Origin of the sequence: Actinomyces dentalis DSM 19115 (assembly GCF_000429225.1) — a bacterium.
In the GTDB taxonomy this organism is placed as follows: Bacteria; Actinomycetota; Actinomycetes; order Actinomycetales; family Actinomycetaceae; genus Actinomyces; species Actinomyces dentalis.
The window spans coordinates 1-57,671 of sequence record NZ_AUBL01000019.1 but is presented as its reverse complement, the minus strand read 5'-3'; the positions used below and the strand labels follow the sequence as shown (position 1 = coordinate 57,671).

Below are 57,671 nucleotides of genomic sequence, written 5' to 3'. Positions count from 1 at the left end.
CTGGGCCTCGCCGTAGCGCTTGTCGGCGGGGTCGAACATGCCCTTGATGGTGATGTCCTTGCCCTGGACGGTGGGCGGCATGGCCTTGGTGAGGCGGTCGCCCACCGCGTAGGGGTAGCCCATGACGCGGCTGGAGTCCTTCAGGGACTGCTTGGCCTTGATGACCCCGTAGGTGACGACCTGGCTGATCTTGTCCGAGCCGTACTTCTGGCGCACGTACTCGATGACCTCGTCGCGCCGGCGCTCGTCGAAGTCGACGTCGATATCGGGCATGGAGATGCGCTCGGGGTTGAGGAAGCGCTCGAAGATGAGCCCGTGGCGCAGCGGGTTGAGCTCGGTGATGCCCATGGCGTAGGCCACCATGGACCCGGCGCCCGAGCCGCGGCCCGGCCCCACGCGGATGCCGCGGGACTTGGCCCAGTTGATGTAGTCGGCCACCACCAGGAAGTAGCCGGGGAAGCCCATCTGGGTGATGACGCCGATCTCGTACTCGGCCTGCGCCCGGCACTCGGCGGGGATGTCGCCGTTGAAGCGCCGCTCCATGCCCCTCCAGCACTCGCTGACGAACCACGACTCCATGGTCTCGCCCTCGGGCACGGGGAAGGCGGGCATGAAGGAGGCGCCCTCGTCGACGGTGCGGAAGTGGACGTCGCACTGCTCGGCCACGAGCAGGGTGTTGTCGCAGGCGCCCGGCATCTCGCGGAAGAGCTCGCGCATCTCGCGGCCGGGGCGCAGGTAGTAGGTGTCGCCGTCGAACTTGAAGCGGTCGGGGTCGGTGAGCACCGAGCCGGAGTTGATGCACAGCATCGCGTCCTGGACGGTGCGGTCCTCGGGGCGCACGTAGTGGGAGTCGTTGGTGGCCAGCAGGGGCGCGCCCAGCTCGTCGGCCAGGCGCAGCAGGTCCCTGGTGACGCGCCGCTCGATCTCCAGGCCGTGGTCCATGAGCTCGACGTAGAAGAACTCGCGCCCGAAGATGTCCTGGAGCTCTCCCGCGGCGCGCCGGGCCTCCTCCCACTGGCCCAGGCGCAGGCGCGTCTGGACCTCGCTGGAGGGGCAGCCGGTGGAGCCGATGAGGCCGGCCGAGTAGCGCGAGAGCAGCTCGCGGTCGATGCGCGGGGCCTTGCCCCACTGGCCCTCCAGGGAGGCCCAGGAGTCCATGCGCATGAGGTTGTGCAGGCCCTCGTCGTTGCGCGACAGCAGCGTCATGTGCGTGTAGGAGCCGCGGGCGGAGACGTCGTCGCTCCTCTGGGACTCCTCCCCCCAGAACACGCGGGTCCTGTCGAAGCGGGAGGTGCCCGGCGTCATGTAGGCCTCCACCCCGATGATCGGCTTGATCCCGGCGGCGGTGGCGGCGGCGTAGAACTCGTAGGCGCCGAACATGTAGCCGTGGTCGGTGATGGCCAGGGCGCTCTGCCCCAGGCGCTTGGCCTCGGCGATGTAGTCCTTGATCTTGCCGGCGCCGTCGAGCATGGAGTAGTCGGTGTGGACGTGGAGGTGGACGAAGTCGTCCCTCGGGGCTGCGTCTTCCTGACCGGTCGTCTGCGCCATGGGCCCATCCTAGTGGGCCGACGCCGCCCGGCCGGTCGGGCCCGACGCCGGTCGGCTCCGGCGGCGCGGGACGGCCGGTCGACGGCGGGGCCCTGCGGGGCGCCGACTGCGGCGGGTCTCCCGGGCGGAGTCGGCGCGCGCGGCGGGGCCCTACGGGGCGCCGACGCCGCCGGGCAGGGTCCGCGCCATGTCCCGGTGCCAGATGCCGGCGTCGAGATAGCGCCCGCCGCCCGCCGCCCGGTAGCCGCAGCGCTCGTAGAAGCCCATGGCCCGCTCCTGGGCGGACAGCACCACCGTGAGCCCGGCGCCACCCGGGGCGGGCGCGGCCGAGTCGGCGCCCCTCAGCGCGGCGTCCTCGAGGGCGGCGACCAGCCGCGCCCCCAGCCCGGTCCCGCGGGCGATCCGGCGCACGGCGAGCCGCCCCAGGTGGACCCGGTCGGGGCGGGCGGGATCGCGGAGCAGGCGGCCCGCCCCCAGCGCAGCGCCGTCGGCGCCCGCGGCCAGGACGTGGATCGTCGTGGCCAGGAAGTCGCGGGCGTCGATCTCCTGGACGAAGGGGACCGCCTGCTCGCCGACGAAGACCTCCAGGCGCACGTCGGCGATCCCCCGGCGCACCCCATCGAGCGCGGGATCGGCGTCGTCGCCCCGCGCGGTGACGAATCCCACGGGCGCGACGACGGCCCTCGCCGGGGTGATGTCGAGGTCGGGCAATCCGGGTCGGGCGGTCATGGGGCTCCTCGGGCGTCGGCGCGCGCGTCAGGGGTGGGTGGTGCGCAGGACCTCCAGGGCCCGGACGAGATCGGCGGGGTAGTCGGAGCGGAAGACCATCCACTCCCCCGTGATCGGGTGGGCCAGGGCCAGTTCGCGGGCGTGCAGCCACTGGCGCCCCAGGCCCGTGCGCGCGCTCAGCGCCGCGTCCGCCCCGTAGGTCCCGTCCCCCGCGCAGGGATGGCCCACGGCGGCCATGTGCACGCGGATCTGGTGGGTGCGGCCGGTCTCGGGGCGGACCCGCACGAGGTCGGCCAGGGGCATGGACTCGACGACGTCGTAGTGGGTGACGGACTCGCGCCCGCCGTCGACGACCGCCATCCTCCACTCCCGTCCCGGGTGGCGGCCGATGGGGGCGTCGATGGTCCCCGAGGCCGGGTCGAGGTGCCCCTGCACGACGGCGTGGTAGACCTTGTCCACGGCGCGCTCGCGGAAGGCCCGCTTGAGCACCGAGTAGGCCCGCTCCCCCTTGGCCACAACCATGGCGCCGGAGGTGCCCACGTCCAGGCGCGAGACGATGCCCTGGCGCTCCGCGGCGCCGGAGGTCGCCACCCGCACCCGCATGGCGGCCAGGGCCCCCAGCACGTCGGGCCCGTTCCAGCCCATGGAGGGGTGGGCGGCCACCCCGGCTGGCTTGTCCACGACGATCATGTCCTCGTCCTCGAACAGGACGCCTATGCCCTCCACCGGGGTCGGCGCGGGCCGCACCGGACGCGGGCCCGGCAGCTCGACCTCGAGCACCGCCCCCTCGGGCAGGCGCTCGGACTTGCTCAGGGCGGCGCCGCCCAGCCGGACGTCGCCGCGCCCGCACAGCTCGCCCACCCGGGAGCGCGACAGGCCCGTCATGCGGGCCAGGGCCACATCGACCCGCTCGCCGACGAGCCCGTCGGGCACCGGCAGGAGCCTCGGGCTCATGCACACCGCTCCGGCCCGTCGGGCTCGTCGGGCGCCGAACCGGGCGTCCGGCCGGACGCCGGGGGCGGTGCGGGATCCTCCGCGCAGTGCGCCGCCCGCCCGGCGCCGCCGGGGTCGTCGGGACCATCGGCCGCCGCCGCGGGCCCGGGCGACCCCGCGGGCTCGGCCGCCGCCGCGGGCCCGGGCGCCGCGGGCAGTTCTCCCCGGTCCGGCGGCCCGTCGAGCACCGCCCGCGCGGCCGCCCTGCCCTCGGCGTCCCCGGCCGCCCGGCTGCCGTCGACCTCGAGCCCGATGAGGGACAGGCCCACGATGGCCACCGCGGCGCCCACGATCGCGATATCGGCGATATTGCCGACGAAGAGGCCGCCGTAGTCGATGAAGTCGACGACGTGGCCGCGGAAGATCCCGGGCGCGCGCGCGAGCCGGTCGATGAGGTTGCCGACGGCGCCGCCCAGCACCAGCCCGAGCGTCACGGCCCACCACATCGAGCCCAGGCGCTTGGACACGCGCACCACGATCGCGGTCACGACGATGGCGACGATGGAGAAGATCCACGTCTGACCCGTGGCGAAGGAGAAGGCGGCGCCGGGGTTGCGCACCAGGACGAAGCCGAGGGCGCCGCCCATGACGTCGATCCTGCGCCCGTCGGCCAGGGCGCCCGTCGCCCAGGCCTTGGCGGCCTGGTCGACGACGACGACGGCCAGGGCGACGATCCACAGGACGCTCATGTGCAGGCTCGGGCGCCCGGGGCGGATCCGGGCGAGTCCGGCGGCGCGCCGGCCGCGGGGCGCCGCCGGCGCGGGCGGGTGGGTCTCGGATGAGGGTGGCATGGATCCTTCCAGCGGGGGACGACGAGGGCGGCGCCCCTGCTGGGGTCGCCGCCCTCGCGATGCTCAACGGGGGATACCGCGAACGGGCGCGGCGAGCTCCGGACCGCTCCGGGACCCGCTCAGAGAGCCGGAGCCTGGCTCTCCGAGGCGTCCTCGACGGTGTTGAGGAGGTTGTGCAGGTAGCTCTTGAGGCGGGTGCGGTAGTCCGCCTCGAAGCGGCGCAGCTCGTCGATCTTGTGCTCCAGGCCGGAGCGCTCCTTCTCGAGCTGGGCCAGGGTGCGGTTGCGCTGGTCCTCGGCCTCGCGGACGATCTGCTCGCCGGTGGAGCGGGCCTCGGCGATGATGCGCTCGCCCTCCGCCTTGCCGTTGGCCACGTGCTCGTTGTGCAGGCGCTGGGCCAGTTCGAGCATGCCGGAGGCGGCGGCGGGCTCCTGCGGCCCGCCGGGCTGGATGGCCGGGATCGGAGCGGAGTCGACGCGGTCGACGACCACGGTCTCCTGCGCGGCGACGGCGGAGGCCCTGCCGGTCTCGCCGAGCTCGGCGACCCGCTGGTTGGCGGCCTCGAGCTTGGCCTTGAGGTCAGCGTTCTCAGCCTCAAGCTGACGCATGGCCTCAACGACCTCGTCGAGGAACTCGTCGACCTCATCCTGCTCGTAGCCCTCGCGGAACTTGGTCGCCTGGAATTTCTTGTTGAGGACGTCGTCTGCCGTCAGAAGCGTCATTCTCGTCACCTCGGTGTCGTTACGGAAGCTGTCACGAGCACCAGGTCGCCAGGTACTCATGCGGACAGAGTACCTGAAACTCGAGGTTCAGGAGTGATTGATGAAGCAAGAGTGCCGTGCGTCATGCCACGCAAGGGGCGTTGGAGCGAGGACGCCGCTCGCCGGGATGCCACGGACGGGAGTAGCCTGATGGGTCAGGCGAAGCGGACCAGGGCGCCCAGCAGGTACTGGATCACGATGATCGCGGCGTACAGGGCGAGGAAGCTCAGGTCGATCCCCACCCCGCCCAGCCGCAGGCCCGGGACGAGGCGGCGCAGCCGGTTCAGGGGCGGGTCCGTCAGCGCGTAGACGACATTGCCCGCCAGCAGGACGACCCCCTTGGGGCGCCACCGGCGGGCGAAGATCCCGACCCAGTCCAGTACCACCCGCCACAGCAGGACGAGCAGGTACAGATTGAGCACGCTCTGAAGGATGACGACGATGTACGTGATGACGCTCACGAATCGCCGCCGCTCAGCCCTGGTTGGCGAAGCGGCCGCGCGCCTGGGCGGCGACGTCCCCGCCGTCGATCTCGACGCTGGCGGGCGTCAGGAGGAACACGCGGGGCGTGACCCGCTCGATGGCCCCGTGGAGGCCGAAGACCAGCCCGGCGGAGAAGTCCACCATGCGGCGGGCGTCGGACTCGTTCATATTGGTGAGATTCACAATGACGGGGACGCCGTCGCGGAAGGACTCGCCGATGACGCGGGCCTCGTTGTAGGTGGAGGGGTGGACCGTGACGATGCGGCGCAGGTCGGGCACGGCGACCGGGGCCGCGGCGTCGGGCTCCTCGTAGGAGTCGTAGTCGTCGAGCTGCTCGCTCTCGCCGTCGGCGAATTCCTCGGCGTAGGTCTCATCCGCGGTGTGGTGGTAGGTGTCCTCGTAACCGTCGTCGTCCCCGGTGGGCTCGGCGTAGCCGAGGAAGCTCGTCATCTTGCGCAGCGCGCTCATGGTCTCTCGCTCCTGTGTCCTGCCGGTCCCTCTCGGTCCGGGCATGCCAACGACGCTAGCGGGGCGGCGTCGTCACCGGGACGATTGGCGACGGCGTGTCCCGGGTGGAAGGGCACAAAGCGATCACTGTCCCACCCCGTCCGTCGGCGCCGCGAGCGCCGCGCCGACGATGCGCCCCGTGGTTCCGTCGCGCCGGTGGGAGTAGAAGCGCCGGTCCTCGTAGGTGCACCAGCCCGGCCGGTCGATCCGCCGCACCCCGGCCCGGCGCAGTTGGGCCACGACGCCGGCGGCGATGTCGAGGCCCGGCGTGCCCCACCGGGTGAGGGCCGCGCAGGCGGGCTCGCGGGCGGCCGCCTCCTGGAGCATGCGCTCGGGGACCTCGTAGCAGGAGCCGCAGATGGCCGGCCCGATGGCGGCCCACAGCCCGGCCGGGTCGGCCCCGAGCCCGGCCATGGCCTCGACGGCGGCCGTCACCACGCCGTCGAGCATGCCGCGCCGCCCGGCGTGGACGGCCGCCACGATGGTCCCGTCGTCGGCGGCCAGGAGCAGGGGCACGCAGTCGGCGACCATGACGGCCGCGCCGGCCGGGCGCCGGGCGGCCGGGGAGGCGCGCGAGGAGAGCACGAGCGCGTCCGCCGCGGGGGCGTCGTCGGGGCGCGTCTGGAGGCGGGCGCGGGCGACGACGGCGGAGTGGATCTGGTTCATCCAGGCCAGGCCCGGCGGCCGCGGTCCGGCTCCGGCCCGGCGCCCCGGCCCCAGGCCGAGGGCCTCCTCCAGCCGGCGGCGGGCGCGGCCGACCCGCGCCGCGTCGTCGCCCACGTGCAGGGCCAGGTTGAGTCCGGCGTAGGGGTCCTGGGCGCTCACGGGCGGGGCCCCCGCGCCGCGGGTGGTGAAGCATCCGCGGGCGCGGGGGCCCAGTGCGGCGGCCAGCAGCTCGACGGCGGTCCCCTCGGGGGTCTCGTCGTGCCGGCCGGTGGTGCTCACGGGGCGTCTCAGCGCAGGAAGTCCGGCAGGTCGATCTCGTCGTTCTGCTGCGGCTCGATGCCGATGACGCGCGGCACCTCGAGCTCGGGGGCGGCCTGGGTGGTGGCCTCGTCGACGTAGGCGGGGACCTCGCTGGTCCTGGGCGCCTCCCGGGGCGCGGCCGCGGGCGGCAGTGGGGTGACGACCGGCCGGGGCACCGGGCGGGTCACGGGGTTGGCGGCGGCGTGCGCTCCGCCGCGGCTGGGGGCCGGGGCGGGCGAGGCGGCGCTGTGGCGGGGGGAGGGTCCGCCCAGGACCCCGTCCGGCTTGCGGTCCGGGGCGGCGCTGTGGCGGGGGGCCGACACGTCCCGGAGATTGGCGGTGGACACGGGCTCCTCGTCGAAGCCGGCCGCGATGACCGTCACGCGCACCTCGTCGCCCAGGGCGCCGTCGACGACGTTGCCGAAGATGATGTTGGCCTCGGGGTGGACCGCCTCGCGCACGAGGTTGGCGGCCTCGGAGATCTCGAACAGGCCCAGGTCGGAGCCGCCCTGGAAGAAGAGCAGCACGCCGTGGGCGCCGTCGATGGAGGACTCCAGCAGCGGGGAGGCGATGGCCTGCTCGGTGGCGGCCAGGGCTCGGCCGTCGCCGGCGGCCGAGCCGATGCCCATGAGGGCGCTGCCGGCGTCCTGCATGACGGATTTGACGTCGTTGAAGTCGACGTTGATCAGGCCGGGGGTGGTGATGAGCTCGGTGATGCCCTGAACACCTTGGAGGAGGACCTGGTCGGCCTGCTTGAAGGCGTCGACGACGCTGATATTGCGGTCGGCGATCTGCAGGAGGCGGTCGTTGGGGATGACGATGAGGGTGTCGACCTCCTCCCTGAGGTTGTGCACGCCGTCCTCGGCCTGGGTGGCGCGGCGGCGGCCCTCGAAGGCGAAGGGGCGGGTGACCACGCCGATGGTCAGGGCGCCCAGCTCGCGGGCGACCCGGGCGACGACGGGGGCGGCGCCCGTGCCAGTGCCGCCGCCCTCGCCGGCGGTGACGAAGACCATGTCCGCGCCCTCCAGGGCCTCGCGGATGTCGTCCTCGTGGTCCTCGGCGGCCTTGCGCCCGATGGAGGGGTCGGCGCCGGCGCCCAGGCCCCGCGTGAGGTCCCGGCCGACGTCGAGCTTGGTGTCGGCGTCGGACATGAGCAGCGCCTGGGCGTCGGTGTTGACGGCGATGAATTCGACGCCGCGCAGACCGGCCTCAATCATGCGGTTGACCGCATTGACGCCGCCACCGCCGACACCCACCACCTTGATGACTGCCTGGTAGTGCTGGGATTCCGCCACTGTTGCCTCCGCCGTAGTCCGAGCCCGTGGGCTCCCCTCAACCCTTAACCTCAAGTTAAGGTTCATACTTATGTCATTCACGCGATGACGAACCCAACGCTAGGGGCCCGCGGGGCCCGGCGCACGGATTTGGGTGCGGCGTGTTCCCCCCGATCGGGATGTCGTCAGGACGTCGTGGGCGCATGCGGGCTGGAGACGTCGTAGACGGAGGCCCGCTGGGACAGCAGGACCTTGAGCACCCGGGCCTTGAGGGCCGACTCGGAGGCGTCCCCCCACCGCACCCGGGCGCCGTCGGAGAGCACGAGGGTGACCTGGCCGGTCGCCCCGGCGCTGCCCCGGGCGACCCGCGCGAGGGTCTCCGCGTCCAGGCTGCCGACCACGCCGGTGACCGCGGACACCGCCCGGGCGTCCGGCTCGGCGCCGTCCTGACCGGCGATCATCACCAGGCCGGAGGGCGGGGCGGGGACCGTCTCCAGCACGACGGCCTCGGAGTCGAGCACCTCGTAGCCCTGCTCGACCTCGTGGACGGCGATGGGCCGGCGCATGGTCAGGTCGACCCTCACGCCGTGCGGCCAGGAGCGGGTGACCCGCGCCGTGCGCACCCGCACCAGGGAGTCGGCCACCTCCCGCCCCACGGCGGCCGGGTCCAGGCGCACGAGCGAGATCCCCTCGTGGGCCGCGACGACCCGCTGCACGTCGGCGGCCTGGACCGTCCCGTCGGAGCCGGTGACGGTCACGTCCCCGGACCGCAGCGCCAGCAGGGGCGAGAAGGCCGCGGCCCACACCAGGACGGCCGCCGCGCCCAGCAGCCCCAGCGCCGTCCCCAGGCGGTGCAGCCGCAGCGTGCGCAGGGCCCGGCGGCGCTCGGACAGCCGCTCGGTCAGGCCCGAGGACACGACCCGGTCCCGTCCGCGGCCGCTCTGGCGCGCCGCGGGCTCGACGTCGCGCCGCCCGAACAGCGCCAGGGCCCCGGTCTGCGGGGAGTCGGCCGACGAGCGCCGCGGCTCCAGGCCCTGCGGGGCCGCCTGCGCCCCCTCGTCCGGCGTCCCCGCCGCCCGGCGGGTCGGGCGGTTCCACTCCCCCGACGGGACGGGGACCTCGGGGCGCGGCGCGTTCGGCTTCCTCACGCCCCCTCCCGGGGCGCGCGGGCGGCCAGGCGCTCCAGGACGACGCCGGCCAGCTCGGTCACGTCGCCGGCCCCGACCGTGAGCACCAGGTCGCCGGGGCGGGCCTCGTCGGCGATCAGCCGGGCGGCCGCCCGCCCGTCCGCGAGGTAGCGGGCCCCGCCGGGGACCCGGTCGGCCACGGTCGCGCCGGTGACGTGCGGGAAGTCCTCCTGGGTCTCGCGCGCCGGGTAGACGGGGGCCACGACCACCTCGTCGGCCAGGCCCAGGGCGGCGCCGAAGCGGGGGGCGAAGGCCTCGGTGCGGGAGAACAGGTGGGGCTGGAAGAGGACCAGGACCCGCCCGCCGCGCTCGCCGGCGACCCGGCGGGCGGTGCGCAGGAGGGCCTCGATCTCCGTGGGGTGGTGGGCGTAGTCGTCGACGACGCGCACGCCGTCGGCCTCGCCGCGGTCCTCGAAGCGCCGCCCGGTCCCGCCGAAGGCGCCCAGCGAGCGCGCCATGAGCGCCGGATCCACCCCGAGCTCGATCCCGGCGGCCCAGGCGCCGGCGGCGTCGAGGGCCACGTGGTCCCCGGGCACGTTCAGCTCCAGGGGGATCGGGCCGGTGACCGCGCAGTCCTCGGGGCGCACCGGGCCGGGCCCCCCGCCCGTCGTCTCGTCGCTCCACAGGGTCAGGGTCGCGCTGGTGCCGTCGGCGCGGCGCTCGGTGATCTGCACGCGCACGTGGGCGTCGTCGACGAGCCGCCCGTCCCCGCCCTCGCCGGGGCCGCGCACGCCGTAGGTCGTCACGCTCACGCCCCACTCGGCCGCCGCCCGCGCCAGGCGCGCCCCGCCGGGGTCGTCGGCGCACACGATGAGGCGCCCGCCGGGCCGCAGGCAGTTGCGCGCGAAGTCCAGGAAGGCCCGCTCGAAGGCCTCGGGGGTGCCGTAGTTGTCGAGGTGGTCGGGCTCGACATTGGTGACGACCTCGATGAGCGGCTCGTAGTTGAGGAAGGAGCGGTCGGACTCGTCGGCCTCGGCGATGAAGGCGCGCCCCGCCCCCACGTGCGCGCCCGTGCCCAGGGCCCGCACCACCCCGCCGATGGCGAAGGAGGGGTCCCTCCCGGCGACGGTCAGGGCCTCGGCGAGCATCCCGGAGGTCGTGGTCTTGCCGTGCGCGCCCGCCACCGCCACGAAGTCGCGCCCCCGCGCCGCCAGGGCCAGGGCCTGGGAGCGGTGGACGACCTCCTGGCCCCGCGCCCGGGCCGCCGCCAGCTCGGGGTTGGTCTCCTTGATGGCCGTCGAGACGACCACGACCGCCCCGGCGGGCACGTGCGCGGCGTCGTGGCCGACGCTCACGCCCACGCCGATGCGGCGCAGCCGGTCCAGGGCGGGCCCGTCGTGGCTGTCCGAGCCGGTGACCGCCGCCCCCTCCTCGGCGAGCAGTTGGGCGACCACGCTCATGCCGGCGCCGCCGACCCCGATGAGGTGGAAGCTCCGGCCGCTCAGCGGGGCCTGCGACGGGACGGGGGCGGCGCTCATGCCTTCCTCCTGGGGGACGGGGAGCCCTCGCGGGCCACGGTGCGGATGAGGTCGGCCAGGCGGCGGGCGCCGTCGCGCACGCCCGTGGAGGCGGCGGCGGCGGCCATGGCCCCGCGCTCGGCGGGCCGCGTGAGCAGGGCGGTGAAGTCCACGACGTCCGCGGCGGTGAGCCTGGCGTCGGCCACCAGGCGGCCTCCCCCGGCGGCGACGACGTCGGCGGCGTTGAGGCGCTGCTCGCCGTTGCCGATGGGCAGCGGCACGTAGAGGGCCGGCAGGCCCAGGGCGGTCAGCTCGGCGACCGTGCCGGCGCCGGAGCGGCAGATGACCCCGTCGGCGCAGGCGTAGGCCTGCTCCATGGCCACCAGGTAGTCGAGCACGTGGTAGCGCTCGGCCAGGCCGGGGTCGGCGCCGTCGGCCACGGCGGCCTCGACGGCGGCGCGCACCGGGCCGTCCTTGTCGCGCCCCGTCAGGTGCAGGACCTGCAGGTCCGGGCTCAGGGACGGCAGGGCGGCGGCGAGCACCTCGTTGAGGCGCTGGGCCCCCAGCGAGCCGCCGGTGATGAGCACGGTGGGGGCCCGCGGATCCAGGCCGAGCGCGGCGGCGCCGGAGCGGCGGGCGGCCGCGGCGCCGTCGGGCTCGGCCAGGCGGGCGACCAGCTCGCCGATCGCGGGCCGCAGGGGCAGGCCGGTGACCTCGGTGCGGCCCTTGGAGGAGCGCAGGGGCGTGGAGGCGAAGGTCAGGGCGACGGCGGCCGCCCAGGAGGCGCCCAGGCGGTTGGCCAGTCCCGGGCGGGCGTTCTGCTCGTGGATGACGACGGGGACCCCGGCCCGGCGGGCCGCCAGGTAGGCCGGGGTGGACACGTAGCCGCCGAAGCCGACGACGACCTGGGCGTCCACCGCCTCGATGGCCTCGCCGGCGGCCCCCACCGCCCGGCTCAGCCGGCGCGGCAGCATGAACAGGTCGCCGGTGGGCCTGCGGGGCATGGGCACGCGCGGGACCACGGCCATGTCGAAGCCTGCCTCGGGCACCAGGTCCGCCTCCAGGCCCTCGGCGGTGCCCAGGACGAGGATCCCGGTCTCCTCCCGGCCGCCCAGGGCCGGGTCGCGCAGGGCGGCGGCGGTGGCCAGCAGCGGGTTGACGTGGCCCGCGGTGCCGCCCCCGGCCAGGAGCACGCGCGGGGCCGGGACGGGGTCGAGGGGCTCCGCCCCGGGTGGTGGGGTCTCAGGCACGATTCCTCCTGCGGGTCGAGATCACGGCCAGGGTACGGCGTACGGCTCCGCCGTGGGTGGCGAAGGCGCGCTCCGCCCCCGGCTCGTGGCGGGCGAATGACAGCAGCACCCCGATGGCGGTCAGGACGAACACGAGCGAGGAGCCGCCGGCGCTGATGAGGGGCAGGGGCACGCCCAGGACCGGGAGGATCCCCACGACGACCCCGATATTGACCAGGGCCTGCCCGATGATCCAGCACATGATGCCGCCGGTGACCACGCCCACGTACAGGTCCTGCGAGCGGCGCATGATGCGCAGGCAGCACCAGCCGACGACGGCGAACAGCCCGATGACCAGGATGGTGCCCACGAGCCCGAACTCCTCGCCCAGGACGGCGAAGACGTAGTCGGAGTCCGCCTGCGTGAGATAGCCCCACTTCTGGCGCGACGAGCCGGGCCCCACGCCGGCCCAGCCGCCCGTGCCCAGGGCGTAGCGGCCGTGGAGGGGCTGGTAGCCCACGTCGAGGGGGTCGGCGGCCTCCGGGTGGAGCCAGGCCATGATGCGCGCGCGCCGGTTCGCCGACAGCATGGTCGCCCCGCCGAAGGCGACCAGCCCCGCGGCGAAGAGCCCGACGAACCACGTCTTGCCCAGGCCGCCCATCCACAGGGCGCCGGCCATGAGCAGGGCCAGGATGACGACCGTGCCCAGGTCGCCGCCGCGCATGACCAGCCCGATCGCCGCCCCCGCGGGCGCGAAGACGAACAGGACGACGCTCCACCCCCCGCGCAGCCGCTCCTTGTGGCGGGCGGCGACCCAGCCGATGTACAGGGCCAGGGCCAGCTTGATGAATTCCGAGGGCTGGGCCTGGCCGACGACCGGCAGGCGCACCCAGTTGCAGTTGCCCCCGGCGCAGGTGGCCAGGGAGGGCACCAGGACCAGGCTCTGGAGCACCGCGGCCAGCAGGAGCGCCGGCACGGCCAGGCGCTGGAGCCAGACGCGGTCGATGCGGGAGGTCGCCACCATCGCCGCCAGCCCCACCCCGGCGATGACCAGGTAGCGCAGGAAGGCGGTGAAGGCGCTGCCCCCGCCGGCGGCGATGGTCACCGACTGGACGGAGAAGACCATGATGAGGCCGAAGGTGAGCAGGAAGAGCGTGGAGATGAGCAGCGCGTAGTAGCTCAGGGCGGCGTGGGCCTGGCCGACCGGCCCGTCGGGGCCGATCAGGCGCGCCCACAGCCGGGACCGGCCCCGGCGGACCGGCCCGGCCGGCCGCCCGCCGGAGGGCTCCGGCGGGTCGTCGTCCCGGCGCGGCGCCACGCTCACGCCCCCGCGGCTTCGACCAGGCGCGCCGCGGCGGCGGCGAACAGGTCGCCCCGCTGCGCGTAGGAGCGGAACTGGTCCCAGGAGGCCGCGGCCGGCGCGAGCATGACGGTGTCCCCCGGCCGGGCGAGGCGCCCGGCCGCGCGCACCGCGCCCTCCATGACCTCCTCCGGGGCGCCGTCGGGCACCCGCACGACGCTCACGCCGGGGGCCTCCTCCTCCAGGGCGGCCAGGACCCGGTCCGGCTCGGCGCCGACGACGACGGCCGCCCGCAGCCGGGTGCGCACGGCGGCGACGAGCGGGCGCAGGTCGGCGCCCTTGGTGTCCCCCCCGACGATCCACACGCAGCCGCCCTCGGGCAGGCCGGACAGGGCCGCCCGGGCGGAGTGGGCGTTGGTGGCCTTGGAGTCGTCGACCCAGGTCACGCCCCCGCCCCGGGCGACGGTGGCGATCCGGTGGGCGCCCGGCGCGAAGGCCCGCAGCCCCTCGGCCACGGCGCCGGGGTGGTCGGCGAGCGCCCCGTGGGCCAGGGCCAGGGCCGCGGCGGCCAGCGCGTCGGCGACCAGGTGCGCCGGCAGGCGGTCGACCCGCCCGCCCGGCGCCAGGTGCGCCAGGTCGGCCAGGGAGGCCAGCTCGCGCCCGGCGCGGCGGCGGTCGGCGCACCAGGCCCGGTCGACGAGCGCGTCGGCGACCAGGCCGAGCCGGCCCGGGGTCGGCGCGCCCAGCGTGAAGCCGATGGCCCGGCAGCCCTCGGCGACGTCGGCCCCCTCCACCATGGCCAGGGTCGCCGCGTCGGCGACGTTGTAGACGGCGGCGCGCCGGGCGCGGGCGTAGACGCGGGCCTTGTCGGCCGCGTAGGCCTCCATCCCGCCGTGCCAGTCGAGGTGGTCGGCGGCCACGTTGAGGCAGGCGGCCGCCAGGGGGCTGAGCGTGCGGGTGGTGTGCAGCTGGAAGCTGGACAGCTCCACGGCCAGCGCGTCGGCCCGGCCCTCGGCGACGACGGCGACGGTGGGGACCCCGATATTGCCCACGGCCGGGGCCCTCAGGCCCGCCGCGCCCAGCATGGCCGAGAGCATCCCCACGGTGGTGGTCTTGCCGTCCGTGCCGGTGACGGTCAGCCAGGGCACCTCGGGGCGGGTGGCGCGCTGGAGGCGCCAGGCCAGCTCGATCTCGCTCCAGGTCTCCAGGCCCGCCCGCCCGGCCCGGCGCAGCACGGGCCCGGTGGCGGGGACCCCCGGGGAGACGATGAGCAGGTCCAGGCCCGCCTCGCCCACGGCCGCCGCCACGGCCTCGTCGGATCCGGCGACGGCGGACACGACCGGCCCGCCGGGCCCGACCCGCACGTCGTCCAGGGCCTCCTCCCGCGTGTCGAAGACGGCGATCCGGGCCCCGTAGGCGCCCAGGACGTCGACGACGGCCAGGCCGGTGCGACCCAGCCCCACCACGCCCACGCGGGCCCCGGCCAGGTCGGCCACGACGTCGATGCTGCTCACGTTCCCCTCACTGCTGCTCACTGCTGCGGCTGGAAGCGCCCGGCCGGTCGGGTGCGGGTCCGGCGCCCGGACCCGCACCCGACCGTAGACGGGCCGGGCGCGGGCGCGCGGCAGACGCGCCGCGCCCGGACCCGCACCCGGCCGCGGACGGGCCGGGCGGTCAGGACACCAGGTACTCGGCGTAGAACAGGCCCAGGCCCGCCACGACGCACACGCCGGCGATGATCCAGAAGCGGATGACGACGTTGACCTCCGTCCACCCGCCCAGCTCGAAGTGGTGGTGGAGGGGCGCCATGCGGAAGACCCGCCTGCCGGTGGACTTGAAGGAGGCGACCTGGATGACGTCGCTCATGACCTCGGCCAGGAAGAGCCCGCCCAGGACGACGGCGAGGAACTGCGTGCGCGTGAGAATCGACAGGCCCGCCAGCGCCCCGCCCAGGGCCAGCGAGCCCGTGTCCCCCATGAAGATCTTGGCCGGGGAGGCGTTCCACCACAGGAAGCCGAAGCAGGCCCCCATGAGGGCGGCTGCGATCATGGCCATGTCGCGCGGGTCGCGGGTCTGGTAGCACAGCCTGGCCACGACGTCGAAGTGGCGGTAGGTGCACGACTGGTTCGTCTGCCACACGCCGATGAGGGTGTAGGCGCCGAAGACCATCGCCGAGCTCCCCGCGGCCAGGCCGTCGAGGCCGTCGGTGAGGTTGACGGCGTTGGACCAGGCGGTGATGAGGAAGTTCGCCCACAGGACGAACAGGACCAGGCCCGCCCCCGCCCCGGCGAAGGCCAGGTCGATGTTCGTGTCGCTGGCGAAGGAGACGCGGGTGGAGGCGGGGGTCAGGCCGTTGCGGTCGGCGAAGCGCAGGGCGGTCACCGAGAAGGTGATCCCGATCAGGGCCTGCCCGGCGATCTTCTGCCAGGCCCGCAGCCCCAGGGAGCGCTGCTTGGAGATCTTCTCGAAGTCGTCGAGGAAGCCGATCAGCCCCAGGCCCACGATGAGGAAGAGCAGCAGGATCCCGCTCGCCCGGGGGGTGCGCAGCTCGATGAGGTTGGCGGCCCCGTAGCCGAGCACGGTGGCCAGGATGATGACCAGCCCGCCCATGGTGGGGGTGCCGCGCTTGGTGAAGTGCCCCTGGGGGCCGTCCTGCCGGATGAACTGGCCGTACTCGCGCCGGTGAAGGAAGCGGATGAGCAGCGGCGTGCCCAGGAGGGCCAGCAGGAGCCCGACGGCGGCCGCGACGAGGATGGCGGTCATCGCTGGGCGCCCTCCTCGGACCGCTCGACGAGGAAGTCCGCCAGCCGCCACGCCCCCGAGTCGTGCGACCCCTTGACCAGGACCGCGTCGCCGTCGCGCAGCGGGGAGTGCTCCGAGCCCAGCAGGTCCAGGGCGGCATCGGCGTCGGCGACCTGGAGGGTCTTGATGCCGGCGGCGCGGGCCGCCTGGGCCGCGGGCGCGGCGCCGCGACCGATCGTCAGCAGCAGGGCAGCCCCCGCCTGCACGGCGAGCTCGCCGGTGCGGGCGTGGTCGGCGGCGGAGGAGTCCCCCAGCTCCAGCATCTCCGAGACGATCACGACCCGCCGGCGCTCGCCGGCCAGCGCAGGCAGGGCGTCCAGGGCGGCGGTCATGGAGTCGATGTTGGCGTTGTAGGAGTCGTCGATGAGGAGGATCCCCAGGCTGTGGCCGTTGAGCCCGGCCAGCTCCAGCTCGCGCACGTCCATGCGGTGCGGGCTCTCGCTGACGGCCCGCCCCAGAGCCGCGGCGACGGCCTCGGGCCTGACCCCGGCGGCCAGGGCGAGCCCGGCGGCGCCCAGGGCGTTGGTCACATTGTGGACGCCCGGCAGGCCCAGGCGGACCCGGGCGGGCGCGGACAGCCCGGGCAGGTGCAGGTCGATCACCGGGTGGGCGCCGTCGTCGAGCTCGACGAGGTCGGCGCGCAGGTCCGCCCGGGCGTCGCCGGTGGCGGAGAAGGTCAGGACCGGCCCCGGCGCGAGCTCGCCCATGGCGGCGGCGCGCTCGTCGTCGAGGTTGACCACGGCGGTGCCGGTGGGCAGCAGGCCCTCGATGATCTCCGCCTTGGCGCGGGCGACGCCGTCGAGGGAGCCGAAGCCGTCCATGTGGGCGTGGCCGACCACGAGGACGGCGGCCGCGTCCGGCGGGGCGATGGAGGTGAGGTAGGCGATGTGCCCGGGCGCGGAGGCCCCCATCTCCAGGATGAGGAAGCGGGTGGTCTCGTCGGCCCTCAGGACGGTCAGGGGCAGGCCGATCTCGTTGTTGAAGCTGGCGGCCGGGGCGATCGTGGGGGCCTGGGCCGCCAGGATCTGGCGGGTCAGGTCCTTGGTGGTGGTCTTGCCCACGCTGCCGGTCATGGCCGCGACGGTCAGCGCGCGGCCGTGCTCGGCGGCGCGCTCGCGCAGGTCGGCCAGGTGGGCGCGGGCCAGGCGCCCGAGCGCCTCGACGGTGTCGGACACCGTGATGAGGTTGAGCGAGCCCGGGGCGAGCCCGGCGTCGGCCAGGGCGGAGCGCACGCCGTCGAGGTCGTGCACGAGGGCGGCCACGGCCCCGGCGCGCGCGGCGGCCGGCACGAACTGGTGCCCGTCGTCGTGCTCGCCCGCGATGGCCACGAAGAGGCCGCCCGGGGCCACCTTCCTGGAGTCGGTGAAGACGCCGGTCACGGTGGTGGCTCGCACCGAGTCCGCGGTGCCCTGCGCCGCGTGAAGCACGCCGCCGCACATGGCGACGATCTCGAGCAGGTTGCGGGTCATCATGCTGGCTCCTCCTCAGCGGGCCATTTGGCCTCCACCGCCTCCCGCATGACGGGGGCGTCGTTGTAACGGATGAATTCGTCTGCGATCTCCAGGAAGGGCTCGTGCCCCTTGCCGGTGACGATGACGGTGTCCTGCGGGCCGCACAGCTCGACGCCGCGGCGCACGGCGTCGCCGCGCCAGGTGGTGATCTCCTCCACGTCCCTCATATCGGGGCGCACGGAGCGCACGCCGGCCAGAACGGCGTCGCGGATCGTCTGGGGGTCCTCGCTGCGCGGGTTCTCATCGGTGACGACCAGGACGTCGGCCAGGCGCGCGGCGATGGCGCCGAGCATGGGCCGCTTGCCCCGGTCGCGGTCGCCGTCGGAGCCGAAGACGACGATGAGGCGCCCCGGCGTGATCTGGCGCACGGCCTTGAGGGCGAGCTCCATGGCGTCGGGGGTGTGGGCGAAGTCGACGATGCAGGTGCCGCGCACGCCGTCGCGCCGGCTGATGCGCTGCATGCGCCCGGGGATGTTGTGGGCGCCGGCCAGGGCGGTCACGGCGGTGCCGGCCGGGACCCCGGCGCGCAGGGCCATGACCAGGGCCAGGGCGGCGTTCTGGACGTTGACCAGGCCGGGCAGGGGGCAGGAGGCCTCGATGCGCTCGGCGTCGGGGCCGTGGAGGGTGAAGGTGGTGGCGGCGTCGGTCATGGACACGGCGGCGTCGCTCACCCACCAGTCGGTCCCCCGGGCGGGGTCGCCCTCGACCGGGTAGGCGCGCACCCGGTCGAGGCCGATGAGGCCCGCCCCGGCGATGCGCTCGGCCAGCCGGGCGCCCCACTCGTCGTCGACGCACACGACGCCGCGGCGGGCGTGCTCGGGGGTGAACAGGCGGGCCTTGGCGTCGAGGTAGCCCTGCATGGTCTTGTGGAAGTCGAGGTGGTCGCGCTGGAGGTTGGTGAAGCCGGCGACGTCGACCGCGAAGCCGTCCAGGCGGTGCAGGACGATGGCGTGGCTGGAGGCCTCCAGGCTCGCGGCCCCCACGCCCTCCTCGACGGCCAGGGCCATCATCCGCTGCAGGACGGGGGCCTCGACGGTGGTGCGCGGGGACTCCACGGACAGGCCGCCCACGCGCAGCTCCACGGTTCCGGCGACCATGCAGCCGCCCAGGTGCGCGGCCAGGATCGCGTCGAGGAAGTAGGAGGTGGTGGTCTTGCCGTTGGTGCCGGTCACCGCGGTGGTGGTCAGGCGGCGGGCCGGGTGGTGGTAGATCCGCGCCGCCAGTGGGCCGACGACGGCGCGCGGGTCGGGGTGGGTCAGGACCGGCAGATCCGGCGCCTCGCGGCGCACGATCTCGGCCCCGGCCTCGTCGGTCAGGACGGCGACGGCGCCGGAGTCCGCCGCCTCGGCGGCGAAGAGGGCGCCGTGCCGCTTGAAGCCGGGCAGGGCCGTGAAGAGCTCTCCGGCGGCGACGTCGCCGGAGTCGACGCTCACACCGGTGACGAGGATCTCGGGCAGGCGGGAGGGATCGATCCGGCTCGCATCCAGGGCGAAGCATTCGGCCAGGTCGTTGAGCGCGGTCGGGGTGCAGCGCTGCGGGCGCAGCGCGGCAGCCGACTCGTAGGCGTGGTTGCTCATGTCCCTCAATCTAGCGCGACACTCGGGGGCGGGTCTGGGGCGGAGGGCGCAGTGGCCCCCGCCCGCGCTATGGGTCTGGACACACCGGACGCGTCCGGCTCAGCCGCCGTTCGGGACGGGCGAGGCCCCGTCGCCGCCCGGGGCGGGCGAGCCGCCGCCCGGCGCGGGCGCGGCGCCGTCCCCGTCCGACCCGTCCGCGTCGACCCCGGCCCGGGCGTCGGCCTCGTCGGCGGCCTGGGCGGCGATGACGGCCGGATCGGGGGCGATCCCCAGCGAGTGCATGGCGGCCAGGGCGATGGCGCGGAACACCGGGGCGGACACGGTGCCCCCGTAGGTGTCCCCGGGGCGGTAGACGACGACGGCGACGGCGATGGCCGGGTCGCGGGCCGGGGTGAAGCCGACGAAGGAGGCGACGGTCCCCGACTCGGTGAGGATCTCCGTCGTCCCGGTCTTGCCGGCCACCAGGTAGCCGTCGATCGAGGCGGCCTCGGCGGTGCCCCCCTCCTGGGTGACGCCGATGAGCATCTCCGTCAGGGTCGCGGCGTGCTCCTCGCTCATCACCCGCCGGCCGGCCGGCGTCTTCTGCGCCCGCTCCTCGCCGTCGGCGTCGATCCAGGCGTCGATGACGCGCGGGGGCACCAGGACGCCCTTGTTCGCCACGGCGGCCAGCACCTGCACGGCCTGGAGGGTGGTGCCGGCGATGCCCTGGCCGAACATGGTGGTGTAGCGGGTGCGATCGTCCCAGTCGGAGGCCGGGGTGAGGATGCCGGGGGACTCGGCGGGCATCTCGATGCCGGTGACGCGGCCGAATCCGAAGCGCTCGATGTAGCCGTGGCGCACGTCGTCGGGCATCAGGTCCCCGATCTGGACGGTGCCGACGTTGGAGGACTCGGCCAGGACCTGGGCCGCGGTCAGGGACTCCACGGGGTGCTCGTGGGAGTCGCGGAAGACCTCGCCGTTGGGCGCGGTCCAGGTGTAGGGCACGGTGAAGGGGTCCTCGGGGCGCAGCACCCCCTCCTCCAGGGCCGCCGCGAAGGTGATGACCTTCCCCACGCTGCCGGGCTCGAAGACCGCCTCCACGGACCGCGCGGTGCGGTCCGCCTCGGCGGAGGCGCCCGGGTCGCCCGGGTCGACGGAGCGCGAGTCGGCCAGGACGAGGACCTTGCCGGTGGCGGGCTCCATGACGACGGCGGCCCCCCAGTCGGCGCCCTGGGCGACGACGACCTTATCGATGGCGTCCTGGGCGATGGTCTGCAGGTTCGGGTCGAGGGTCAGGCGCACCGTCGCCCCGGGCCTGGCGGGGACCTCTTCGTGCTCCCCGGTGGGGATGATCGCGCCGGTCTTGCCGATCTCGACCGAGCCCTCGCCGTTGGTGCCGGTGAGGACCTCGTTCTGGCTCATCTCGATGCCGGCGTTGCCCACGAGCTCGCGGACGTCGTTCTCATAGGTGTAGCCCACGACATTGCCCGCCACGGTCCCGGCGGGGTAGGAGCGCCGGGTGCGCTGGTCCGGCTCGATCCCGTGGATGGCCAGGGCGTTGACCCTGCGCCAGGTGTCGGGGGTGACGGCCTGGGCGATGACGACGTAGGTCGAGTCGCCCACCATCTTCGCCCCCAGCTCCTGGGCGTCGACACCCAGGACGGGGGCGATGAGCTCGGCGGCCGCGGCCGCCCCGTGCCCGGTGACCACCTCGGTGGTCCGGCCGGTGGCGGGATCCTCCTGCTCCTCGATGCGCTCGTACTGGGAGATCAGGCGCTGGTTGGCGCCGATGTCGTAGGAGACGGCCGAGGAGGCCAGGACCGTCCCGTCGCGTCCGAGGATCGGGCCGCGCGGCGCCCGATTGACCCACGTGACGGTGCGCTCGGCCTTCGCCTTGAGCGCGAGGGCGGGGCCGTCGACCACCTGGATCTTGACGGTCTTGCCCGCAACCACCGCGAAGCCGACCATGCCGAGCAGCTGGAGGGCCCGACGACGGCTGGGGTTCACCGATGGGCTACTTTCCGTCGGCGGCCCTGCCCCCGGAGAGGCTGGAGTCGGTCAGGTCGATGACGCCCGGGACGCCCGCCGGGACCATGCCGAGCTCGCCCGCGCGCCGGGCCAGGTGGTCGGGCGCGGCGGCGTCCTCGACCTGGGAGCGGACCGTGTCGATGTGGTCGTTGACGACGTTGAGCTCGGCCTGGGTGCCCTGCATCCTGAAGGCGGTCTCCGCCATCCGGGCGTTGAGCACCATCGAGGCGACCAGCGCTCCGGCGAGGATGAGGACCACCAGGAGCAGGAACGGCAGGGTGGCCCGCGCCGGGGCCTGCCCCCGCACGACGTGCAGCGAGGGCCGGGCCCCCCCGTCCTCCTCGGGGCGGGGTCGGGTCTGGCGCACCCGCGCGGCGGATCCATCGACGGACCAGCTGCGCGAGTCCTCACGGAGGGTGTCGAGGCCTGAACGGGCTGCGGTTGCGGTGCTCATCGGCTTCTCCTTCCACGGTCTCGGTTGTGTGTGGGGCGCTTGCGGGTCGGGATGGGACGGGGTCGGGGCTGCGGCGAGGGGGCCTCGCTCGCGGGTCGGGTGCGGGTGACGGCGCGCAGGCGCACGGAGGCGCTGCGGGGGTTGGAGGCGATCTCGGCCGGATCGGCCTTCTCCGCGCCGCGGGTGACGGCGCGCAGGTAGGGGGAGGCGTCGGCGGGGACGACGGGCAGGCCCGCGGGGACGGCCTCGGCGGTGCCCGCGGCGAGGGCCCGCTTGACAATGCGGTCCTCCAGGCTCTGGTAGGACTCGACGACCAGGCGCCCGCCCACGCGCAGGGCGTTGAGCGCCCGCGGCACGGCCCGCTCCAGGACGTCGAGCTCGGCGTTGACCGCCACGCGCAGGGCCTGGAAGGTCCGCTTGGCGGGGTTGCCCCCGGTGCGCCGGGCGGGCGCGGGGATGCACTCGCGCACGAGCCCGGCCAGGTCCCCGGTGGAGGCGACCGGGTCGCCGTTCCGGCGGCGGCGCACGATGGCCGCGGCGATGCGCGGGGCGAAGCGCTCCTCGCCGTAGGCGCACAGGATGCGGGTCAGCTCGCGCTCGTCGGCGGTGTCGAGGATCTGCTGCGCCGTCGTCCCGCCCGACTGGTCCATGCGCATGTCCAGCGGCGCCGGACGGGCGTAGGAGAAGCCGCGCCCGGCGTCGTCGAGCTGGAGGGAGGAGACCCCCAGGTCCATGAGCACGGCGTCGACGGTCCCGTCGGGGCGGACGGAGGCCTCTCGGGCGACGGCGTCGACCCGGTCGTAGGTGGTCCGCACCGCGCGGAAGCGCCGCCCGAAGGGGGCCAGGCGCTCGCCCGCCAGGGCGATGGCCTCGGGGTCGCGGTCGATGCCCACGACGCTCAGGGCCGGGAAGCGGCGCAGGGCCCCCTCGGCGTGGCCGCCCGCGCCCAGGGTGCAGTCGATCATGACGGGGCGCGCCGGCGCGCCGGGGCCCTCCAGGGCGCCGGCGAGCAGGTCGAGGCAGCGCTCCAGGAGAACGGGGGTGTGCGCCGCGGCGGCGGCCGGGCGCGCGGCGCAAGCCGGGCGCTGCGGGCGCGGCGCGACGTCCGGGCGCGGCGCGGCGGCGCCGGCGTCGAGGACGGCCAGGTCCACGTTCTCCTCCTTCCTGGTGCGTGCCTCCCAATGGTTCGCGGGGCGCGCCGCGGGCCGGGGCCCGGGTCCGCTCCGCCAGGACTCCTCCCGCGGGTTCCGGCGCCGGGGAAGTGGCGTCGGACGCTGCGGCGGGCGGAGACCTCGCGGGACGGGCCCGCGGTGCCGGGCTCGGGGCTCGGTCCCTCATGCAGTTGTGCACCCGCGGGCGCGCCGGGCGGCGCGGCCCCGGGCCTAGAAGAAGCCGGGGATGATCTCCTCGGCGGTCTCGGCGAAGACCTGCTCCTGGGCGGCCAGGTAGGCCTGCCAGGCCCCCGCGTCCCAGATCTCGACCCGGGTCCCGGCGCCGATGACGGCCAGGTCCCGGTCCAGTCCGGCGTAGGCCCGCAGCGGCGCGGGGAGTGTGATGCGCCCCTGCCTGTCCGGGATCTGCGGGTCGGCGCCCGAGAGCATGACGCGCACGTAGTCGCGCGCCTGCCTCTGCGCGAGGGGGGCCTCGCGCAGCTGGGCGTACATGCGCTCGAACTCGGCCGTCGTGAAGACGTACAGGCAGCGCTCCTGCCCCCTGGTGAGGATCACACCGCCTGCCAGCTCCTCGCGGAACCTGGCAGGCAGGATGAGCCTGCCCTTCTCGTCGAGGCGCGGAGCGTGGGTTCCCAGGAACATCGGGAGTACTCCTTCCCTCAACGATCCAGCGGCCTCCACATTACTCCACATCCCTCCCCTTCCACCCACGCAACCGGCCCGCGTGCGTCACAGTCTCATCTCGAAACGCTCCAATACCAACGTTTGAAGAGATGTGAGGACGGTGGTGCGCCCGCGCGTGCCGCCCGGCCCGGCCACCGCCGTCGGACATGAGGGGGCCGCCGCCGGGGGCCGACCGGCGGCGCCTCCCCGTCGAGCCACTCCGGGACACCCCGATTACCCTGATTCCCGCGAGCGCGCAGGTTTCCAGTCGAACGCGCAGGCGGGAGGCGCGCGTTCGACTGGAAACCTGCGCGCTCGCGGAAGGGCGGCGGGACGGGGCCGGCCGACCGCGCCGAGTCATCCACAGGATGCGCATCATCCGCCGGTCCCGCGTGACTTTCCCGCCGGTCCCGGCGAAGGTGGCCCGGGGCGTTCGGCCCTGTCGCGGCTTAAAAGCGCACTTCGTCGGCCTCGGCGAAGGGGCGCCGGCGGCGGGCTCAGCCGCGGGCCGGCTCTCAGTCGCGGCCGTCCCGACGGCGATCCCAGCGCTCGGCGTTGCGATCCATGAAGCGCCCCCACGATGAGCCCCGGCCCGACCCCGGTGCGGCGCGCCCGTCCGCCCCGTCCTGCTCCACGGTGGTGAGCATGAGGCTCACGCCCCACACGGCCAGGGCGAACCCGCCCAGTCCCACGAGGATGGAGACGATGCCGCCGTGGCCCACCGCCACCCCCCCGATGACCACGGACAGACCCACCAGGAGCAGTGCCACCCCGGCGCCTATATGGCGTGGCGAGGGGCGGCGCTCGCCGCCGGCGGGCCGCATCGAGCCCGCCAGGGAGGGGTCGTCCGCGTGGAGCTGCTTCTCGAGGTCGCGCAGCACCTGCTGCTCTCTCTCCGACAGGGCCATGGCTCCCCTCGCTTTCCTGTGCCGGGCCGCGCGCCGTGGCCCCGCGGTGACCCGGACACTCCGGCGCGTGCCGGGGGTCGGCGTTGACCGCGGGAACGACGTTCGAACCCCGCCAGGATAATCGCTGGACGCCGTCGAACGGAAACCGTCTCACCCGGTCGCGCCCCGCCCGCCCTCCCGACCGGGACCCGGGGCGCGCCGGGACCGGCCGGCGCCCGGGGGCGCGAGCAGGCTGGCCGGGGCGAGGGCCCCCGGGCCCCAGCGCCGGCGGACGGCGTCGGCGGCGCGCTCGGGCGCCCCGCGGCGCGGATCCTCGTCCAGGAGGAGCTGGACGCCCTCGTCGGCGCGGGCCAGGCCCTCCACGCGCACGCCCAGGAGCCGGAACCCGCCGGGGGGCGTGGGCAGGGCCGCGAAGAGCCGTTCGACGACGGCGAAGACGTCGCGGGCCAGGTCCGTGGGGTCGGCCAGGGTCCGCGAGCGCGTGAGCGTGGTGAAGTCGGCCCCGCGCGCCTTGAGGACGACGACCCGGGCCCGCAGCCCGGCGGCGCGCAGCCGGGCGGCGCACTGGTGGGCCTGGTCGAGCAGGACGCGGCGGGCGTGGTCGCGGTCGGAGACGGTGTCGAAAAAGGTCTGCTCGGTCCCGACCGACTTCTCCTCCCGTCCCGGGCTCACGGGCCTGGGGTCGATGCCGCGGGCCAGGTCGTGCAGGTGGCGCCCGCCCGCCTCTCCCAGGATCTTGACTAGGAGGTGCACGTCGGCGGCGGCCAGGGCGCGCACGTCGTCGATCCCCCAGCGGGCCAGGGCGCGGGCGCTCTTGTCCCCCACCCCCCACAGGGCCCCCACGGGCAGGACGTCGAGGAAGTCCCGGGTGGAGTCGGCCGGGACGAGCAGGAGGCCGTCCGGCTTGGCGTGGGAGGAGGCGAGTTTGGCGACGAACTTGGTGGAGGCGATGCCCACGGAGGCGGGCAGGCCGAGCCTGCCCCGCAGCTCGCGGCGGATCCACCGGCCGATGCTCACGGGCGGGCCCATGCGCCGCCGGGCGCCGGTCACGTCGAGGAAGGCCTCGTCGACGCTGACCCTCTCCAGCACGGGCGTGACCTCGCCCAGGATCTCCATGACCCGGCGGGAGACCCGGGAGTAGACGTCGTGGCGCACGGGCAGGACGACGGCGCGGGGGCACAGCCGCAGGGCCCGGGCCATGGGCATGGCCGAGCTCACCCCGTAGACGCGGGCCTCGTAGGTAGCGGCCGAGACGACCCCGCGCCCGTCCCGGCCGCCCACGATGACGGGGCGGCCCGCCAGCTCGGGGCGCTCCAGCAGCTCGACGGAGGCGAAGAAGGCGTCCATGTCGACGTGGAGGATATTGGTGCCGGAGTCGTCCTCGCCCCAGGAGCGGCGGGCGGCGGCGGATCGGGGCGCTCGGCTCATGGCGGCTCCTCCTCTCCCGCTGCGCGCCCCCAGGCTAGCCTGTCCCCGTGAGCAGCAGACGCGCCGGCGGACGATCGGGAGGGCGCGGCGGGGCGGCCGGCCGGCGCCGAGCGGACCTGCCCACGGGGCCGGTGCCCACCTCCCTGGCCACGGCCGAACTCGAAGTGCGGGACACGGGGATCCTGCTGCGTCTGGACGGGACGGAGTCGTCGTGGATCGACCTGCGCGACCCCGCGCACCTGGACTTCGAGTACCAGCAGCAGATGAATGCCGTCGTCGACGTCCTGCGGCCGGCCCCGGCGCCGCTGCGGGCGGTGCACCTGGGGGGCGCCGCCTGCGCCCTGGCCCGGGCCTGGGACGCCCTGCGGCCGGGTTCGACCCAGCTCGCCGTGGAGATCGACGAGGTGCTGGCCCTCAGGGTCCGCCAGTGGTTCGACCTGCCCCGCTCCCCGCGTCTGCGGATCCGGGTGGCCGACGCCGCCCGGGCCGCGCCGGGCCTGCGCCCCGGCGGGTGGGACGTGGTGGTCCGCGACGTCTTCGCGCGGGGGCGGGTGCCGGCCTCCTGCTGCGACGAGGCCTTCACGGGGGCCTGCCGCCGCGCGCTGGCGCCGGGCGGGGTGTACCTGGCCAACGCGGCCTGCCTGCCCCGCGCCGAGGCGGGCGCCGACCTGGCGGCGGTCAGGCGGGTCTTCGGCGGGGGCGCGCTCGTCATCGCGGATGCGGCCTCGGCCAGGGGCAGGCGGCCGGGCAACCTCGTCGTCGTGGCGGGCGCCGAGCCCTTCACGCCCCGGCAGCGCGAGGAGGTCGACCGCGCCGTGCGGCGCCTGCCGCTGCCGGCGCGCGCCTGGTCGGTCGACGATCCGGCGCTGCCGCGGGCCTGAGGCGGGGCGGGACCGGGCAACGCCGACGGCGCCGGTGATCCGCCGGCCCCCGAGCCGCGCGGGCGGGGCGGCGGGCCGGCGCGCGCGGCGGATACTCCGCCGTCGACTCAGCCCTCGCCGCCGGTGCCCAGGCCGAGGGCGGGGCCGTCGTCCCCGGCGGCCTCGTTGGCCTCGAGGAAGGCCTCCAGGCGGGCCCCGATCTCGTCGGCCGTGGGCATGTCCATGAGCCGGGAGAGCTCCTCGGCGTCGGAGCGCACGGGCGTGACGGCGTCGTACTGGGCCTCCAGGGCGTTGACGACGGCGCGGACCTCGGGCTGCTCGGCGGTCTGGGCGTCGATCTCCGCCCGGTTGACGGCGGCGGCGGCCTCCAGGTCGCCCAGGGGCAGCGCCAACCCGGTGACCTCGGCCACGGAGGCCAGGAGGGCGGCCGCCCCGGCCGGGTAGTCGTCGCGCGCGACGTAGTGGGGCACGCCCGCCGTCAGCCCCCGCGAGTCCAGGCCCGCCTGCCCCAGCCTCAGCTCGAGCAGTCCCGACATGGAGCCGGGGAACTCGATGTGGCCGAAGAAGTCCGGCTGCTCGGGCAGCAGCTCGGGGCGGCTGCCGTGGTGATGGACGTAGGTGGGCCGGGTGTGCGGCACCGCCAGGGGCATGCCGGCCATGGCCACCGCCTGGGACACCCCCATCGACACCGCCAGGTGGGTGACCGCGCCGATGAACTCCTGCCAGCGGTAGTCGGGCTCGGCCCCGTGCAGGAGCAGGACGTCCTCGCCCTCGTCGTCCTGGAGGAGGTCCAGGACCAGCTCGGGCATCTGCGCGCTCAGGTAGCTGTGCGAGGAGAAGGTCAGCATGGGCCTGCGGGCGCGGTAGTCGATGAGCGCGTCCGTGTCGAAGGTCGCCAGGCGGTCGGAGGGCAGGGTCATGAGCAGCTGCTCGACGGCCAGCGAGCCCGCGTGCCCGGCGTCCATGGCGCCGTCGAAGTGGTACAGGAGAACGCGCGGCGCCACGGGTTCGCCGATCGGGTGCTCGACGCTGTACAGGGCCGGCATCTCTTCCTCCTTCTTCTTCCGCCTTCTTGCGCGCCCGGCGAGCCCGGCGCGCAACGGGACCGGTGCGCCCGGTGCAACGCGGCGGGCGGCCGTCGTGTTCCCGCCCGGGGCGCGTCGGCGCGGGCCGGGGCGCCGACGGCGGCCGGGGAGCCGGGGCTGTTCGCCGTCGGCGTCCCTGCGCGTCGCCGTCGGCGTCCCTGCGCGCCTTGTGCGAGGAGAATAATGGACTTCTCCCGCGCAGCGCGCCGGACGTCGAGTCCCTTCCCAGACTAGCGAGACCCAGTGACCCATCCGAAGCACCCCCCCGCCGCCGAGCAGGGCGCGTCCACGGGCTCCCGCGCCGCCTCGGCGCGGGAGCGAGAGATATCCGCCGAGCAGGAGGTGGTCGACCGGGCCTACCGCGAGCTCGACCGCCGGCTGGAGTCGGCGCGCGCCTCCCTGGCCGCCACGCAGGCGAGCCCGACCGGCGGCACCCACCAGTCCCGCGGCGAGCGGGACGCCTACGCCGCCCACTACGCCGGGCTCGTCGCCTCCCTGGAGGGGGTCGAGGACCGGCTCGTCTTCGGGCGCATGGACCTGGCCCCCGACGCCGCCGGGGCCGGAGGGCGCCACTACGTGGGGCGCGCCGGGCTGCAGGACTCGCGCCGCCGGGAGGTCGTCCTGGACTGGCGGGCCCCCCTGGCGCGGGCCTTCTACCAGGCGACCGCCTCGAACCCGATGGGGCTGGTGCGCCGTCGTCACATCGACACCCGCCGCCGCCGCGTCATCGGGCTCGAGGACGAGGTCGTCGACGTGCGGTCCCTGCGCGAGGGCGGGCCCGCCGGGGCCCGCGCGGCGGCCGAGGGACTCCAGGGCGAGGGCGCCCTCATCGCCGCCATGAGCGCGGCCCGCCACGGGCGCATGGGCGATATCGTCGCCACCATCCAGGCCGAGCAGGACCGCGTCGTCACCTCCGGCACCAGGGGCGTGCTCGTCGTCCAGGGCGGCCCCGGCACGGGCAAGACGGCCGTGGCCCTGCACCGGGTCGCCTACCTGTTCTACTCCGAGCGAACCCGCCTGGAGCGCTCGGGCGTGCTGCTGGTGGGCCCCTCGCGGACCTTCCTGCGCTACGTGGAGCAGGTGCTGCCCTCCCTGGGCGAGACGGGCGTGGTGTCCACCACGATCGCGGATCTGGTCCCCGGGGTGCGCGCCCGCGGCGTCGAGGACCCTCGGGTCCACGAGATCAAGGGCCGGGCGCTGTGGGCCGAGGTGCTGCGCCGGGCGGTGCGCGGCCTCCAGCGCGTGCCGGACGGGCCCCGCCCGATCGTCGTGGAGGGCACCGCCCTGGAGCTGCGGCCCGCGGACGTGCGCGAGGCGGTGAACCGGGCGCGCCGGTCGGGCCGGCCCCACAACCTGGCGCGCGAGACCTTCGTCCTATGGCTGCTGGAGCGCCTGACGGACCAGTTCGCCGCGGCCACGGGCCAGGACGCCTCGGACCCCGACACCCGCGCCTGGATCCGCGAGGACATCCGCACCGCCCGGGACGCGCGCCGGGAGATCAACCTGTGCTGGATGCCGACGACGCCGGCGGGCCTGCTGGAGCGCCTGTGGGCCCGCCCGGCCCTCCTGGCGGAGCTGGCCCCCGAGCTGACCGGGGACGAGCGGGCCCTGCTGGCCCGCCCGGCCGGGGGCGAGCCGACCCCCGCCGACGTCCCGCTCATCGACGAGCTGGCCGAGCTGCTGGGCCCCAGCGAGGACGCGCAGGCCCGCCGGGCGCGGCTGGAGGCGCGGCGGCGGGCCGAGCTGGTGTCCTACGCCGCCCAGGCGATCGAGTCCCAGGAGCTGGGCGGGGGCATGGTCAGCGCCGAGATGCTCGCCGACCGCATGGAGGACTCGGGTCCGGCGCTGACCCTGGCGGAGCGGGCCCGGGCGGACCGGACGTGGACCTACGGGCACGTCGTGGTCGACGAGGCGCAGGAGCTCGGGGCGATGGCGTGGCGGGCGCTGGCCAGGCGCTGCCCGGTGCGCTCCTTCACGGTGGTCGGGGACCTGGCGCAGTACTCCGGGCCCCGCGCGCCCGCCTCGTGGGGCGAGGCGCTGGCCGCCCTGGGGGCGCGGCCGGCGGAGGCGGCCGGGACATCCGGGACGGCCGGGACATCCGGGGCGGACGGGGCGGCCAGCCGGGACGGGCGCGGCGGGAGCGGGCCGGGGAGTCGGGCCCGCGGATCGCGCGGGGCGCGCGGCCGCGGAGCCGGCGGGGCGCCGCTGAACGAGGAGGTCCTCACGGTGTGCTACCGCACGCCGTCGACCATTATGCGGGTCGCCGACGAGGTGGCCGCCGCCCTGGGCCGCCCCCCGGTCTACCCGGTGCGCTCGGTGCGCGACCTGCCCGACTGCCTGGAGTGCGTCGACGTCTCCGAGGCCCCCGAGGCGTGCGACGAGGACGCCTGGGCGGCCCTGCTGCGCCGCACCGTGGCGCGGGAGTCGGCGGCCCTGGACCGGGCGGTGGGCGCCGGCGGCGGGCGCATCGCCGTCATCGCCCCCGACGCCGCCGCCGCGGCGCGCCACCTGGGCGCGGACCCGGCCCTGGCCGCGGCCATGCGGGCCCCGGGCGGGGACGTGCTGCGCGCGCGCCTGGCGGTCATGGGGCCGGTCATGAGCAAGGGGCTGGAGTTCGACGCCGTCGTGCTCGTGGATCCCGCGGCGATCGGCCGGCGCAGCCCGGGCGACCTGTACGTGGCCATGACCCGCCCGACCCGGCGCCTGGTCGTCGTCTCGCGCCTGCCCCTGCCCGAGCCCCTGCGCCGCGGCCGGCGGGCGTGACGCGCCGGAGCGGCGCCCGCCGCGCCGCGGCGCGCTTCGTGGTTACGGAACCGTAGGTTACGGTTGCGCCGGACCGTGAGCGCACCGCCGCCCGCCCGCGCCCGCAGGACCCGCGGCCCGAGAAGGAAGCCTTGATGAGAAGGAAGCCTTGATGACCGAGACCAGTACCGACAACTCCGCGCGCTACCAGCGCCCGCACTACGCGCCCGGCGTGCCCGGGGTCATTGCGCCCGTCACCGAGCCGCTCCCGCGCATGCTCGACGACGCCGCCCGCCGCTTCCCCGACCGCGTCGCCATCGACTTCCTGGGGGCGAGCACCACCTACGCCCGGCTGTCGCAGCAGGTCGCCCGGGCCGCCGAGACCCTGCGGCGCCTGGGGGTGGGGCGCGGCGACGTCGTCGGCGTCATCCTGCCCAACTGCCCCCAGCACGTGGTCATCGCCTACGCCGCCTGGCGCATCGGGGCGATCGTGGCCGAGCACAACCCGCTGGCCCCGGCCGCCCAGATCCGCGAGCAGATCGAGATCCACGGCGGGCGCGTCATGATCGCCTGGGAGAAGTCGCTGGACCGCCTCACCCGGGCGACCGGCTCCCTGGCCGCCGCCGGCCTGGGCGAGCACCACCGGGTCCTGGCCGTCGACCTGTCCCGCGGCCTGCCGTGGACCTCCCGCCTGGCGCTGCGCCTGCCCGTGGCCGCGGCCCGCTCCCGGCGCTCCGAGCTGCGCGGCAGGGTCCCCGCCGGCGTGCGCTCGTGGGACGACGCCGTCGCCGCCTCCGCCCCGCTGCCCGCGGGCCACCCCCTGCCCGGCGTGGACGACACCGCCGTGCTGCTCTACACGGGCGGCACCACCGGCACCCCCAAGGCCGTGCGCCTGACCCACGCCAACCTGCGCTCGAACGCGCAGATGAGCCTGGCGTGGGCCTCGCAGGTGTGCGAGGCCGGCGAGGAGACCTTCTACGCCGTCCTGCCCTTCTTCCACGCCTTCGGGCTGAGCCTGTCGCTCCTGTGCGCCGTGGGCCTGGCCGCCACCCAGGTGATCCTGCCCAAGTTCGGCGCCGACATGGTGCTGGCCGCCTGGAGGCGCCGGCCCGCCACCTTCTTCCCGGGCGTGCCCGTCATGTTCGACCGGATCGTCACCCGGGCCGCGGCCACCGGCGCCGACCTGTCGAGCTGCAAGATCGCCGTGTGCGGCGCCGCCGCCACCCCCCTCGCCGTGGCCCGGGCCTGGGAGGAGGCCACCGGCGGCGTCATCATCGAGGGCTACGGCATGACCGAGGCCTCCCCCATCATCCTGGGCAACCCCATCTCCCCCGAGCGCCGGCCCGGCGCCCTGGGGGTCCCCTACCCGTCCACCGACGTGCGCCTGGTCGACCCCGACAACCCCGACGTGCAGGTCGAGCCCGGGCGGGTCGGCGAGCTGCTGGCCCGCGGCCCCCAGATCTTCCCCGGCTACTGGGGCGACCCGGAGGAGACCGAGGCGACCCTGCTGCCCGGCGGCTGGCTGCGCACCGGGGACCTGGTGCGCCAGGAGGACGACGGTTTCTACGTCATCGCCGACCGCCGCAAGGAGCTCATCATCTCGGGCGGCTTCAACGTCTACCCCACCGAGGTCGAGGCGGCCGTGCGCTCCATGCCCCAGGTCGAGGACGTGGCCGTCGTGGGCCTGCCCGGCGACTCGGGCAATGAGAACGTCGTCGCCGCCATCCTGCCCAAGGAGGGCCAGACCGTCACCCTGGAGCAGGTGCGCGCCTGGGCGGAGAAGACCCTGTCCCACTACGCCCTGCCGCGTCAGATCGCCATTCTGAGCGAGATGCCGCGCTCGGTGATCGGCAAGGTGCTGCGCCGCGCGGTGCGCGAGGAGCTCCTGGCCGCGCGCGCGGCCGCCTCGGACGCCGCCGGCGCGGCCGCTGCGGCGTCGACGGCGGCGGCCACGGCCCTCGTCGAGCGGCTCGGCGAGGCCTCGGGCCGCCGGGGCGGCCGGGCCGGCGCCGACCCGGGCGCCGCAGGGGCGGAATCGGACGGACCGGCGGGGCCGACGCCGTCGACCGGGCGCCCCGGACCGGCGGATCCGGACGGCCCGGCGGATCCGGATGAGTCAGTCGAATCGGAGAAGCCGACCGATCCCGCGAAGTCTGCGGAGCCGGAGGAACCGGAGGAGTCGGAGGACCGCTCATGAGCGCCCCGGACGTGGAGGACTGCGCCCTGTTCCACCGCCCCCGCTACCAGGCGGGCATCCCCGCCGTCATCGAGGCGCCCGACGCCGGGCTGGGCGAACTGCTGGAGACGGCCGCGCACTTCTACCCCGACCGCGTCGCCATCGACTTCCTGGGGGCGACCACCACCTACCGCGAACTGCTGGAGGCCTCCGAGCGGGCGGCCAGGCTGCTGCACGACGCCGGGGTCAGGCGCGGGGACCGGGTCGCCCTCATCATGCCCAACTGCCCGCAGCACGTGGTCGCCGTCTACGGCGCGCTGCGCCTGGGGGCGATCGTGGCCGAGCACAACCCCCTGGCGCCCGCCGAGGAGCTGCGCGCCCAGCTCGAGCGCCACGGGGGCCGCGTCGTCGTCGCCTGGGAGAAGGGCGTGGACCTGATCGTCGACCCGCGCTCGCGCGAGGCGGGCGCCGCGGGCCCCGAGGCGGACTCGGTCGACCCGCTGGGCGGGCGCACGGTCTTCTCGGTGGACCTGTCGGCCGCCCTGCCCGCGCGCCTGCGCGCCGCCCTGCGCCTGCCCGTGGCGAGGGCCCGGGAGGCCCGGGACTCCATGCGGGCCCCGCGCCTGCCCGCCGGCGTGCGCTCGTGGGACCGGGAGGCGGCGCGCGCCGAGCCCATCCCGGCCTCCTGGCCCCGCCCGGGCGGGCGGGACGTGGCGGTGCTGCTGCACACCGGGGGGACCACCGGGGCGCCCAAGGCCGCCATGCTCACCCACACCAATCTGCGCGCCAACGCCAACCAGGCCATCGCCTGGGTGCCCATGCTGCACGAGGGCGGGGAGAACTTCCTGTCCCTGCTGCCCTTCTTCCACGCCTTCGGACTGACCTTCAACCTGTTCTGCGCGGTGCAGAAGGCCGCCACCCAGGTGATGATGCCCAAGTTCGACGTCGCCGAGGTCCTGCGCGCCCAGGCGCGCCGGCCGCTGACCTTCTTCGTGGGCGTGCCGGTCATGTTCGAGCGGATCCTGCGGGCGGCCCAGGAGGCGGGGACGGACCTGCGCTCCCTGCGCTTCGGGGTGTGCGGGGCGGCGCCCATGCCCCCGGCGGTGGGGGCCGAGTGGGAGCGGGTCACGGGCGGCTTCTTCGTCGAGGGCTACGGGATGACCGAGACGAGCCCGATCGTGGCCGGCACCCCCATGGGGCCCACGCGCCGCCTGGGGGCGCTGGGGCTGCCCTTCCCGTCCACGGACGTGCGCGTCGTCGATCCTGAGGCGCTGGAGGCCGCCCTGGGCGCGGGCGCGCCGGTGGACGTGGACGTCGAGGTACCCGACGGCGAGCCCGGCGAGCTGCTCGTGCGCGGGCCGCAGGTCTTCGCCGGGTACTGGGGCGACCCCGAGGCGACGGCGGCCGCGATGCTGCCGGGCGGGTGGCTGCGCACCGGGGACATGGTGCGCCGCGAGGAGTCCTTCCTGTGGATGGCCGACCGCAGGCGCGAGCTCATCCTCACCGGCGGCTTCAACGTCTACCCCTCCCAGGTGGAGGCGGCCATCCGGGACATGGACGGGGTGGCCGACGTCGCCGTCGTCGGCATGGACGCCGGCGCCCGCGGGGAGACGGTCGTGGCCGCCGTCGTGCCGGCGCAGGGGGCGGCGCCCGGGGCCATCACCCTGGAGTCGGTGCGCGCCCACGCCGAGCGGACCCTGCCGCACTACGCCCTGCCGCGGCGCCTGGAGATCATCGACGAGATGCCGCGCTCGGTGATCGGCAAGGTGATGCGCCGCCAGGTGCGCGAGATGCTGGAGGGGCGCTGAGCCGCTCCCCGCGCTCGCGGCGCGCCGGACCAGCGGGGCGGGGCCGCCGCCCGTCTCACAGCAGGCCGAGCTCGGCCAGGACCCCGCGCAGGGCCGCCACCTCGTCGGCCTCGGCGCGCACGAGCGGCAGGCGCACGTCGGCGCCGGGGATGCGCCCCTGGAGCAGCAGCGCCTCCTTGGCCATGACGGCCCCCTGCCCGCCGCCCATCATGGCGGCCACCAGGGGTCGCATGCGCCGGGCCACGGCCCGGGCGCCGGGCAGGTCGCCGGCGTCGACCTCGGTGATCATCTCCCGCCAGGAGTGGGCGTCGGCGTGGGCGACCACGGACACGACGCCGCTGGCCCCGTGCGCCAGGAAGGCGAAGTTGAGGCCGTCATCGCCCGAGTAGTACGCCAGGCCGGTGGCCTCCATGCGCCGGAAGGCCTGCTCGACGTCGCCGGTGGCGTCCTTGACCGCCAGGACCCGCTCGTGCTCGGCCAGGCGGGCGAGGGTGTCGTCGGTGATCCTCACGCCGGTGCGCCCGGGGATGTCGTAGACCATGACGGGCAGGTCGGTGGCCTCGACGACCGCCATGATGTGGCGGTAGACGCCCTCGGCGCTGGGGCGGTTGTAGTAGGGGGCGTTGATGAGCAGGCCCTGCGCCCCGGCCTGCTGGGAGCCCACCCCGATGCGCACGGCGTGGGCGGTGTCGTTGGAGCCGGCGCCGGCCACGAGCATGGCGCGCCCGCCGATGGCGTCGCCGACCTCCCGCAGGAGCGTCTGCTTCTCCGGCAGGTGGGTGGTGGGGGCCTCGCCGGTGGTGCCGGCCAGCAGGATCATGTCCGCCCCGTCGTCGACGAGGGTGACCGCCAGGGACTGGGCGGCCTCGACGTCGATGGCGCCGTCGGGGGTGAAGGGGGTGACCATGGCGACTCCGACGGAGCCGAAGGGACGTGTCGGGAGAGCGCTCATGGGGTCAGCCTACCGGCGCGGCGCGCCCGGCGGGGCGGGTACGGCGGGCCGATTGCGGGCCGCGGGGGCGGTTGCGGGCCGCGGCGGGGCGGCCCCGCCCCGACGAGACGCGCCCGCCGCCCCCGCATCGCGCCGCACGTCGTCGGCCTGCGGGCCGTTAGGCTCGCGCCCATGGCAGACCGCGATGCGCCCGCCCGCCCCGCCGCCTTCGAGGCCGGCCGGCCCGCCGATCCGCCCGCCGGGGCGGGCGGGTTCGTGCGCGAGGCGACGGGAGACGACCTGGAGGCGATCGGGCGCGTGCACGCCGCGTCGATGCTGGCCTCCCTGCGCGTCGCCCACGCCGCCGCCCACGACGGCGCGCCCCTGCCCGCCGGCGTCGTCGCCATGATCGCCGCGCCCGTGCTCGCCGCCGGGTGGGAGCGGGCGGTGCTGGCCCCGCCCTCGCCCCGCCACCGCGTGCTGGTGGCGACCGAGGACGGCGAGGTGGTCGGGCTCCTCGGCCTGGCCCCCACCCAGGGGCTGGCGCAGGGGGATCCCGGCGCCGAGCCGGAATCGGCGGTCGAGATCACGGCCCTCGGCGTCGATCCGACCCGTCAGCGCTCCGGGCACGGCTCGCGCCTGCTCGCGGCGGCCGCCGACCACGCCCGCGCCGACGGCGCCCGCGTCCTGCTGGTGTGGGCCGTTCGCGGGGACGAGTCGGTCCGCGGGCTGCTGGCGGGCGCGGGACTGGAGCGCACGCCCTCGCGCCGCGAGCTGCCCGTGGGCCGGGGCGTCACCGAGGAGTGCTGGGGCGCAGCGCTGTAAGCCTCAAGATTTCATCGTCGGGGCGGTCCAGAATCCCGACCGGGTCGGCATGTGGGTGCAGGGTCGGCCGGCGGCGTCGCCGGTGCGGCCGTGAGGACGCGCCGCGTGACAGCGCGATCCGGAGGCCGGCGCACGAGCCGTTCGGGTGGCGGCCGGCCGCGCCGGAGGCGGCCCCGCGCCGTCACCGGCGCACCGGCTGCGGGCGCGCATGGCGTCAAGACGCCGGTCGCGCGGCCGAGCCGAGGGCCCCGGGGTCGCGTGGCATACGGCGAATGACGCGGTCCTGGCCGAGGGGAAGCGGGCGCTGATCGATCACCCCGACCGGCTCGACGGCGTCACCGCGATCGGCGTGGACGAGCACGCGCGGAGACGCACCGAGCGCGGCGGACCCTGCGCACCGGTGCAGATCCCCTCACCGAGAAGCAGCAGAACCGGCTCGAGGCGCTGTTCGCCGCCCCGCCCGCATCGAGGTCGAGATGACATGGTCGATCCACCAGCGGATGATCGCGGCCCACCGGCACGCCGATCGCCGCCGGGGACGCGCATCGATGGTCAAGCCGATAACTCGATCAGCAGCGGAGCGCCCAAGTCGTCGGCCGAGATCATCGCCCCGGGCAGGACGCTCAAGAATCGGGCCGTCGACGCGCCGGCCCGCTTCGACCGGTCCGGCGCATCCAACGGACCGACCGAGGCGATCAACGGCCGACTCGAACACCTGCGCGGCTCAGCACTCGGATTTAGAAACGTCACCAACTGCATCGCCAGATCACTGCTCGAAACCGGCGGATTCAGACCCCGACCACACCCTCGACTGCGAATAGCCTGAATTGCGAAGATCCCCGAAGATGCTTAGAATCTGACGGTAACGCCGAGAGGGGACGACGTTGATCGAGGTTTCCGCCGAACAGGTGCTCGCATGGAGGCTGCACAGGCAGTACCTGGAACCGTTGACGGACGCAGGTCCTGTTGAGATCGTCGGACGGCTCTGCGGTGCGCAGGCGCAGGTGGCTTCCGCTGCTGAGACCGCTATCGTCTTACGGCAACGCAACCCGCGACCTGAAGGGGTCAAGCGTGCGTACTCCGACCGCTCGCTTGTCAAGACTTGGGCGATGCGCGGAACGCTGCACGCGATGCGGTCTGCAGACGTAGCGGAGTACCTATCGCTGCTAGCCGGCGCTCGTACGTGGACCAAGCCCACCTGGTCGCGGCACTTCGGCGCCACGCCAGAGGAGGTCGATCAACTGACGGAGTCTGTCGCTGACCTCCTCGACGGTCAAGTACTGTCTCGCGATGAACTGGTGAGCGAACTGGTTCAGGACAAACGGTTCAAGGGGATGGAAGAACAACTGCGCTCCGGGTGGGGTGCTCTGCTCAAGCCTCTCGCATGGCAGGGCGTCTTGTGCTATGGCCCGAGCCGTTCTTCGAAGGTCACATTCACTAACCCTGCCAGTTTTCTGAAGAACTGGAATGGGCTACCCGATCCTGCGGAGGCAGCACCGGCGGTCATTAAACGATACCTCTCCGCCTATGGTCCAGCGTCCCCTGAAACCTTTGACGCATGGCTTTCTCGCAACAGCAACAAGAAGTCAACGCTCAAGAGCTGGTTCGCCAGTCTTGGCGAGCAAATCGTCGAGGTGCGGGTGAAGGATGAGACACGATATCTGCTCGCCGAGCATGAGGACGAGCTCGCGGCCACCCGGCCCAGCCGCGCTACTCACCTCCTAGGAGCGTTCGACCAGTTCGTCCTTGGTCCTGGGACTAAGGACACTCACATGCTGGCGAACAAGCATCGCTCGCGGGTGAGCAAGGCTGCGGGTTGGATCGCTCCCGTCCTGACCCAGGGTGGGCGGATCACCGGCGTCTGGGAAATGGATGACGGGTATCTTATCGTCACCCCGTTTCCAGGTGAGCAGGCGCCGCCGTCCAAGGTGCTGGAGGATGCAGCCGCGCGGCTTGCAGCGGTGCATGGTTTGGTGAAGGTGACACTGCGGGTGGGATGATCCCCTGCAGTGTCACCGCACCATTCCGTCTAGTTGGGACAAGCGCTTCCCCGGTCATTCTGCCGCCCGGGGTCCTCGGCGACACGGGCCGCGGTCGGGTTCGGTCAAGTCTTTTGGTGTGGTGTTCTTCCGGTCAGGTGGTGATGGCGGGCGGGGCGGGATGACTGCCGGCGCCGCCAGTGCTGTTGTCGGTGTGGAGCATGTCGGTCAGGCGCTGCAGTGAGGTCTGGGAAAGATATCGGCGTTCGCCGTACTGCCACTCCTCGTGCTGTTCGAGCAGGACGGAGCCGATCAGGCGGGGTGCGCCGCTACGCCCACCCGCTACCGCCACGGACGCCGACGCCGAGCGCGAGGTCCCGGGCCGCCTGCGGGAGATCGACTACCGCAGCCGGTTCGATCCGGCCGCCGACGGCGCCCGCGTCCTGCTGGTGTGAGCCGTGCGCGGGGACGAGTCGGCCCGCAGGCTGCTGACGGGCGCGGGGTGGTGCGGGTGGGGCTCCTGGGACGGTCCGGGGCGTGGACGTGTCCAAATCTGTTGCAAAGGCGTCCCGGGCCGGGATCGGCCGAGAATAAAAGCCCGGAATATCAACGATTCTCTTCCGGCGCTCCGGCCCGATCCGGGTCTTTGCAACAGATTTGGACAACCGACCCTCCGGTAGATTGAACGAGCACCCTCGGACCCCGACCCCGATGAGGCGCATGGGGCTCGTGGGTCTTATGGGATGTTCCGGGGCAATCCGGCGGGGATCCGGGAGCCGCGGCCCCGACCACCGACCTCGCCCGGCCACCGGTCACCGGTCCCCGACCGCACCCGGCCGGGGACGGCGCCGCCCGAACTCACAGGTCGAGCAGCCGGTCCAGGCCGATCGTCAGCCCCGGCCGGGCGCCCACCTCGCGCACGGCGAGGATGACGCCGGGCATGAAGCTGGAGCGGTCGAAGCAGTCCGTGCGGATGGTGAGCTGCTCGCCGGAGTTGCCCAGCACGACCTCCTCGTGGGCGGTGAGCCCGCGCAGCCGCACGGCGTGGACGTGGACGCCGTCGACGACCGCGCCCCGCGCGCCGAGCGGGTCGGTCCGCGTGGCGTCCGGGCTCACGCCCAGCCCCGCCTCGGCGCGGGCCGCCGCGACGGCCCTGGCCGTGGCCGCCGCCGTGCCCGAGGGGGCGTCGACCTTATCGGGGTGGTGGAGCTCGATGACCTCCACCGACTCGAAGTAGCGGGCCGCCCGGGCCGCGAATCCCATGGCGAGCACGGCGGACAGGGCGAAGTTCGGGGCGATGAGGACGGCGCGCCCGGCGGCCTCGGGGCGCGCCAGGTGCTCGGCGACGCGGGCGTAGGACTCCTCGGTCCAGCCGGTGGTGCCCACGACGGCGTCGACGCCGGCCTCGATGAGGGCGTGGACATTGGCCTCGGTCACGTCCGGAACGGTGAAGTCGACGGCGACCTGCGCGCCCCCCAGGGTGGCGGGCACGATCCGGTCCCCCACGTCGAGGCGGGCGACGAGCTCCAGACCCTCGGCGTCCTGAACCGCCTGGCAGACGGTCGATCCCATGCGCCCGGCGGCGCCTACAACAGCTACGCGAATCGTCATGGCCCCCACCCTAACGACTCCCCCGCCCCGTGGGGCGGAGCGCGAGCGGTACTGGAGCTCCTCGTGCGCCGCCACTCTCCCGCCCGCCGTGAGGCGCAGCCCGCCCGTCAGGCCCCGTCAGACCCCGTCGGACGTCGACCGGGGGACGCGCCCTTCCTGCGCGCCCGCTCCCAGCAGGCCGGGGCGGATGAGCTCCAGCCAGCGCCGGCGGACCTCGACCGGGCCGTCCCCGGGGTAGAAGACCATGAGGATGTAGAGGTCGGAGACGGCGAGGTCGCCCCGCAGCCGCCCGCTCGCCCGCCCCGCCCCGATGAGGCGCTCCAGCGCCCGGGTGGCGCGGGTCTCCGGCTCGGAGTACTCCACCTGCGCGCCCAGCGCCTGGGCGACGGCCTTGGCGGCATGGCTCCTGGAGATCATCTCCAGGGCCCGCTCCAGGAACTCCAGGAGCTCCTGGGCGGCGTCGGCCCGTCCGGCCTCGACGCGCGCCCAGGCGTCCTGAGCATCCTCGGCCACGGCCTCGACGTACTGGGTGACGACGGCGGCGAGCAGATCCGCCTTGTTGGGGAAGTGCCGGTAGAGGGTGCCGACGGCGACGCCGGCCTCCCGGGCGATCTCCCCCATGGCCACGTCGGTCCCCCGCTCGGTCACCAGGCGCCTGGCGGCCTCGAGGATGCAGGCCCGGTTGCGCACCGCGTCGGCGCGCCTCGGCGGCGGCCCCGGCGACGTCCCGGTCGCCGCCGCTTCCGCCGTCTCCGCCGCCGCCTGCGTCGCAGCGGTCGCGACCCGCCCGACCTCGCCGCAGTGACCCCGCCCGACCGCGTCGTCCGTCACCCGAGTCATGCTCCCGCGCCCCCCGTCCTGCTCCGCACCGTGCCGAGTATCTCACTTGCGCAAAGGTGAACTATCGTTCATGATAATACCTGAACGACGATTCATGTTAGCGAGAGGACACCTCGGACGATGATCACCACCGCGCCCGCCCAGGCCCCCGGCACCTCCGCCGAGAACTCCCCCGAGAGCTCCGCGGACCACGGCGCAACCCGCACCGCGCTCGTCACCGGCGCCTCCTCCGGAATCGGCGAGGACACCGCCCGCAGGCTCCAAGCGCTGGGATACACCGTCTACGGCGCGGCCCGCCGCACCGACCGCCTCCGGGCCCTGGCCGCCGACGGCATCCGCCCGCTGCCCATGGACGTCACCGACGACGCCTCCATGAGCGCCGGCGTGAACCGCATCCTGGAGGAGACCGGCCGCATCGACGTCCTGGTCAACAACGCCGGCTACGGCTCCTTCGGGGCCGTCGAGGACGTCCCGATGGACGAGGCCCGCCGCCAGTTCGAGGTCAACGTCTTCGGTCTGGCCCGCCTCACCCAGCTGGTGGCCCCGCACATGCGCGCCCAGGGCTCGGGCACCATCATCAACATCTCCTCCATGGGAGGGAGACTGACCACGCCGCTGGGCGGCTGGTACCACGCCACCAAGTACGCCGTCGAGGCCCTCAGCGACGCCCTGCGCATGGAGCTGCGCCCCTTCGGCATCGACGTCGTCGTGGTCGAGCCCGGCGGGATCCGCACCGAGTGGTACGCGATCGCCGCCGACCACCTGGAGGCCACGGCCGAGGGCAGCGCCTACGCCACTCAGGTCAAGGCGGTGGCCGGCTCCATGCGCAGCGAGTCGTACCAGCGGCGCTACTCCCCGCCCGCGGTCATCGCCCGCACCATCGGAAAGATCGTCACCGCCCGCCACCCCCGAACCCGCTACGCCGTGGGCTTCATGGCGAAGCCCCTCATCGCCGCGCGCCGCATCCTGCCCGACCGCGCCTTCGACCGCCTCATCGGCGCCGCCTTCGGCCTGCGCCGCTGACTGAAGGCCCGCGCGAACCGGTAGCACCGGGGCCGACGGCGCACTGCAACGCGCAGTGCGCCGTCGGCCCCCGTCGGTCGTCGGAAGCCGTCAATTCTCGGCTCGGCTCAGATCCGCGTCCGATCAGACCCTCGGGCCGACGAGCACCCGGGCGCGGGCGCGGCCCACCAACCAGGCGGCCAGCTCGCGCACCTGCTCGGCGGTCACGGCGTCGAGCAGCCGCAGATTCTCCTCCATGGAGCGCAGCCGTCCGGTGACGACCTCCCCGCGCCCCAGCCGCCCCATGCGCGACAGGGAGTCCTCGCCGCCCAGCACCATGGCCCCGCGGATCTGGCCGCGGGCGCGCCGCAACTCGCGCTCGCTCACGCCGTCGGCCGCGAGCCTCTCGAACTCCCCGACCATGACCGCGCACACCTCCTCGACGTCGCGCGGCGCGCAGCCCGCGTAGAGCCCGAAGGCCCCCGCGCCCGCGTAAGGGGCGTCGAAGGCATAGGTGGAGTAGGCCAGACCGCGCTTCTCGCGCACCTCCTGGAACAGTCGCGAGGACATGCCCCCGCCCAGGATCGTGGTGAGCACGCTCATGGGCCAGCGTCGCTCGTCGCGCACCCCGATGCCCGGGCAGGCGAGGTAGACGTGCGACTGCTCGCACTCGCGCACGATCTCGACGTCCGTCATCGCCGGCGGCGCCGGGGCGACGGTCTCGAAGCGGCGCTCACGCGGCCGGGCCGAGGCGCTCGTGTCCCACCCGGCCGCCTCCAGATCGGCGGCCACCCGCTCGCAGACCTCCTCGTGCTCGACGGCGCCCGCGGCCGCCACGACCAGCGAGTCGGCGCCGTAGGTGCGCCGGTAGTGGTCCCACACGGCGTCGCGCGGGACGGCGGCCACCGCCTCCGGCGTGCCCCCGATGGGACGGCCCAGCGGCGTGCCCTCGCCGAAGGCGGCGCGGGCGAAGGCCTCCTGGGCGACGTCGACCGGATCGTCGGCCGCGTCGGCCAGCTCGGAGATGATGACGCCGCGCTCGGTCTCCACGTCCTTGGGATCCAGGAGGGAGGAGGTGACCATGTCGGCGAGCACGTCGAGGGCCTCCAGGCAGTCCTGCCCCTGGACCCGGGCGTAGTAGGAGGTGTGCTCCTTGGAGGTGGCGGCGTTGGACTCCCCGCCGATGAAGTCGAAGGCCTCGGCGATGGCGCGGGCGTCGCGCCTGGCGGTGCCCTTGAACAGCAGGTGCTCCAGGAAGTGGGTGGAGCCCTCCTGACCGGCCGCCTCGTCGCGCGAGCCGACGCCGAACCACATGCCCAGGCCCGCCGAGCGCAGACCCGGCACGGACTCGGTGATCACCCGCACGCCGCCGGGCAGGATCGAGCGGCGCAGCACGGCGCCGTCGTCGGTCAGCTCCAGCTCGGCGCCGGGCTCCCCGGCGGCGGCGCGGATCAGGGCGACCTCGGAGAAGGAGGTCGGGGCCCGGGGGCCCGTGCGGTCGGTCGCGATCGTGCTGGTCACCGGGTCAGCCTACCGGCCGCGCCGTATTCCGCGAGCGCGCAGGTTTCCAGTCGAACGCGCACCTCCCAGCCGCGCGTTCGACTGGAAACCTGCGCGCTCGCGGAACCGGAACGGAGCCGGAAGCGGCGGCGCCGGCGTCGTCACTCCTCCTCGGAGGACTCCGCGATGGTGCGGGTGCGACGACGGCGCGGGCGGCGCTCACGGCGCTCGCCGCCGTCCGCCTCTCCGCGTTCGCGACGGGGACGGCGCTCGCGGCGGCCGCCCTCCTCGGCCTCACGGGAGGACTTGGCCTCCTGCTCGGCGGCCAGCTGCTCCTCGTTGAGGACCGCGTGCAGGCTCAGCTTGCCGCGCTGGTCGATCTCCGCCAGTTCGACCTGGACCTTGTCGCCCACGCTCAGGACGTCCTCGACGTTCTCCACGCGCTTGCCGCCCACCAGCCGGCGGATCTGCGAGATGTGCAGCAGCCCGTCCTTGCCGGGGGTCAGCGAGACGAAGGCGCCGAAGGTCGTGGTCTTGACCACGGTGCCGATGAAGCGCTCGCCGATCTCGGGCATCTGCGGGTTGGCGATGGCGTTGACGGCGTCGCGCGCGGCCTCGGCCGACGGCCCGTCGGAGGCGCCGATGTAGACGGTGCCGTCGTCCTCGACCGTCAGCTCTGCGCCGGTGTCGTCCTGGATCTGGTTGATCATCTTGCCCTTGGGGCCGATGACCTCGCCGATCTTGTCCACGGGGATGTGGACGGTCAGGACGCGCGGGGCCGTGGGGGCCATCTCGTCGGGGGAGTCGATGGCCCGGGCCATGATGTCGAGGATGTAGAAGCGGGCGTCGCGGGCCTGGTCGAGGGCGCCGGCCAGGATCTCGGAGGGCAGACCGTCGAGCTTGGTGTCGAGCTGGAGGGCCGTGATGAAGTCGCGGGTGCCGGCGACCTTGAAGTCCATGTCGCCGAAGGCGTCCTCGCTTCCGAGGATGTCGGTGAGCGTGGCCCACTTGGTCTCGCCGTCGATCTCCTCGTGCATGAGGCCCATGGCGATGCCGGCCACGGGCGCGCGCAGCGGCACGCCGGCGTTGAGCATCGACAGGGTCGAGGCGCACACCGAGCCCATGGAGGTCGAGCCGTTGGAGCCCAGGGCCTCGGAGACCTGGCGGATGGCGTAGGGGAAGTCGTCGCGGTCGGGCAGCACGGGCACCAGGGCCCGCTCCGCCAGCGCGCCGTGGCCGATCTCGCGGCGCTTGGGGGCGCCCACGCGCCCGGTCTCGCCGGTGGAGAAGGGCGGGAAGACGTACTGGTGCATGTAGCGCTTGTGGGTGACCGGCGACAGATCGTCGATCTGCTGCTCCATGCGCAGCATGTTGAGGGTGGTCACGCCCAGGATCTGGGTCTCGCCGCGCTCGAAGATGGCCGAGCCGTGGACGCGGGGCAGGACCTCGACCTCGGCGCCGAGCGTGCGGATGTCCCTCAGGCCGCGCCCGTCCATGCGCACGCCCTCGGTGAGGGTGCGGTGGCGCACGATCCTCTTGGTCACGGAGCGGAAGGCGGCCTTGAGGGCCTTGACGTCCTCCTCCGTCCCGTACTGCTCGGCGAGGTCGGCCAGGACGGCCTCGCGCACCGCGTCGATGGCCGCGTCGCGGGCCTGCTTGCCCTCGGTGGCGATGGCGCCGGCCAGGTCGTGGGCCTGGGCGGCCCTCTCGACGGCGTCGTACTGCTCGTCGGTGTAGTCCAGGTAGAGCGGGAACTCGGCGGTGGGCTTGGAGGTGTGGGCGGCGACCTCCATCTGGGCCTCGCACAGGGCCTTGATGTGCGGCTTGGCGGCCTCCAGGGCCTCGGCCACGACCGGCTCGGTGGGGGCGGCGGCGCCGTCGGCGATGAGGTCCCAGGCGTTCTCGGTGGCGCCGGCCTCGACCATCATGATGGCGACGTCGCCGCTCTCCAGGACCCGGCCGGCCACGACCATCTGGAAGGTGGCGCGCTCGAGCTCGGAGTAGCGGGGGAAGGCGACCCACTGGCCGTCGATGAGGGCCAGGCGGGTGCCGGCCACGGGCCCGGAGAAGGGCAGCCCGGCGATCTGGGTGGACATGGAGGCCGCGTTGATCGCCAGGGCGTCGTAGGCGTCGTCGGGGTGGATGGCCAGGATGGTCTCGACGACCTGGACCTCGTTGCGCAGGCCCTTGACGAAGGAGGGGCGCAGCGGGCGGTCGATGAGGCGGCAGGCGAGGATGGCGGCGGTGCCGGCGCGGCCCTCGCGGCGGAAGAAGGAGCCGGGGATGCGGCCGGCCGCGTACTGGCGCTCCTCGACGTCGACGGTCAGCGGGAAGAAGTCGAACTGGTCCTTGGGGTGCTTGCCCACGGTGGTCGCCGACAGGACGACGGTCTCGCCGTCGAGGTAGGCCATGGCGCTCCCGGCGGCCTGCTTGGCCAGGCGCCCGGTCTCGAAGCGGACGACGCGCTTGCCGAATGGGCCGTTGTCGATCACGGCCTCCGCAGCGGTGACCTCGGGGTCATCAACGAACATCTGCGATGTGTCTCTCTCTAGTCGATCTGGGGGCGCCTCCCGTGGCCTTCGATCGAGGCCCACGGAACCGGCTCGCCCCCGCTACGCGCGGGCGCGGCGCTCCGGAGGCCACCACCGAAAACCGACGGTCGCCGCCTGGGCGCACGGGGCCCTGCCTCGTGCGCGCTCCCGCGTGCCGGGGCGCCGGCACCTCGCCGGCGCCCGTGCGCGTTCGGACCGGTGGTCACGGACCTGCGCGCACGCGGGCTCGTCGATCCTACCGTGGGGGCGGGTGGGGGGATGTGAACCCGTGGTCACGACGACGTGAGATGGGACGCGCCGGCGCCGGACCGACGGCGCGCCGACGCCGGGCCGACGCCGCCGGCGGGACGCGCGCGCACCGGCGCCGCGGCCGGGGCTCGGGGGACCTTCGCTCCTCGCCGACCGCGGCCGATGATGCCATGGTGGAGCCACCACCGCCGTCGCGCCGCCGCACTCGACCCGCGGGCGACGACGGCGACCGACCACGGCAGACTCCGAGGAGAGCGCAATGACCCACCGCATGATCTTCAACCAGACCGGGCACTTCGGCCGCGGGGCCATCGCCGCCATCCCCTCCGAGATCACCGCGCGGGGCCTGAGCCGGGCCTTCGTCGTCACCGACCCCGTCCTGGCCGACAACGGCACCGCCGCGCGCATCACCGACCTGCTCGACGGCGCCGGGATCTCCTGGGAGGTCTTCTCCGACGTCGTCCCCAACCCGCCCGTGGAGAAGGTCCAGGCGGGCCTGGCCGCCTTCCGCGCCTCGGGCGCCGAGATCCTCATCGGCCTGGGCGGCGGCTCCCCGCAGGACACCTGCAAGGCCATCTCGGTCATCGCCGCCAACCCCGAATTCGCCGACGTGCTGAGCCTGGAGGGCCTGTCGCCCACGAAGAACCCGGGGGTGCCGATCATCGGCGTGCCCACCACGGCCGGGACGGCGTCGGAGACCACGATCAACTACGTCATCACCGACGCCGCGAACAAGCGCAAGTTCGTGTGCGTGGACCCGCACGACATCCCGGTGGTCGCCGTCGTCGACCCCGACCTCATGGACGCCATGCCCCGCTCCCTCAAGGTCGCCACCGGCCTGGACGCGCTCACCCACGCCATCGAGGGCTACATCACGCCGGGCGCCTGGGAGCTGAGCGACGCGCTGTGCCTGAAGTCCATCCAGATGATCGCGGCGAACCTGCGCGCGGCGGCCGACGGCGACGCCGACGCCGTCGAGGCCATGGGCCTGGCCGCCTACATCAACGGCATGGCCTACTCCAACGTCGGGCTGGGCCTGGTCCACGGCATGGCCCACCCGCTGGGCGGGCGCTACGGCGCCCCGCACGGGCTGGCCAACGGCATCCTGCTCGCCCCGGTCATGGCCTACAACGCGGAGTTCACCGGGGAGAAGTACCGCGACATCGCCGAGGCCTTCGGCGTGGAGGGGGCCCGGACCATGCCGCTGGCCGAGGCCCGGGCCGCCGCCGTCGAGGCCGTCGCCGCGCTGACGGCCGACCTGGGCAACCCCACGAGGATCTCGCAGATCGGCGTGGACGAGGCCGGCATCGCGGCCCTGACCGAGGACGCCTTCAACGACGTGTGCACCCCGGGCAACCCGCGTCCGGCCACCCGCGAGGACATCGAGGCCCTCTACCGCTCGCTGCTGTGAGGTCGGCTCCCGGGGCCGGTGACCGGTGACCGGCGACCGCGGGCGAGCCGGGAGGGGCCGGGAGCCGCGGGCCAGCCGCGAGCGCGGTCGGGCCCCGTCGCCGGCGGGCGGCGGGGCCCGCGCCTCAGGCGCTCATGATCTTCGTCAGGCGCATGACCTCGTCGAACTCCATGATCAGCCGGGCGGGGAAGTGGGCGACGATCCGCCGCTCCTCCCACTCGTAGGCGGTGCCGTTCCACGCCAGGAAGCTCTCGGCGAGGATCCGGTGGTCGCAGGGGATCTGGAGGCAGTCGGACAGGATGCGGGCGAAGCGGACCACGTTGACGGGTGCGAAGACGCTCTCGGGCAGGCCGGAGAAGGCCAGGAGCATGGCCCCGGCCTCCTGCGGCACCCGGTAGTAGCAGGAGGATCCGGGGGCCAGCACGGTGGAGACCATGGCGAGCTCGCGGCCGCTGCGCCCCTGGGCCAGCGGGAAGGTGGCGGTGCTCAGCTCCTCCAGGCCCCACTGCCGGCCGATGTCCCGCATGCACTCGGCCATTGCCAGAACCGGCGGGGGGAAGTCGTTGTTCCAGCCCCACGTCCACGTGTCGTCGAGCGTGGACTCGCTGCCCAGGAACTGCACCGGGTAGGAGTTCTCCCCGAAGGACAGGGTGCCGGTCTCGAAGTCGACGGACCACTGGGGGGCGTCGAGGACGAATCCGGCGCACGCGTCCTGGATCACCGTCGACGGCGCCAGGCAGGCGGAGAAGACGTCCCCGAACAGGCTGCGGTCGAATTGGATCCCGGCGTCGACGAACGAGCGGCGCGGCGCCGTGGGCGTGATCTCGAGGGCGGTCGGGCCGAACGCTCCGGCGGGGATCTGCTCCGCGGGCCGGTTCGCACCGGCGGGCCGCCGGAGTGTGCGGAACCAATCGAGAATGCCCATGGTCTTGCTCCTCCTCGTCGGGGTGCCAGCGCGTGCTGAGCCGGTCCGGTTCATCGTCGTCGCTCGCGTGCGCGGACGCAAGGCACCGTGCCGGTGTGTACTCCCCGAGATTCAGCACTTCCGACGACGTCCGCCCCGGAATGACTCCGGCCCCGCCACCGGGGCGGTGGCGGGGCCGGAGGACGCTGCGCTCGGGGCGCTCAGCGGCGGATTCCCAGGCGGGAGATGATCGAGCGGTAGCGCTCGATGTCCTCCTTCATGAGGTAGTCGAGCAGACGACGGCGCTTGCCGATGAGCAGGTAGAGGCCGCGGCGCGAGTGGTGGTCGTGCGCGTGGGTCTTGAAGTGCTCGGTGAGGTTGGCGATGCGCTCGGACAGGACGGCGATCTGGACCTCGGGAGAGCCCGTGTCGCCCTCGTGAGTGGCGTACTCGGCGATGATCTGCTGCTTGCGCTCGGGGGTAACCGACACGGTCGCTCCTCTTTCCTCGTTGCGCGGAGCGCCGGGGCTGGTTCTCCCGGGCATGACACATCCGCGGCCGATCGACGGCGGGCCCACATTACCAGCGCGGCGCCCGGCCCCTCCCGCCGGGGCCTGTGGGAACCGGCACAACCCGCCCGGGCCGGCGCCGTCGTCTTCCCGGGCCCGTCCGCCGCCCCGCCTCTCCGGGCCGCCGCCCGCCCGGCGCCTCCCCGGACCGGCCGGGGCCCGCGCGGACGGGGCGAGGGGGATCCGCGCCCCTCAGGCGGTGACGTCCTCGGGGCGGATGGGGCCGGGCACCGGCACGTTCAGGATCCGGGCGGTCCGGGCGACGTCGTCGCGCATCTGCGCCAGCAGCGGCTCCAGCCCGTCGAAGGCGAGCATGGGGCGCAGGCGCTCGACGAGCTCGACGCCGATCTCCTCGCCGTACAGGTCGAGGTCGGCCCGGCCCAGCACGTGGGCCTCCACGGTGCGCCGGGGCACGTCGTCGAAGGTGGGGTTGGTGCCGATGGAGATCGCGGCGGGCAGGTGCTCCTCCCCCGCCTCCCCCCCGGCCCGGCGGTGGCGCACCAGCCACCCGGCGTAGACGCCGTCGGGGGGCACGACGCCGGCGGTGGCGGCCTCCAGGTTGGCGGTGGGGAAGCCCAGCTCGCGCCCGCGACGGCGCCCGTGGACCACGGTGCCGCGCAGGCGGTGGGGGCGGCCCAGGACGTCGGCGGCCTCGCGCACCCGCCCGTCCCCCAGGCACTGGCGCACCCAGGTCGACGACCAGCGGCGCCCTCCGCCCGAGCGGATCTCGCCGAGGATCTCCACCTCGAAGCCGTCGGCGGCGCCGATCTCCTCCAGGGTGGCGGCGTCCCCGGAGTTGGAGCGCCCGAAGCGCACGTCGCCGCCGACGACGAGGGCGCGCACGCCGAGCAGCCCCTCGAGCCAGGTGCGCACGAACTCCCGGGGGCCCTGGGCGGCGAATTCCAGGTCGTAGGCGATGACGAGCACGGCGTCCAGGCCCACCCCCTCCAGGGAGGACAGGCGGTCGGTCAGGGAGGCGATGAGGGGCAGGTCCTCCTCGGGCCGGTGGACGCGGCGCGGATGCGGGTCGAAGGTGACCGCCACCGCCAGGGGGCGCCTCCCGCCGGCGGCGAGTTCGTGGGCGCGCTCCACGACGCGGCCCAGGATCGCCTGGTGCCCGCGGTGCACGCCGTCGAAGACGCCGATGGCCACCACGCTGCCCGGCCCTCCGGGCGCACTCAATGTCGTGGGCACCTGCTCGGCGCCGTACCAGACCTCCACCGCGGACAATCCTGTTCTCGATCCACCCGGCGGGCGCCACGGCCCGCCGATCCTGCGGGTCAAACACTGCCACGTCCGCCCGGCGGTGCGCGAACCGGGTGGCCTGGACTCGCTCCGTCCCGGTGCCGCGCGAACCGAATAACCTGGACCCGCCCCGGCCCCGCGCGAACCGGGCGCCCCGGACCCGCCCGGCGGCCCGCACCGCCGCGGCCCGCCCTCCGCGGAGGCCGCCACCGCCGTCGTTGCGCCCCCGACGGCGTCCGCGCCGGAGCCGGAAGCCGCAGCGCTTGACCGCCGCTCACCACGGGGCTATCCTCATTACCGACCGACGGTCTGTTAGTTATCCGTCCGGCGCCGACGGACCGGGGCCGGTCCGCCCGGCCCACCCGCACGAGAACCACGAGGCACACATGCCGCGCATATCCAAACCCGCTCCGCAGCGCCGCGCCGAGATCCTCGACACCGCCCGGCGCCTGTTCACCACCCGGGGCTTCCAGTCCACCTCCGTGGAGGACATTCTCACTGAGGTCGGCATCGCCAAGGGCACCCTCTACTACCACTTCTCCTCCAAGGAGGAGATTCTGCGGGCCCTCATCGCGCGCACCGCCGACGGCATCGCCGACCGGGCCCGGGCCATCGCCGAGGGCCGGCAGCCCGCGGTGCCCAAGCTGCTGGCCATTACGGCCGCCGCCCGCGTGGACGAGCCCGAGCTCGAACTCGCCGAGGAGCTCCACGCCCCGGGCAATGCCGAATTCCACGTCCTGACCATCGTCGAGACGGTCCGCCGCCTCACCCCGATCCTCACCGGCGTCGTCGAGCAGGGCGTCGCCGAGGGGGTCTTCTCCACCGAGCACCCCCGCGAGACGATCGAGATCCTCCTGACCAGCGCCGGAATGCTCCTGGACGCGGGGATCTTCACCGGCGAGGAGGCGGAGATCCCGCGCCGCGCCGCCGGGATCGCGCGCGCCGCGGAGACGCTGCTGGGCTGCGAGCCCGGCGCCCTGGCGCCCATCGCGCAGGGGGCGTCCCCGGAGGGGGCGTCATAGGGGCGGGGCCGGGCCCGCGGGGGCCCACCCCGTGCTAAAACGGCTCCTCCGAGCCGATCTGGCCCGCGGCGCCATCGTGGCTATCGCCTTGGCCGGCCTCATCGCTCTGGCCGCCACGTTGATGTCGGCCAGGAAGGTTATTCAGCGGGCTCATGGCGGCGTTCTCCTTGGACCACTTATGTGCGGGACCACGGTGGTCCAAACGCCGTCCTCGAGGGCGAAGTGCGCATCTCGACGCCCGGGGCGCAGCGGCGTCGGGCGCCGCGGCCCGCGAGATCGTCGGGTAACCCGCGAGAATGTCGGGTAACCGCCGAGCACGTCACATAACCCGCGAGCACGTCTGCCAGAGTGACGTGCTCGAGGGTTAAGTGACGATCTCGCGGGTCAAGTGACGTGCTCGAGGGTTATGTGACGTGCTCGCGGGCCGGCCGCGTCACGACATGCGAGACGTCGTCCCACCATGCAAGACGACCGGCGGGGCGGAGCGGGGTTGGGCGGGGAACCGTCCCGACGACCGGACCGTCACCACGACCTTCACGCCCCACGTCTTCAAAACCACCCCTGAATAACCTTTCAGCACCCGCGTGTAGCGGCGACGACGCCCGGCAGCAGCTCCGGACGGCCGACGGCGCCCGCTCACCCCGGGGCGAGGACCGTGACGGGGCGGGCGCGGGAGCCCTGGCGGACCAGCAGGGCCACGACGGCCCCGTCCGGGGCCAGCCCCGCCACCACCCGCCCGGCGGCCTTGGAGGCGACCGGGCGCTCGGGAGCCCGGGCCCGGTCCAGGAGATCCGCCGGCAGCATCCGGCCGTGGCCGAGGGCGCGGGCCTCGTCCGCGGTGAGCTCCACCGACGCGAAGCAGCGGCGCGCCGCCGCGGCCATGGGCAGCACGCTCAGCCCCTCGGGCCGGGCGGTGGCGGCGTCGGCCTCCACCTGAGCGCAGAGCGCGTCGAGACCGGCGGCCTCACCGACGTCGAAGGGGCCGACCCGGGTGCGCCGCAGCGCCGTCAGGTGGGCCCCGCAGCCCAGGGCAGCGCCCAGGTCCCTGGCGATGGCGCGCACGTAGGTGCCCGAGGAGCAGTCCACGTGCAGATCCAGGTCGACGACGGGCGTGCCGTCCCCGGCCCGGGCGGGGCGCGGATCGCCCCGCCGCGCCAGGGCGTGGATGCTCACCGCCCGCGCGGGCAGCTCCACCCCCTGCCCGCCGCGCACCCGCGCGTAGGAGCGCACGCCGTCGACCTTGATCGCGGACACGGCGCTGGGCACCTGCATGATCTCGCCGGTCAGGGCGCGCAGCGCGTCGTCCAGGCGCCGGGCGAGGCCCGCCCCTCCCCCGGGCCACGAGTCGGGGGCGGGACAGCCGGCCGACGCCGTGACCTCGCCCTGGGCGTCCTCGGTGAGGGTCTCCTGGCCCAGGCGCACCGTGGCCTCGTAGGTCTTGTCGGCCCCCACCAGGTGGGTCAGCAGCCGGGTGGCCCGCCCGACGCCCAGAACCAGCAGACCGGTGGCCATGGGGTCGAGGGTGCCGGCGTGGCCGACCCTGCGGGTGGCGGCCAGGCGCCGGACGGCGGCGACGACGTCGTGGCTGGTGGGGCCAGCGGGCTTGTCGACCAGGAGCAGGCCGTCGGCGGCGGTGACCGCGCCGCGCGGCGCCCGGAGCCGGGGGGCGGCGGTCCGGGGGCTGCCGCCGGTGCCGGGCGGGCGGGAGCTGGCGGCGACGCCAGCGCTGGGCGGGCGGCCAGCGCCGGCGCTGACTGCGCTGGCGGCGACGGCCCGAGGACCGCCGTCCCGGGGGCCGTCGGCGTCGGCGCCGGGCAGACGGCCAGCGACCGGGGCCGGTCGGCTCACGCGATGACCTCGGGCTCGACGTCGTCCTCGTCAGTGGACCGGGCGGCGGCCTTGGCGGCAGTCCCGGACCTTCCGTCCGCACCGGATCCCTCGCCGTCGAACTCCCCGCCGTCGGAGTCGTCGTCGGGCTCCTCATCGCCGAACTCGCCTTCGGAGTCGTCGTCGGGCTCATCTGCCGTATCGGCGCGGCGGTAGGGGTCGGCGTCGCCCGCGGGGGCGGCCCCGGCGTAGGTGCGGGCGATCTCCTCGTCCCGGGCCCGGGCGCGGGCCAGGGCGTCCTCGAAGGTCTTGGCCTGGTCGGGCAGGGCGTCGAGCTGGAAGGCGATCGAGGGGGTCAGGCGGATGCCCAGGGCCCTGCCGACCTCGGAGCGGATGAGCCCGGTGGCGGACTTCAGGGCCGCGGCGCTGTTGCGGCGGTCCTTGTCGGTGCCGTAGACGGTGTAGAAGACGGTGGCCTGGTGGAGGTCGCCGGTGACGCGGACGTCGGTGATGGTGACGAACCCCAGGCGCGGGTCCTTGATGCGCCCCTGCAGGAGACGGGCGACGGTCTCGTGGATGCGGTCGGCGACCTTGCGGGCGCGGGCGGCGTCGGCCATGGTGGTCCTCCTGGTGGTCGGGGCGGGCCGGGCCCGCGGGCCGGGCGACCGCCGGATTCGGGCGCACCACTGCGGCGCGCGCCGCCATCCTACGGAACCCGGGCGGCGGGGGCGCGCCGGGCGCTGAGCGGGTCCGGCCCGACGCCGGGGCCCGGGCGCCGGGCGGGGCGCAAGGGGATGGGCCGACCCCGTAGAACCTGCATTCTGTCGGGCGCGTCTTCGGACGAAACCGAATATGGAGATCGCGCCTCCACTGTGGTATCCTGAAACTTATGGCAGCTCCGGACACTAATGCACCAGCCGACCCGGACCGGGCACTGGACTCCATCCGGGAGCTTCTGCGCGATTCTCACACCCAAGAATTCCAAGAATTTCTGCTTGACCTTCGCACCCGAGCGCTCCCGCTAGGCGATTACACTGAAATCCTCGAAGATTCCATACGTAAAACGATACGTATTTCTTACCAGGCAGGTCTCAGGAAAGGTCAGAATCTTCGCGATGGTGCCGGAGAACTTGACACCCCGACGCCCGCCCACAGCAATGCCAGCGCAGTTCCTCTGTCAGCGTCCACCGCGGACTTACTCGCCCGCACCACGCTGCCCGGGCTCGACGACGATGACGCCCGCGAGGTGAGCCGCATCCTCGAAGATCCCGAGTACGCGGAGCTCATCGCCGCCCGGCACTGGGCGCTGGTAGCCGCCGACAACCTGACCCGCTCGCTGAGCACCCGCGAAGTGGCCGATATGACGGGAAGGTCCCCCGCCGCGATCGCCCGGTCCGCGGGGCGGAGCCTGTACGCCTACCACCTCGGGCGAAACCTGCGCTTCCCCACCTGGCAGTTCGACGACGGCCGTCCGCTGCCGGGACTGGCGACTGTGGTTCCGGCCCTGCGCAACGGCCTGACACCGATGACCGTGGAGGCGCGGATGACCAGCGCCGACCCCGAGATCCTCGACGGCCTCAGCCCCGTGGAGTGGCTCGCGCGCGGTGGCGATCCCACGGAGGTGACGCGAGTCCTGACCGAGATGGACCACCGGTGAGCGCACGGCCCAAGAACCCGGTCAGACCCCCGGGGCCGTTATCCATTGGTCCGCAGGACATCAGCGTCGTCGATGGCGCCGAACTGTTCCGGATAACCTTCGCCTCGAGCCCCTTCGCACTGGCATGGAGGCGATTGCGCTCCTGGGGCCCGGTGGCGAGGTGCCGCTGGGACCCTCACCCGGAGCCGCCCGGGGATCATCCCGGCGAGGGCGTTCTCTACACGGCGGGGGACCTCATGACCTGCGTCGCCGAGGTCTTCGCCGATACCCGCATCATCGACACCCGGTGCGACACTCCCGTCCTGCAGATCTGGCAGGCCACCCGCGCGATGAGACTGCTCGACCTGAGCGGCCAGTGGGCCCTGCGCAACGGCGCATCCGCGGCTCTGGATAGCGCACCTCGATCGACCTGCCGGGCCTGGGCGAGGGCCGTGCGCGAGCAGGCGCCGGATCTGGACGGTCTGGCCGTGCGATCCACCATGACCGGACGCGGGATGACTGTGCTCTTCACTCCCGCCGCCAGCAGCATCCCGCCCCGCCCGCGCGATTCGGTGCCGCTGACGGACTCGACCATCTACGCCCTTCTGGTAAGCCTGGCGCCCCGGATCGGCTACACGGTCGTATAGAAGAACCGGGCGGGGCCGACGGCGCCCGGACGGCCCTCGCGCGTCGCCCGCCTCCCACTTGCCCCTGCATGCATCTCCAGTTCCCGTCGATTTCCGCCGGGACGATACTGCGGCACGGCCTCCGACCCATTGAGCCCTTCTCATCGGAAACGGCGGCTCGGGGGCGGGGATCGGTGCGGCGGTGCGGGAAGAACGGGCGCGGAGTGGTGCGAGTGGGACTCCTGAGGCGGCCTGGGGCGGGAGCGTGTCCGAATCTGTTGCAAAGGCGCCCCAGACCGGGATCGGCGGCGAGCAAAGGTGCGGAATATCAACCATTCTCTTTCGGCGCTCCGGCTCGATCCGTGCCTTTGCAACAGATTTGGACAACCTGCGCCGCAGCGGGTCCCCCGGGAGGGTCACCGCGGGTCGGGCGAAGGCCGCAGCAGGTGCCCCGATCGGCCGGGCGGGCCTGCGGGAATATGCCCCCACGCACGAGCACGTCACTTAACCCGCGAGCACGTCTGCTAGAGGTACGTGCTCGCGGGTTAAGTGACGATCTCGCGGGTTAAGTGACGTGCTCGCGGGCCGGGCCCGGCTCATCCCGGCCCCCTTGAGGACCCCCGACGCCGAGACGTGCATTTCGCTCTCGAGAACGACGGCTGGAACTGCACGCTCGAGTGCGAAGTGCACGTCTGGGCGCCGGGGCGTCCGGAGTGGCCGGGCGGGCCAGTGCCGCGGCCCGCGAGATCGCCGGGCGATGTCCCCGCGGGTCCCGTCCGGTCGTCGGACCTGACTCATGACGCTTAGTGTGCCGGGTGTGGTGTGTTCAGGGCGGTGAGGATGTCGTTGGCGGCGTCGGTCAGACGTGGGGCGGCGGTGAGGTGGTGGCCGTTGAGGTTGATGGTGATCTCCTGGAGGGGTTTGAGGGTGCGGATGATGCGTTTGATGGTCATGCCGGTGGCGTCCTGGAGGTGGCGGGCTACGGCTAGGGCGGCCATGACGACGGTCAGGTGGGCTTCGATGGCGTCGCGGGTGTGGTGGAAGACGGGTCGGGCTGACAGGTCGTGCTTGCTCATGCGGAAGGACGCCTCGACGTGCCACAGCTCGTGATACGAGGAGACGACCTCGGCGGCGTCCATCAAGCGAGACGGAATATTGGTGACGTAGCCCTTGAGTCCCACCAGGGAGCGGGCTCTGGCCAGGGACGCCTCATCGAGGACCTGGTCTCCTTTGTGGGTGGTGACGAAGCGCGTGCCCTTAGGACGTCGCTGGCCGGCGACGACGGCCCGGGCCCGGTTGGCCTGGGCGTCCAGGGTCCGGTTGTCCCGGGCCGCGCGCTTCTTGGAGTGGGCCCACACCGCCCGCCACGACCCCGGATGGGTGACCGGGTCCCACACCGGCTCAGCCCTGAGGCTCTTGTCCCGCTCGCTCCTGGAGCCTCTCCTGGGGGTGATGGTGTCAATCAGCTGCCCATCAGTGAACGCGTCACCCTTCCAGTGGAAGTGCGCCTCAAGGTCCCCCGGGGCCCGGGTGGTGCGGGCCCCGACGATGAACCGCAGGTGCGCCTCGTCCAGGGACTTGAGGTTGGCCGCCGAGAGCATGCCGGCATCAGCCACGATGACGAGCTCCTCAATACCGTGGGCGGCCTGGAAGGCCTCCACCATGGGGATGATCGTGGTGGTCTCGGCCCGGTTGCCCTCCCAGCACCCGACCTGGAGGGGGAAACCGCCGCGGTCGACCAGCAGGCCGACGATGACCTGGGGGTCGACCCGCCTCTCCTTGGAGTAACCGACCTTGCGCAGGTCGTCCTCCCTCTCGGTCTCGAAGTACAGGGTGGTGACGTCGTACAGGCACAGGGTCAGGCCCCCGGTGCTGGTGACGTGTTCGAACAGGGCCTGGGAGATCGCCTCCCGGTATCCCCGTTCCTGGGCCCGGGCCAGGGAGCGGAACAAGGTCCGCACGGTGACCGGCTCCAGGCCCAGGTCACCCAGCACGCGGGGCACCTGGGCCTTGGAGGACGGCTCGATCACACGAGCCAGAACCATCTGCTCAAAGGCCCGATCACCCCCGACCGCCCCACCCAGCCCCAGGCGGGTGTAGGCCCCGTGCAGGACCTCCCACAACAGGGCCGAGCGCGCCGACTCCACCACCGCCACCACGCCGGCAGTGTCTGTCGAAGCCGCCGGTGGTGCTGATGATGCGGAGGGCAGGTCCAGAGTCAACTGGTCCGGGGCGATGCGGTGCCGGCCGATCTCCATCAGGGCAGCCAGCTCGGCCTTGGTGTGGGCTGAACCCAGGTGCTCGATCACCTTGTCCCGGCGTCCCTGCTTGACCGCGATCTGCACCGCCGTCGCCCCCGAGGCGGTCTTGACCTTGCGCAGAAACGGGCTCACCACCCCGACCCTACCGGCCCCTTAGTGTGCCGGCACACCCCGACCACCACACGATATCAACGAAAAACCCGCATCAAAACCCAGACCCCACCAAAGTGTCATGAGTCAGG

46 protein-coding genes and 1 pseudogene (1 of these 47 running past the window's edge) are annotated in these 57,671 nt (G+C 74.3%); 12 read left to right on the top strand and 35 right to left on the bottom strand.

Annotation, left to right across the window (positions count from 1 at the left end; genetic code table 11):
* The 23 genes from dnaE to dinB form a co-directional block, all read right to left on the bottom strand.
* Positions 1-1,548: the 5' end (the start) of a DNA polymerase III subunit alpha gene (dnaE, locus tag G446_RS0105805; RefSeq protein ID WP_026409448.1), read on the bottom strand. The gene continues 2,058 nt to the left of window position 1, outside the view; only the first 1,548 of its 3,606 coding nucleotides appear in the window; its start codon is at positions 1,546-1,548; its stop codon lies beyond the left edge, outside the window.
* Between the two features lie 150 nt (positions 1,549-1,698).
* On the bottom strand, positions 1,699-2,277 hold the full coding sequence (locus tag G446_RS0105800) for a GNAT family N-acetyltransferase (protein ID WP_026409447.1): 579 nt from the start codon (positions 2,275-2,277) through the stop codon (positions 1,699-1,701).
* A 27-nt stretch (positions 2,278-2,304) separates the two neighbouring features.
* Positions 2,305-3,231 (bottom strand): RluA family pseudouridine synthase, encoded by a 927-nt coding sequence (locus G446_RS0105795; RefSeq protein WP_026409446.1) that lies wholly within the window; start codon positions 3,229-3,231, stop codon positions 2,305-2,307.
* Positions 3,228-4,061, bottom strand: coding sequence for a signal peptidase II (lspA, locus tag G446_RS16215; protein WP_084779025.1), 834 nt, complete (start codon positions 4,059-4,061; stop codon positions 3,228-3,230). Before lspA ends, G446_RS0105795 begins: the two co-directional genes overlap by 4 nt.
* Before the next feature lie 119 nt (positions 4,062-4,180).
* Complete coding sequence (locus G446_RS0105785) at positions 4,181-4,783, bottom strand: DivIVA domain-containing protein (RefSeq protein ID WP_026409445.1); 603 nt, start codon at positions 4,781-4,783, stop codon at positions 4,181-4,183.
* Between the two features lie 194 nt (positions 4,784-4,977).
* Positions 4,978-5,283 (bottom strand): YggT family protein, encoded by a 306-nt coding sequence (locus tag G446_RS0105780; RefSeq protein WP_026409444.1) that lies wholly within the window; start codon positions 5,281-5,283, stop codon positions 4,978-4,980.
* 13 nt (positions 5,284-5,296) lie between these two features.
* Positions 5,297-5,773 carry a cell division protein SepF gene (locus tag G446_RS0105775; RefSeq protein WP_026409443.1) on the bottom strand — a complete coding sequence of 159 codons (477 nt, stop codon included), beginning with the start codon at positions 5,771-5,773 and terminating at the stop codon, positions 5,297-5,299.
* 123 nt (positions 5,774-5,896) lie between these two features.
* Complete coding sequence (locus G446_RS0105770) at positions 5,897-6,757, bottom strand: purine nucleoside phosphorylase YfiH/LACC1 family protein (protein WP_051285690.1); 861 nt, start codon at positions 6,755-6,757, stop codon at positions 5,897-5,899.
* An 8-nt stretch (positions 6,758-6,765) separates the two neighbouring features.
* Complete coding sequence (gene ftsZ / locus G446_RS0105765) at positions 6,766-8,073, bottom strand: cell division protein FtsZ (protein ID WP_026409441.1); 1,308 nt, start codon at positions 8,071-8,073, stop codon at positions 6,766-6,768.
* Positions 8,074-8,237: 164 nt separating this feature from the next.
* Positions 8,238-9,200: a cell division protein FtsQ/DivIB gene (locus G446_RS0105760; protein WP_026409440.1), complete on the bottom strand. Its 963-nt coding sequence runs from the start codon at positions 9,198-9,200 to the stop codon at positions 8,238-8,240.
* Positions 9,197-10,717, bottom strand: a complete 1,521-nt coding sequence (murC, locus tag G446_RS0105755; RefSeq protein WP_026409439.1) for a UDP-N-acetylmuramate--L-alanine ligase — start codon at positions 10,715-10,717, stop codon at positions 9,197-9,199. The genes G446_RS0105760 and murC overlap by 4 nt, the downstream gene beginning before the upstream one ends.
* Positions 10,714-11,946 carry a UDP-N-acetylglucosamine--N-acetylmuramyl-(pentapeptide) pyrophosphoryl-undecaprenol N-acetylglucosamine transferase gene (locus G446_RS0105750; RefSeq protein WP_026409438.1) on the bottom strand — a complete coding sequence of 411 codons (1,233 nt, stop codon included), beginning with the start codon at positions 11,944-11,946 and terminating at the stop codon, positions 10,714-10,716. The genes murC and G446_RS0105750 overlap by 4 nt, the downstream gene beginning before the upstream one ends.
* Positions 11,939-13,249, bottom strand: a complete 1,311-nt coding sequence (locus tag G446_RS0105745) for a peptidoglycan glycosyltransferase FtsW (RefSeq protein ID WP_245574600.1) — start codon at positions 13,247-13,249, stop codon at positions 11,939-11,941. Before G446_RS0105745 ends, G446_RS0105750 begins: the two co-directional genes overlap by 8 nt.
* Positions 13,246-14,739, bottom strand: a complete 1,494-nt coding sequence (murD, locus tag G446_RS0105740) for a UDP-N-acetylmuramoyl-L-alanine--D-glutamate ligase (RefSeq protein WP_026409436.1) — start codon at positions 14,737-14,739, stop codon at positions 13,246-13,248. Before murD ends, G446_RS0105745 begins: the two co-directional genes overlap by 4 nt.
* A gap of 160 nt (positions 14,740-14,899) precedes the next feature.
* Positions 14,900-15,988 carry a phospho-N-acetylmuramoyl-pentapeptide-transferase gene (mraY, locus tag G446_RS0105735; RefSeq protein WP_026409435.1) on the bottom strand — a complete coding sequence of 363 codons (1,089 nt, stop codon included), beginning with the start codon at positions 15,986-15,988 and terminating at the stop codon, positions 14,900-14,902.
* A complete protein-coding gene (locus G446_RS0105730) occupies positions 15,985-17,499 on the bottom strand; it encodes a UDP-N-acetylmuramoyl-tripeptide--D-alanyl-D-alanine ligase (RefSeq protein WP_026409434.1) in 1,515 nt (504 codons plus the stop codon). The genes mraY and G446_RS0105730 overlap by 4 nt, the downstream gene beginning before the upstream one ends.
* A complete protein-coding gene (locus tag G446_RS0105725; protein ID WP_026409433.1) occupies positions 17,496-19,115 on the bottom strand; it encodes a UDP-N-acetylmuramoyl-L-alanyl-D-glutamate--2,6-diaminopimelate ligase in 1,620 nt (539 codons plus the stop codon). The genes G446_RS0105730 and G446_RS0105725 overlap by 4 nt, the downstream gene beginning before the upstream one ends.
* Before the next feature lie 99 nt (positions 19,116-19,214).
* Positions 19,215-21,101, bottom strand: coding sequence for a peptidoglycan D,D-transpeptidase FtsI family protein (locus tag G446_RS16210; RefSeq protein WP_051285689.1), 1,887 nt, complete (start codon positions 21,099-21,101; stop codon positions 19,215-19,217).
* 7 nt (positions 21,102-21,108) lie between these two features.
* Complete coding sequence (gene ftsL / locus G446_RS20885; RefSeq protein ID WP_245574599.1) at positions 21,109-21,576, bottom strand: cell division protein FtsL; 468 nt, start codon at positions 21,574-21,576, stop codon at positions 21,109-21,111.
* Complete coding sequence (gene rsmH, locus G446_RS16200) at positions 21,573-22,727, bottom strand: 16S rRNA (cytosine(1402)-N(4))-methyltransferase RsmH (protein WP_051285688.1); 1,155 nt, start codon at positions 22,725-22,727, stop codon at positions 21,573-21,575. The genes ftsL and rsmH overlap by 4 nt, the downstream gene beginning before the upstream one ends.
* A gap of 231 nt (positions 22,728-22,958) precedes the next feature.
* Positions 22,959-23,390 carry a division/cell wall cluster transcriptional repressor MraZ gene (gene mraZ / locus G446_RS0105705; RefSeq protein ID WP_026409432.1) on the bottom strand — a complete coding sequence of 144 codons (432 nt, stop codon included), beginning with the start codon at positions 23,388-23,390 and terminating at the stop codon, positions 22,959-22,961.
* Positions 23,391-23,926: 536 nt separating this feature from the next.
* Complete coding sequence (locus G446_RS0105700; protein ID WP_026409431.1) at positions 23,927-24,319, bottom strand: DUF3040 domain-containing protein; 393 nt, start codon at positions 24,317-24,319, stop codon at positions 23,927-23,929.
* A gap of 150 nt (positions 24,320-24,469) precedes the next feature.
* Entirely contained in the window at positions 24,470-25,747 is a 1,278-nt protein-coding gene (dinB, locus tag G446_RS16195; protein ID WP_034469322.1) for a DNA polymerase IV, read from the bottom strand.
* 131 nt (positions 25,748-25,878) lie between these two features.
* On the opposite strand from dinB, the gene G446_RS0105690 reads away from it, so the two are divergent.
* Positions 25,879-26,628, top strand: coding sequence for a spermidine synthase (locus G446_RS0105690; protein WP_026409430.1), 750 nt, complete (start codon positions 25,879-25,881; stop codon positions 26,626-26,628).
* Positions 26,629-26,735: 107 nt separating this feature from the next.
* Here G446_RS0105690 and G446_RS0105685 read toward each other — a convergent pair whose 3' ends face one another.
* Positions 26,736-27,674: a proteasome assembly chaperone family protein gene (locus G446_RS0105685; RefSeq protein WP_026409429.1), complete on the bottom strand. Its 939-nt coding sequence runs from the start codon at positions 27,672-27,674 to the stop codon at positions 26,736-26,738.
* 282 nt (positions 27,675-27,956) lie between these two features.
* On the opposite strand from G446_RS0105685, the gene G446_RS0105680 reads away from it, so the two are divergent.
* The 3 genes from G446_RS0105680 (at position 27,957) to G446_RS0105670 (ending at position 34,439) form a co-directional block, all read left to right on the top strand.
* Complete coding sequence (locus G446_RS0105680; protein WP_026409428.1) at positions 27,957-30,476, top strand: HelD family protein; 2,520 nt, start codon at positions 27,957-27,959, stop codon at positions 30,474-30,476.
* A 151-nt stretch (positions 30,477-30,627) separates the two neighbouring features.
* A complete protein-coding gene (locus tag G446_RS16190) occupies positions 30,628-32,652 on the top strand; it encodes an AMP-binding protein (RefSeq protein WP_084779023.1) in 2,025 nt (674 codons plus the stop codon).
* A complete protein-coding gene (locus G446_RS0105670) occupies positions 32,649-34,439 on the top strand; it encodes an AMP-binding protein (protein ID WP_026409427.1) in 1,791 nt (596 codons plus the stop codon). Before G446_RS16190 ends, G446_RS0105670 begins: the two co-directional genes overlap by 4 nt.
* 55 nt (positions 34,440-34,494) lie before the next feature.
* Here the strand turns inward: G446_RS0105670 and dapA are convergent, their stop codons facing one another.
* Complete coding sequence (gene dapA, locus G446_RS0105665) at positions 34,495-35,391, bottom strand: 4-hydroxy-tetrahydrodipicolinate synthase (protein WP_026409426.1); 897 nt, start codon at positions 35,389-35,391, stop codon at positions 34,495-34,497.
* A 171-nt stretch (positions 35,392-35,562) separates the two neighbouring features.
* Between dapA and G446_RS0105660 the strand changes: the two genes are divergently transcribed.
* The 3 genes and pseudogenes from G446_RS0105660 (at position 35,563) to G446_RS16185 (ending at position 38,195) form a co-directional block, all read left to right on the top strand.
* On the top strand, positions 35,563-36,195 hold the full coding sequence (locus tag G446_RS0105660) for a GNAT family N-acetyltransferase (protein ID WP_026409425.1): 633 nt from the start codon (positions 35,563-35,565) through the stop codon (positions 36,193-36,195).
* Positions 36,174-37,021 (top strand): annotated as a pseudogene (locus G446_RS21510) (transposase). The gene G446_RS0105660 and the pseudogene G446_RS21510 overlap by 22 nt, the downstream one beginning before the upstream one ends.
* 58 nt (positions 37,022-37,079) lie before the next feature.
* On the top strand, positions 37,080-38,195 hold the full coding sequence (locus tag G446_RS16185; RefSeq protein WP_034469319.1) for a winged helix DNA-binding domain-containing protein: 1,116 nt from the start codon (positions 37,080-37,082) through the stop codon (positions 38,193-38,195).
* A gap of 837 nt (positions 38,196-39,032) precedes the next feature.
* Here G446_RS16185 and dapB read toward each other — a convergent pair.
* Both dapB and G446_RS0105635 read right to left on the bottom strand, forming a co-directional pair.
* Positions 39,033-39,785, bottom strand: coding sequence for a 4-hydroxy-tetrahydrodipicolinate reductase (gene dapB / locus G446_RS0105640; protein WP_026409421.1), 753 nt, complete (start codon positions 39,783-39,785; stop codon positions 39,033-39,035).
* Between the two features lie 117 nt (positions 39,786-39,902).
* Positions 39,903-40,616, bottom strand: a complete 714-nt coding sequence (locus G446_RS0105635; RefSeq protein WP_425393873.1) for a TetR/AcrR family transcriptional regulator — start codon at positions 40,614-40,616, stop codon at positions 39,903-39,905.
* 129 nt (positions 40,617-40,745) lie between these two features.
* Here G446_RS0105635 and G446_RS0105630 point away from each other — a divergent pair, with 129 nt between their 5' ends.
* Entirely contained in the window at positions 40,746-41,648 is a 903-nt protein-coding gene (locus G446_RS0105630) for an oxidoreductase (protein WP_026409419.1), read from the top strand.
* Between the two features lie 123 nt (positions 41,649-41,771).
* On the opposite strand, the gene G446_RS0105625 is transcribed toward G446_RS0105630, so the two are convergent.
* A complete protein-coding gene (locus tag G446_RS0105625; RefSeq protein WP_026409418.1) occupies positions 41,772-43,148 on the bottom strand; it encodes a M16 family metallopeptidase in 1,377 nt (458 codons plus the stop codon).
* Positions 43,149-43,288: 140 nt separating this feature from the next.
* Positions 43,289-45,658: a polyribonucleotide nucleotidyltransferase gene (locus tag G446_RS0105620; protein ID WP_026409417.1), complete on the bottom strand. Its 2,370-nt coding sequence runs from the start codon at positions 45,656-45,658 to the stop codon at positions 43,289-43,291.
* Between the two features lie 529 nt (positions 45,659-46,187).
* Here G446_RS0105620 and fucO point away from each other — a divergent pair.
* The gene (gene fucO / locus G446_RS0105615; RefSeq protein ID WP_026409416.1) at positions 46,188-47,339 is read left to right on the top strand and encodes a lactaldehyde reductase; all 1,152 of its coding nucleotides are present in this window, start codon (positions 46,188-46,190) and stop codon (positions 47,337-47,339) included.
* 124 nt (positions 47,340-47,463) lie between these two features.
* On the opposite strand, the gene G446_RS0105610 is transcribed toward fucO, so the two are convergent.
* The 3 genes from G446_RS0105610 to G446_RS0105600 all read right to left on the bottom strand — a co-directional run bounded on the left by G446_RS0105610 (position 47,464) and on the right by G446_RS0105600 (position 50,033).
* Positions 47,464-48,264, bottom strand: coding sequence for a DUF6882 domain-containing protein (locus G446_RS0105610; RefSeq protein WP_051285687.1), 801 nt, complete (start codon positions 48,262-48,264; stop codon positions 47,464-47,466).
* A gap of 200 nt (positions 48,265-48,464) precedes the next feature.
* The gene (gene rpsO, locus G446_RS0105605) at positions 48,465-48,734 is read right to left on the bottom strand and encodes a 30S ribosomal protein S15 (protein WP_026409414.1); all 270 of its coding nucleotides are present in this window, start codon (positions 48,732-48,734) and stop codon (positions 48,465-48,467) included.
* 270 nt (positions 48,735-49,004) lie between these two features.
* Positions 49,005-50,033, bottom strand: a complete 1,029-nt coding sequence (locus G446_RS0105600; protein WP_026409413.1) for a bifunctional riboflavin kinase/FAD synthetase — start codon at positions 50,031-50,033, stop codon at positions 49,005-49,007.
* 410 nt (positions 50,034-50,443) lie between these two features.
* On the opposite strand from G446_RS0105600, the gene G446_RS0105595 reads away from it, so the two are divergent.
* Positions 50,444-51,079, top strand: a complete 636-nt coding sequence (locus G446_RS0105595; protein WP_026409412.1) for a TetR/AcrR family transcriptional regulator — start codon at positions 50,444-50,446, stop codon at positions 51,077-51,079.
* Positions 51,080-51,715: 636 nt separating this feature from the next.
* On the opposite strand, the gene truB is transcribed toward G446_RS0105595, so the two are convergent.
* Together truB and rbfA are read right to left on the bottom strand one after the other, a co-directional pair.
* Positions 51,716-52,699: a tRNA pseudouridine(55) synthase TruB gene (gene truB, locus G446_RS16180; protein ID WP_034469334.1), complete on the bottom strand. Its 984-nt coding sequence runs from the start codon at positions 52,697-52,699 to the stop codon at positions 51,716-51,718.
* 224 nt (positions 52,700-52,923) lie between these two features.
* Positions 52,924-53,523, bottom strand: coding sequence for a 30S ribosome-binding factor RbfA (gene rbfA / locus G446_RS16175; RefSeq protein WP_084779021.1), 600 nt, complete (start codon positions 53,521-53,523; stop codon positions 52,924-52,926).
* 272 nt (positions 53,524-53,795) lie between these two features.
* On the opposite strand from rbfA, the gene G446_RS19825 reads away from it, so the two are divergent.
* Complete coding sequence (locus tag G446_RS19825) at positions 53,796-54,563, top strand: hypothetical protein (protein ID WP_156916532.1); 768 nt, start codon at positions 53,796-53,798, stop codon at positions 54,561-54,563.
* On the top strand, positions 54,497-55,189 hold the full coding sequence (locus G446_RS0105575) for an RES family NAD+ phosphorylase (RefSeq protein ID WP_315216217.1): 693 nt from the start codon (positions 54,497-54,499) through the stop codon (positions 55,187-55,189). Before G446_RS19825 ends, G446_RS0105575 begins: the two co-directional genes overlap by 67 nt.
* Before the next feature lie 782 nt (positions 55,190-55,971).
* Here the strand turns inward: G446_RS0105575 and G446_RS0105570 are convergent.
* A complete protein-coding gene (locus tag G446_RS0105570; RefSeq protein WP_026409255.1) occupies positions 55,972-57,561 on the bottom strand; it encodes an IS1634 family transposase in 1,590 nt (529 codons plus the stop codon).
* Positions 57,562-57,671: the final 110 nt, after the last annotated feature.

Bases quoted from the DNA above. Each gene is read 5' to 3' on its own strand.
- G446_RS0105800 (WP_026409447.1), bottom strand. From the start codon at position 2,277: ATGACCGCCCGACCCGGATTGCCCGACCTCGACATCACCCCGGCGAGG.
- G446_RS0105795 (WP_026409446.1), bottom strand. From the start codon at position 3,231: ATGAGCCCGAGGCTCCTGCCGGTGCCCGACGGGCTCGTCGGCGAGCGG.
- lspA (WP_084779025.1), bottom strand. From the start codon at position 4,061: ATGCCACCCTCATCCGAGACCCACCCGCCCGCGCCGGCGGCGCCCCGC.
- G446_RS0105785 (WP_026409445.1), bottom strand. From the start codon at position 4,783: ATGACGCTTCTGACGGCAGACGACGTCCTCAACAAGAAATTCCAGGCG.
- G446_RS0105775 (WP_026409443.1), bottom strand. From the start codon at position 5,773: ATGAGCGCGCTGCGCAAGATGACGAGCTTCCTCGGCTACGCCGAGCCC.
- murC (WP_026409439.1), bottom strand. From the start codon at position 10,717: ATGAGCGCCGCCCCCGTCCCGTCGCAGGCCCCGCTGAGCGGCCGGAGC.
- mraY (WP_026409435.1), bottom strand. From the start codon at position 15,988: ATGACCGCCATCCTCGTCGCGGCCGCCGTCGGGCTCCTGCTGGCCCTC.
- G446_RS0105730 (WP_026409434.1), bottom strand. From the start codon at position 17,499: ATGATGACCCGCAACCTGCTCGAGATCGTCGCCATGTGCGGCGGCGTG.
- G446_RS0105725 (WP_026409433.1), bottom strand. From the start codon at position 19,115: ATGAGCAACCACGCCTACGAGTCGGCTGCCGCGCTGCGCCCGCAGCGC.
- ftsL (WP_245574599.1), bottom strand. From the start codon at position 21,576: ATGAGCACCGCAACCGCAGCCCGTTCAGGCCTCGACACCCTCCGTGAG.
- mraZ (WP_026409432.1), bottom strand. From the start codon at position 23,390: ATGTTCCTGGGAACCCACGCTCCGCGCCTCGACGAGAAGGGCAGGCTC.
- G446_RS0105700 (WP_026409431.1), bottom strand. From the start codon at position 24,319: ATGGCCCTGTCGGAGAGAGAGCAGCAGGTGCTGCGCGACCTCGAGAAG.
- dinB (WP_034469322.1), bottom strand. From the start codon at position 25,747: ATGAGCCGAGCGCCCCGATCCGCCGCCGCCCGCCGCTCCTGGGGCGAG.
- G446_RS0105685 (WP_026409429.1), bottom strand. From the start codon at position 27,674: ATGCCGGCCCTGTACAGCGTCGAGCACCCGATCGGCGAACCCGTGGCG.
- G446_RS16190 (WP_084779023.1), top strand. From the start codon at position 30,628: ATGACCGAGACCAGTACCGACAACTCCGCGCGCTACCAGCGCCCGCAC.
- G446_RS0105670 (WP_026409427.1), top strand. From the start codon at position 32,649: ATGAGCGCCCCGGACGTGGAGGACTGCGCCCTGTTCCACCGCCCCCGC.
- dapA (WP_026409426.1), bottom strand. From the start codon at position 35,391: ATGAGCGCTCTCCCGACACGTCCCTTCGGCTCCGTCGGAGTCGCCATG.
- G446_RS0105660 (WP_026409425.1), top strand. From the start codon at position 35,563: ATGGCAGACCGCGATGCGCCCGCCCGCCCCGCCGCCTTCGAGGCCGGC.
- dapB (WP_026409421.1), bottom strand. From the start codon at position 39,785: ATGACGATTCGCGTAGCTGTTGTAGGCGCCGCCGGGCGCATGGGATCG.
- G446_RS0105630 (WP_026409419.1), top strand. From the start codon at position 40,746: ATGATCACCACCGCGCCCGCCCAGGCCCCCGGCACCTCCGCCGAGAAC.
- G446_RS0105620 (WP_026409417.1), bottom strand. From the start codon at position 45,658: ATGTTCGTTGATGACCCCGAGGTCACCGCTGCGGAGGCCGTGATCGAC.
- fucO (WP_026409416.1), top strand. From the start codon at position 46,188: ATGACCCACCGCATGATCTTCAACCAGACCGGGCACTTCGGCCGCGGG.
- G446_RS0105610 (WP_051285687.1), bottom strand. From the start codon at position 48,264: ATGGGCATTCTCGATTGGTTCCGCACACTCCGGCGGCCCGCCGGTGCG.
- G446_RS0105595 (WP_026409412.1), top strand. From the start codon at position 50,444: ATGCCGCGCATATCCAAACCCGCTCCGCAGCGCCGCGCCGAGATCCTC.
- rbfA (WP_084779021.1), bottom strand. From the start codon at position 53,523: ATGGCCGACGCCGCCCGCGCCCGCAAGGTCGCCGACCGCATCCACGAG.
- G446_RS19825 (WP_156916532.1), top strand. From the start codon at position 53,796: ATGGCAGCTCCGGACACTAATGCACCAGCCGACCCGGACCGGGCACTG.